Here is a 57,671-nt window from a genome sequence, read left to right as displayed (position 1 = left end):
TTAGGTTTTATTAACATATTGCTAACTTATTAATAGGATATGAATTATGCGTACATCTAAAGATTTCAGCCCACTATACCGTTCATTTATTGGATTCGATCACTTAGCCAATTTAATTGACAAAGCATCATTATCAGAAAAACAATCTTCGTACCCTCCGTACAATATTGAATTAATTTCTGAAGATCAATATCGCATCACCATGGCTGTTGCCGGTTTTGCTGAAGAAGAATTGGATATTGAGTCTAAACAAAACACCTTGGTTATTACCGGCACTAAAGCAGAACTGAATGAAGGTAGTAACGAACAAAGCCCACGTAAATTTTTACATCAAGGTATTGCAGAGCGCAACTTTGAGCGAAAATTTCAAATAGGCGATCATGTTAAAGTTATCGGAGCATTTATTAAAGATGGCTTGCTAAACATTGACTTAGAAAGAGAAGTTCCAGAAGCGTTAAAGCCAAGAAAAATAGCGATTAATGGTAAAAGTTTGTTATCAAAGAAAACTGACTCTGCCGCCATTGAAAATAACAGTAATTAACCTTTAACGACATGTTCTCCCTTTATTTTTTGCCCAGCGATTTCGCTGGGCTTTTTTATATTGGTAACAAAATCAACTCTTCCTCTTCCCTTAACAATTATGAAAATTCATCATTTAAGGTTCTAGAACAACAAAATATTACTGTTAGCCATTCTTTTCGTGCTTGTTAGATGCTATAAAATGATCTGCTTTTACAAATTAGTTAACGATAACTAGTTTATTGATCTAAGGTTACTAGTTTTGTTTAAATCTTTTTCATTTTTATTTATCTATCTTAGTTGTTTTATTACGTTAAGTTTGAGTCATTTTGCATACGCAGAAGCTACTCCCATTGCAGAACAGTTAACCTCCCTAAAGAAAGTGAAAAATAAAGCTTCAACAATAGAAGCACTCGAATCACTACTAAAATCGCCAGAAATAATTCCCGAGCAGTATGTTTCAACATTAAACATGCTTGGTCGTGCTTATTTAACGACTAATAATTTCAACCGTGCCATAGAAAGCCTTCAGCAAGCGCAAGTAATCGCCCAAAGCCAAAACTTTATCGCATTGGAATCTGAATCCTTTACCTTACTTGGTATTATTTATTATTATCAAGGAAAGTACACACAAGCAATATCTGCATACCAACAAGCAATTTCTTATTATCAAACTACTGATGCACCTATTAAACAAGCAAGCTTGTATAACAACTTAGCATTAGTTTATTCCTCCATGAGTAATTATTTGTTGGCATTAAAAAACTATCAACTTGCTGAGGCTTTATATCAAAACTTTGGTAGCGAAGAAGATAAAATTGATGTCCGTTATAACATTGCATTAATGCACGTAAACATTAAGCAATACGATGTTGCAATTAAAATGCTACTTGAAGTACTCAATAAAAGAGAATCATTAAGTGATCAAAATACTATTGCAATGATATGGGCACACTTAGGAGTCGCCTACAAACACTCAGGGCAGTATCAGGCGTCTAAAAAGTATTTACTCGATGCCTTAACTTACTTTCAAAAAGAGAATGATCGTTTTCAAATTGCAGCTCAACTGCACAATATTGCAGAATTATACCATCAATTAAATCAACCCGAAAAAGCAAAAGAATACGCTGAAAAAGGTATAGTCGTTAGTTTAGCTGTTGACCATAAAAAAGCCTACGCAGGCAGTCTAAACAGCTTAGCGAAAGCTTATTTTTATCAAGGTGATATAGAACAGGCCCTAAACAAAATCACATTAGCCAATCAAATAGCAAGGGAGATGGGATACCAGTCTTTACTTAACAGTAATCTAGCTTTGTTATCACTTATTTATGCCACTCAAAAGAATACATCAGAGGCTTTAACAACTCACCTCGAATATACCAATAAACAAATTAAAATGAATAATGCACGACTAAATGTGCAATTAGCACGTTTTGAATCTGAGCAACTTGCCCAGCAAGTAGAAAAATTAACGCAAAATGAAAAATTAACGCAATTAAAAAATAAAGAATCTAAGCAACTACAGTACTTTATTACCTTATCGATTCTCTTTATTTTATTATGCACCTTTTTTATCTTTAGAAAAAAAATAGAAAAGACATCTAAACAGAAAATTGAGATTAAAGTTAAACAAAAAACTCAAGAACTTGACCGCTTAGTACAAGAATTACAAGATGCTAACAAACTTAAGAGCCAATATCTAATCAACACCACAAGTGATATTAAAACACCTTTAAAGCAAATAATTGAACAATCAGAATTGATGTTAAAAGACAGAAGTGACACTCAAGAAATCCAGACTGAAATTGCGATTATTTTAGAAAGCAGCCGACAATCACTACAGTTAATTAACGATATGATTGACTTAGAAGAAATAGAAGCCAATACCCTCGAGTTAACATTAAAACACCAAGATATTAATTTAGTACTAAACGAAATCTTAGAAATGTTTATTGAACCAACCACAAGCAAAGGATTAGTGTTTGAAATAGACAATAATTTGCCGACACCGTTTATTGTTTATTTTGACGCTAAACGTTTAAAACAAATACTCACTAACTTTTGCTCCAACGCCATTAAGTTTACCCGAGAAGGTAAAATAACACTGAGAATAAGCCAAGAAAGCAACCAATTAATAATATCTGTTCACGATACCGGCATTGGTATGAACAAAGTCCAGTTAAAACAACTTTTTGATAGTTTTGAGCAACACACCCTCAATAGAAAAGGGACTTCTGGTTTAGGGTTATTTGTTGCGGAGCAGTTAGCTTCAATTATGGGAGGTAATATATCAGCACAGAGCGATTTAGGGCGCGGAAGTACCTTTACTTTCACCTTGCCATTAAAAGAAAAAGTTGAGTAATCTGTCGATAAAAACTTAGTTAACCTGAACTCGGTTTAAGAGAGGGTTAACAGCTTGAAAAATAGCTGCTAGAGAAATATTTGTTAAGCCGAGCTCAGATTAGTTAAGCTTACTAAAGTTATCTTTTTACCCAACTGCCTTGGCTAAATTCTACCTCAAACTTAACCCACTTCTTAAATCTTCTTTGGCTTGCTTCTTTAATCATGCCCTGACCATTACCCGCAATAATTTTAAATTGAACTTTCGCTTTATCGATATTAATAATTTGCTTTATATTCCAACTTTCACCTAAAGAGCCATTACTGTAGAAGCGCTCTGCCTCTAACAACTGTTTTTTATTAGGTTTATTAGTCGAGGCATGAATGAGTGCACGATCGAATATTATCGCTAACTCTTCGGTAGTAATATCAACAAACGAATCAAGTTGCATCAAAGCCGCACTAAAGTCTTCATGGCTCAAGTGATTAACCGACGGATGCCCCTTAATGTCTTTAAAGTTTAAATGTGCTGGGTAACGCCGCCAAGAAAATATGCTGTTAAAGATCACACCAACAAAAATAATGATTAACACATTAGCTAATAATGGCTGCCATAAAAAGCTAAAACCCAGTTCATATACTTGCTCTCCACCTTGGGTACAAAATAATGCCGTTGCACCTCCAGGTGGGTGTAAACAGCGTAAGTAATACATCGCAAGCACTGCAACTCCTACTGCGACAGCACCAGATAAAGCCGAGTCAGACATATGTTGATAACATAAAACGCCAATAGCAGCAGACACTAAATTTCCTCCCAAGACATTCCAAGGCTGTGAAAGTGCGCCGTGGGGCAACGCATAAATAAGGGTCGCTGTCGCCCCCATGGAAGCAATTAACAGCAAAGAGCTGGGTTGAGTGATAAAAGGCGCGGTCATAAGTTGACACAAGTAAATAGAAATCATCGCACCGAGGCCAGAAATTAACTTCTCCGTTTTAGACGTATTGTTCTCTTCAATACCTAAATACTTTTTAACTTCAGAAAAAACATGTTCAATTTGCACTTTTTTACTAGGCTTCATTATTAAATAATCTTAGTTAATATAAATTCAAAAAAATCGATAAGGCTAGACGCTTGACTTACTTTTAGACTCAGCAGCTAAAATCATGACATAAAATAATTTAAAAGACAGACCTGTTAACAGCAGCGTAAAGTGCCAAAACATTGTCCACGCGAATGAAATATCCAATGTACTAATAAAAACAACATAAATTGCTGTGAGTAACAACAGCAGTGAGAAACACATTCCAAATAACCCCAATCTATATAAATTCAAAAGATTAACTCATCACACATAAATTATGGCGCACAGCATACCTAGCCTTAAAATATATGTATAATGAATATTAATGATATTTAAATGCAATTTTTATGAAGTTAAATCTGTATTAGCTTATTTAAAGGACCTCTTAAATGGATATAGAATTGGCAAAAACATTTCTGGCAATTATGAGTGCAGGTACATTTGTAGAAGCAGCACAGCGCCTTAATGTTACACAAACAACAATTACAGCGAGAGTAAAAGCTTTAGAAAGCCATTTAAAATGTTCGCTCTTTACTCGTAATAGAGCTGGAGCAAAACTTACTCGAGAAGGTGAGGTTTTTGCTGGTTATGCTCTAACACTAGTCCAAACATTTGAACAGGCTAAAGTGCACTTAGTTTTACCTCAAGGACAAAGTGACACCATTAACATTGGCGTTGAAACGAGTCTATGGAACCCGTTAATGGTGGATTGGGTTACTGCGGTAACTGAAAATGCTCCCGAGTTACATATACATAGTGAAGTAGATAATACTGAAAAGTTAATCACCTTACTTGAAAAGAGTAACTTAGATGCTATTTTAGTCCACCAACCGAGTTATTTTTCTGGATTTTCCGTTGAGCAAGTCGTTGAAGAAAAGCTCATCCATGTACAAGTACCTGACAGGTTTTCTCCTGATTTATTTATTGATTGGGGAGATCAATTTAAACGTAATTTTGACGCTGTTCTTCCTCAAAAAAGACAAGCAGCATTAAGCTTTAATTTAGGCCCTTTAGCACTAAAATTCATGCTAAAAAATGGCGGAAATGGCTATTTTAGAACAAGAGTTGTCGCTAAGTATTTGGCAACAGGTGCACTGGAGATCGTTAAAGGCTCTCCCGAATTTTCATACCCTATTTACATAGCTTATCGTGCTAATACAAATTCAAGTACTTTAGATAAAGCATTAGCCTGCCTTAAAAAAAGTTTAGAGTTTGAGCAACAATGGCAAGTATGATGATTTAATATAATTTATCATTTTAAAATTTTATTTAACCCCTTTTCGGTTTTATCTACGTTTTATTTATTAACAGTCACTAATCACGACTGTTATTAACTTTTTACCTTTACCAACGTATATAATCGAAAAGGAAATATATATGAAAAATATCGTACCTATAGCTTTAACAGCAATTGCCATCACTTTTTCTTTATTCGCTTTTATGGCTTTTTTAATAAACAAAAATGAACAAGCCCCTCTCATTGTTGATAATAGTATTCCCTTTGACGTTGCTCAAACACCGCCAAAATCAAAGATAACAGAAATTCCGCGAGTAAAGCCGTCACCGCCACCTACACCGAAGGCACCTCCAAAAAGTATGGAGGAGCCTGAGATAAATAATGTTAACAATACAATTGATTACTCGCCTTCAGTAATTAAATTACCAGGCATTAACACAGCTTTAAATAATTCAGGGCAATTAAGAGATGGCGATGCAAGACCTATTGTACAGATAACACCTAAATACCCGATTAAAGCATTAAATAATGGTCTTGAAGGTTGGGTAAAACTTGCTTTTAGTATTAATCAATTAGGTGAAGTTTTTGACGTAAGAGTGTTAGAATCGCAACCTAAAAGAACATTCGATAAAGCAGCAAGACAAGCATTGAAAAAATGGAAGTATCGAGCAAAAACAGTAAATGGTAATGTAATTGAGCAACACAATTTAACAGTTCAATTGGATTTCAAACTGGATAGTAACCAAGGGTAAATAGGGCATTAATTTGAAATTACCGTCAGCAATAAAAGGATGGCTCACACCCGAGAGCCATCCTGACAAATTACTGCAACTATATGCAAAAACTAATAACAGCAAGTACCTTACAGCCTTGGTAGATAAGTATAATCAAACAATTTTTCATTATTTACTAAGTCAATCTGAACGTACATTAGCTGAAGATGTGTTGCAAACGACATGGTTGAAAGTAATTCATAAAAAGCATTTATACAAAGCCAACAACTCTGCAAAATATTGGTTATTTTCTATCGCTAGAAATACACTCATCGATGAGTTTCGAAAGCAGCAAAGGTGGATTTATCAAGAAATGGAAGATCACAATTTAACAACACAAACTTTAATTGAACAATTAAAGTTTGAGCAACAATTAGATCATTTTAATGCATTGATAGATAACTTACCTTTTCATCAAAAAGAGGCTTTTATATTTCAACAAGAAGGTTTTACTTTAAAAGAAATAGCCGATTTGACTGATGAAGAACAAGAAACAATCAAAAGCAGATTACGTTATGCAAAAAAATATATAAGAACGCACTTGGAGACAAATAGATGAGCTCGCCTTTAACTGATAAAGCGATCAGTGAACTTTATCAACAACGTAAAAAACACGTTAATGCACCTAACATTGATACAAAATCGCCAACACAACCTAAGCGCAATATTAAACTATTTAGTCATAAAATATTATATATTCTCAGTGCAAGCTGCTTTGCTTCTTTTTCAATTTTCGCATTAATTAACCACTTAAAAACACCTATTAAACCCGCTGAAAATAATATTAACTTTCAGCTTAATTCACAACTTAATTTACCTCCAACAAATAAAGCTACTCCACAAGTGCAACCTTCGTCGATGACAATAAAAGAAATCCCACCTTTGCCTCAGGTAATTATACCACCTAAGACACTGCAAATAGCTGCAACAAATAGCAAAATAGAAGTGGTAAATATTAGCAATATTAATACTCAGTTACTTAAACAAAACATCAAAATTAACGCTCAAGTTTTATCCGATAAATTAAACATTGTTTTGATAAAAAAAGTGCAACCTAAATATCCAATGAAGGCACTCCAACAAAATTTAGAAGGTACTGTAGATTTAAATTATCAAGTTAATGCTTTAGGAGAAGTGATTAATATAAAAGTTAATCACTCAACTGATAAAATTTTCAACAACACGTCTAAGAAAGCTTTAAAGCAATGGCAATTCGAAAGATTTAACGAGAAGGAACAAAACATCTACACACAATACTCTATTGTTTTCACCTTTACTATGCATGAAAATTAATACTGCTAACGCCCAAATAGACAATGTATTTAATCACGAGTTTTTACACTTATAAAATTAACTCGTATACTTTATTTTTTTATTGGCTACTTAGATGGCAGATACCAAAATGATAGCTTAGATAAGTTAACCAGAGGTCAACGAACCGTATTTACCAAGTTCAGTTACGCTTGGCAGTTATAGAAACAATCCTTTATTTATTTTGCTCTAAGCCTTGTACTCATATTGCATGGGTTTTATTGACAACCAAAGCTCTTCAAGCACAAAGCCCCATTGATAATTGAATAAATTGTATCGTAATAAGTAACATATACGATACAATTTGATACATCTGCATAATGAGTGATACGTCTTTTTTTTTACCCTTTAGTTAAAGTCATTATCAAGACATAAACAGGCTAGAGAAATAAAAAGTGAATAACAACTTTAGTGGCCTATTAAAACTAAGGACAAGTAACACCATGAAATATAAATTAAAACCTCTATTTAACCACACCGCTTTAGTTGGTTTACTTTTATCAGCGCCGCTGGTGATGGCGAAAAATGACAAACCATTACCTGCAACAGAAACGGCCTCCAAGCAGGTTGAATCTGTAATCATTGAAGAGGCAACGCCCTCAGAAATAGCAGCTGAAGTTGAAGTGAGTGAACACAGCCACAATAAAAATCAAAACGATAATTCTGACGATGATGACACTTGGCACTTCCATTGTGGTGACGATGACAGCACCGATGAGGATGATATTACTGAAGATTGCAACATTCGTATTAGTGAAATTAACATAAGTGATAACTCTCGTGATGGTTTTTATTTGAATATGAGTGGTATCTCTAGCACAGGTGATGATTATTCACTTTCTGGCAATGAAGACAGTTCATCAGAGTTTGATCTTGATTTTAGCTATCGAGTACAACTGCTGGGATTTTTTATGGAATCTCCTGGTTTAAGCTCTCGACGCACACATGGCATGTACTCATTATCCGCATGGGGATATAACTTTTATAACAGTGAAGACTGGGCTTTCGATTTATATTATCAAAATAGTACTCGTGGCATTGACGGCTTAAAAGAAATTCAAATTCGTAACCAAAGTAAACGTGGTGGTGTACGAGCAACAGGTTATTTTGATAATAGTTTACTTCAAATAATTTTCTCGCCAATAAGCGGTAACGATGAAGGTAGCGACGGCATTGAAGCCTCTATTTCTTACGGTGTTAACTGGCAAGTTAAGAATTGGAATATTTATACCAATGTCGGTGTGCAATATCGTTCTAAAGAAGTACTTCCTCATGGAGTCGTTGATGTCCCTGATGATGATTTATCTAAATCAGCAGGCATTTCTACTTCTGCAGAGGTCGGCGTTGAATATCCATTAAGTACAGATTGGGTTATCGGTGGATTTGCTGGCTACACCACGCTCTCAGATCGCGCTATTGCGAGTCGTACAGATAACGTAGAAAATGGTTATCGTGCAGGCTTACTATTAACCTATGCTTTTTAAGGGGGAGTGATGAATCAAGCTATTTACAATCGCTCTTTGCTAGGTAAAAAACAAAAAGGTGTTTTTTTAATCTTACTCACTTTCATGCTATTTTTAGGCTTTGATGTAAGTGCGTCACCATTGGCATTTGAAAATACTTTAGCCGCTCAACTTGCGCAAAAGTCACAGCAAAGCAATACAGTCAGCTTAAGCGTTTCACCTGAGCAATGTGTTGCAATGCAGCAAGGACAAAACTGTTATGTCGCCGTTGAATTAACTTGGCATGCAGATAAAACTGACAACTATTGCCTGTACTATGCTAGGCAACCTCAACCCTTACAATGTTGGTATAACAAACGAGAAGGCACCTTTAAAAAAGAGTTTACAACCAAAACCAACTTACGCTTTGCGATAAAAACTCAACATGGTACAAAAATCCTTGCACAAGCAAATGTAAAAATGGCTTGGGTACATAAGAAAAAAGGTAAGCCAAGAAAATCTTGGCGATTGTTTTAAAATATAAATAACAAATTGGCGAGCGATTATCTCGCCTCATCTTTTCAAATAGGACGGTAATATGACACAGGTTATTGAAGCAAAAATATTGTTAGTAGAAGATGATATTGAACTTGCTCAATGGATTGCAGAATACCTGACCGCCAGAGGATTTAAAGTGACTACCTGCCATCGAGGTGACGACGCGGTTGAGTTAATAAAAACGCTCAATCCCGATATTGTTTTGCTTGATGGCATGTTACCGGGGTTAGACGGTTTAGATGTCTGCAAAACGGTAAGACCTGAATTTATCAACCCTATTATTATGATCACCGCAAGAGATGAAGAAATTGATGAAGTGCTTGGTTTAGAAATGGGCGCTGATGATTATATTACCAAGCCTGTTAGAGCAAGAGTACTATTAGCTAGGATCAGAGGTTTATTAAGGCGTAACGACACACCCGTTCAACAAAACGGAACAAACTTCAATTCTGAAAAACAAAAGTATCAGCTCCAGTTTAACGGTTTAGTCATTAACGAGCACGCTAGAAGTGTTACTTTAGATAAGCAAGATATTCAGCTATCGTCCAACGAGTTCGATGTTTTATGGTTTCTTGCTCAAAAAGCAGGACAAGTTGTCACTCGCGAAGCACTAGTTAGCCATTTTAGAGGTTATGATTATGATGGATTTGACCGTTCAATAGATTTGCGTATTTCACGATTGAGGAAAAAGTTAAAAGACAACTCTTCAGAGCCCTTTCGTATAAAAACTATTTGGGGTAAAGGCTACTTATTAGCTAAGGATGTTTGGTAATTTATCTAATCAACAAAAACATTCACTAAAGAACAATATTAGCTTATTTAATTCTAAGTACTTAACATGAACTCGGTTTAAGAGATGGTTAACAGTTTGAAAAATAGGTAAATAATTATTTTACTCCACTTTAGCTTGATAGTTTTTCTTAATTCAAGGCAAATTTCGCGTCAATAGCTGGCCTATTGCAAGAAATTTAACGAAGAAGTAAGGAAAAATAGCTGCTAGAGAAATATTTGTTAAGCCGAGCTTAGGTTACTTATTATAAATACATTTAAAAAACATCACATTAAGTCATAATAATCATGCGTAATTTAACATTTTCATTAATTGCTGTAGTCCTAGTTGCAACCATTGGCTTAGGTTGGATGTTTGATAACATTTATAACCAGTACAGTGAAGGTGAATCGAATGAACAAAAAGATAGCGTCGCGATTTTAGAACAAATTGGTCAGCACATTGCAACTAGCCTAAATGAAATACAAAACCCTGAAGATTTTATCCAAAGTTGGCCTAAAAATAATGTTTATCAATTAAAGTTACGCTCGCTAACTAAACTCGCGTTGCCAGATTCACTGACACAAAGCCTTAAATCGGGTCAAACGTTATTACTAGAAACTCAAGACAGCATCGATATACATTTTTATTTAGCACGTACAAATAAGTTATTAGTGCTATCTGCCCCTCCCCTTCAAGTTAATCATTCAAATGAACTTACAAGTTTTATCCTTACCAGTTTATTTTACTTACTCATGCTGACATTAATGCTGTTGTGGTTAATGCCATTACTGAAACGCTTACTCGCTTTGCGCCAAGCAGCAAAAGCCTTTGGAGAAGGAAAGTTAGCACAACGAGTTACCATAGGATCAATTGCTTATATTAGTGATTTAGAAATTGAATTTAATCATATGGCGCAACGTATAGAAGATTTAGTTAATGATGTAAAACTCCTTAGCAGCGCCGTTTCACATGATTTACGAACACCACTCGCCCGCATTCGTTTTGGTATAGACACTTTACAAGAAGAAGAAGATCCTCTACTTCGTAAACGTTACGAGCAACGCATCAGTGATAATGTTGATGAAATGGTAGCGCTTGTCGAAACGTTATTACGCTACGCAAGGCTTGATCAAACGATGGTTAAAATAGATAAAGTGAACTTTGATTTTTCTGCTTTGGTTACCGACACTATTAAAAATAAAGACACGCAAGCGATACATATTGAATTAACAGCCAATACACAACCAATATTTGTTTATGGCGATCCTGCTTATTTAGCTATATTGGTAAATAATTTGGTTCAAAATGCATGTCAGTATGGCCGAAGTATGGTTAAAATAGAAATAAAGCAACAGCAAGAAAGTGTTCACCTGATCATCAGTGATGACGGCGAGGGAATTGAAAAAGAGCAATGGGCAGAAATAGTAAAACCTTTTACCAGAGGTAAAGCTATCAATAATAATGTTAAAGGCTATGGAATGGGTCTTGCTATCGTAAAACGTATTATTCAATGGCATCAAGGTGAAATTAACATAGCAAACTCTTCTGACTTAGCAGGAGCTGAATTTACCATTATTTTGCCTAGTAAAAATTAAACACGCCCTAGCAAAGAGCTATAATTCAACACTCTTTCACGTTTTATATACTTAAAGTGCAGCTCACTAAATACTTAGGCTGAATTTTAGTGATTGTTATTGTTATTGTTATTGTTATTTAGCGATATCTGTTTTATCAAACTGAAGCTCACACAATCGTTGATAAAGCTGTGAGCTTTTTAATAATGATTGATGATCACCAATATCAACGATGCGTCCCTTATCCATAACGACAATAATGTCAGCATGTATTACTGTGGCTAGTCGATGAGCAATAATTAAGGTTGTACGGTTAACCATTAATTCGTTCAATGCTGCTTGTACATGGTGTTCACTCTGCGCGTCTAGTGCACTTGTTGCTTCATCAAGCAATAATATTTCTGGATCTTTTAAAATAGCTCTAGCAAGTGCCAACCGTTGTTTTTGGCCACCCGATAATCTCACTCCTTGTTCACCTAAAAAGCTTTTATAGCCTTGCGGTAATTGCTCAATAAATTCATGAGCATGTGCCTTCTTAGCCGCTTCAATAACCGCTTCATCACTCGCTTCTGGCTTACCGTATCGAATGTTGTGCCAAACATCTGAGCTAAACAGTACCGGATGTTGGGGTACCATTCCCATTAATTGCCTTAAATCTGTTAAACCCAACTGAGTTATATTAATGCCATGACAGTTTATCTGCCCTTTTTGTGGATCATAAAATCGCTGCAACAATTCAAACAAAGTCGTTTTACCTGCTCCTGAGGGGCCAACTAATGCCACAACTTTTCCCGTGGGTATAGTTAAATTTATATATTTTAACGCGGCAGTATCAGGCCGTGAGGGATAATAAAAATCGACATTGTTAAAGGTCAGAGCAACATTATCTAAACAAGGAGTAGGAATTTTTTGCACAACGTTAGGGGGTGTAATATCACTTTCAACCTTCAACAGTTCAAGTAATCGAGTCGCAGAGCCAGCAGCGCGTTGCAACTCACCATATACTTCAGCAACAGTTGCCACACTCATCGCCACCATAATAGCATAAAAAACAAAAGCGCCGAGCTCACCTCCACTCATAGTGCCGTTAAGTACGTCCATACCACCGACCCACAGCATCATACTTATCGCACCAAAAGTTAAGAAAATCACCGTTGCAATTAAGAAAGAACGTTGTTTAATTCGTCGCTTAGCTACACTAAAAGCCTTTTCTACTTCACCACCAAACGCTTGCTGTTCATGTTGTTCATGCGTATAACTTTGTACCATTTTAATATTTTGGATGATTTCTCCAGCATAAGTACCAATATCAGCGATTGCTTCTTGAGAGCTTTCAGCTAAATTTCTGACTTTTTTCCCATAAATCATCATAGGTACTAGAATAAGTGGCACACAAACCATAACAAATAAAGTAAGCTTTAAATTAGTCACTAGCAGCATAATTAAGCCGCCAATTAACATTAAACTGCTACGTAAAGCCATAGAAAAAGAAGAGCCAATAATCGATTGTAACAACGCGGTATCGGTAGTTAAGCGAGACATTAACTCGCCACTTCTATTCTCTTCAAAATAACTAGGATGCAAAGTCACTATTCGATTAAATACTGCGCTTCTTATATCAGCGCTAACACGCTCACCAAGCCAAGACATTAAGTAAAAACGACTAAAAGTACCAACCGCTAATAAAACAATTAAGGCGATAAGCACCATAATAGCTGAGGTTAATTGCGCTTTAGAGCCTGCGATAAAGCCACTGTCAATAACAAACTTAACACCTTGGCCTAAAGATAAATTAACGCCTGCGGTTAACAAAAGTGCCAACAAAGCAAGAATAACCATAACTTTATAAGGTTTTATAAAAGCCAGAATAGGCAAAAGACTTTGAAATGCTCTCTTTTGTTTTATATTGTCAGTTTGATCATTTTTGCTAGGTTGATGCTCTATTGATGATTTGTTCATTAATTTCTCAGTGGTCTGTTCAGGTTGATGCACCGGTGATGTATTGATTAACCTAATTAACGTTAATATCGGATTGTTTACAGCCCTTAGAGCAATCTATAACATGGTTACTTAAATGGTAAAATTCAAGGTTGGCACTTTCTTTGGCTGTTGGTACGATAGCAGCCTATTTTATTTTAGTCCTGCTTGTGAGCCGAGTTTAATTAACTTTACTGGTGCTTGAACTCATAAGTAACATATTAGGAAACGTTCAATGAAAACAGTCCTCGCCATACTTGTTGCTGTCGGCATCATTTTTTATATTGTCTCAAACATGAATAATGCAAAAAATTCAGAAAAAAATACTGCGCTCGGTAAAGCATTTTTAGCTGAAAATAAAAACAAATCGGGTGTAAAAACAACATCATCAGGCTTGCAGTATCTTGTTTTAACCCCTTCACAAGAGACACAGCACCCAGCTGCAACAGATAAAGTAACAGTGCATTATCATGGCACTTTGATTGACGGAACCGTATTTGACAGTTCAGTTGATCGTGGTGAGTCAATTACCTTTGGCTTGAATCAAGTAATAAAAGGTTGGACTGAAGGGTTACAATTAATGACTGTTGGTGAAAAAACACGATTTTTTATTCCAAGTGAACTCGCGTATGGCGACAGAAATGCAGGAAAAATTGCCGGTGGGTCAGTATTAATATTTGATGTCGAACTTTTAGCTATCAACTAAATCAATCACTATCTGTTAAGTGAGTGTTCTCAGCTCTTATTGAGCTGACCTTATTGGTTAAAATCGGTTATCAACACAAAGAAAGAGAGTGCGAACTCTTTCTTTGTTTAACTGACGCCATTGCAGTTTAACCAACACCATCGCAACATTGATGTTAATTCAAAGCCAGTAATTTTGTAATTTCAGCTTTAAAATCATCGCTAATGACATGTTCGATAGATGATGGTTTAGCAAAAAAGTAGCCTTGGATAACTTCACAATTTAAACTGCGGATATAACTCAGTTGCTTTTCAGTCTCAACACCTTCAGCAATACAGGTAAGTTCAAGATTATTAGCCAATTCTACAATAGATTTAATAATAGGTTTATTCATCGGGTTTGATTGTAAATTACGAATAAAACTTTGATCAATTTTAATGACATCGATGGGAAATTTACTTAAATAAGTTAACGAAGAATACCCAGTACCAAAGTCATCTAACAATAACTTAAAGCCTAAAGACTTTAATTCTTCTAGTCTTAACAAAGCAGTCGATTTATCAGAGAGTAAAGTACCTTCGGTAATTTCAAGTCTTACTGCTTCAGCCGATAAATTATGTTTGAGTATTAGCTTTTGCAATGTTGACACTAAGCCTTTTTGAAGAATATGGATGGCTGATAAATTAATCGACACATACGTATGAGGGTATTGAATTTGCCAACGGCAAAAATCGGCTAACGCTTGATCTATTGCCTGCTCAGTTATTTGGCTAATGAGACCAATATCTTCTGCAATAGGAATGAAGGTTTCAGACGAAATAAAACCATTTTTTTGAGGCCAACGTAAGAGTAACTCAAAACCAATAACGCGTTGTTGAGCACAATCAACAATAGGTTGGTAATAGTTAATTAACTCATTATTGTTAAAAGCTTGATGTAGTTCAACCTCAAGGGCAATGCGCTGTTGAGCTTTTTCGTTCATTGCAACGGTAAAAAATTCAAATCGACTTCTGCCCGTTTCTTTTGCATGAATCATCGCCATATCTGCTTTTTGAATTAACTGCGCTGACTGCTCTGCATCATCAGGGTAGATAGCAATACCAATACTTGCAGAAACGTTTACATGAGTCCCCTTTAACTTCAATGGCTCAGCTAGCTTTTTAATGATGCGTCGAGCCAAATTGGTCAAGTGCTCAATACTTTCAAAGTCGTCAATTAAGATCATAAACTCATCACCGCTTTGACGTGCAACTAAATCCCGTGTTTTTACATTCTGGATAAGTGTTTTGGCGACATATCGAAGTAAATCATCGCCAACACTATGACCTAACGAGTCATTAACCTGTTTAAACTTATCCAAATCAATAAAAAACAAAGCCAACTTTTTCTTATTAACTCGATGTTCTTCAATGTTTTGCTCTATTTTTTCAAGAATAAGTTTTCGGTTGGGTAAGTTCGTTAAATAATCATAATGTGCAAGGTGTCTAAGCTTTTCTTCCGCATTTTTTTGAATAGTAATATCTGAGATAACAATAACATAATGACTAATCTCACTATTCGACTTTACAATCGCATTAATTTTAATCAACACAGGATGTTTTTCTTCAAGCTTAGTGGTAATAACCTCTTCACCTTGCCATGTTTGTCCCGGCTCAATTTCTTTAATTATTTCTTTAAATTCTTCAAATTTCTGATCTCCTAAGGTTTCAACTATTTGTTCAAAGCTAGGTAACACATGGCTATTTTTAGAAGAAAACGCACTAAAAAATGTATCGTTAGCCGACACTGGTACTAATCGAGAATTGACAATTAACACCCAATCATTAATCTGACTAAATGCTTCTCCAAACAATACTGCTTTTGCTTCATCAGCTTTAGATTGTGTAATATTGGTATAAGTACCAGAGACTTTAGTTGGTTTGCCTTCGGCATCGGTTGCCGTTATTCGCCCTACATCCCTAAACCATAACCACGAACCATTATTAGCAAGCATTTGATAGGAAACATCCCAACGTTTTAAATCACCCGCGACAAAGTCCTTCCAGTTTTGTTCTAACCGAGAAAAGTCGTCATACTTGATACGTTCAAGGTGAAACCTTAAAATATGAGGTTGCCTCAAATCTGTATAACCAAGCTCATCGGTTAACCGTTTATCGTAAAGTTGATCATCAGCAATATGATACTCCCACACTCCACTGTTACTGCTTTTCAACGCCAATAGCATTCGTTGCTCACTCTTTTTAGTTTCATCATGAGCAAGTAGTAATGCAGTTCGCCTAATATTCCTAAGATAAAGATAAAAACTTAAAGCAGCGATAATTAGCACTAAATACATTATTTTCGCGCTAAGCGTTAGCCAAGGAGCTGCCAATGAATGTATTTCTAAAGTCAGTGCTTTCGACTTTCTTCCCGTAACGGGATGAAAAGCTGAGATCTCAAGCTGATAATTTCCAGGAGATAATTTGGGAAGCAATAATGAATTTTTAGCATAGCTGGTAAAATGAAAAGATTCTGGCCCTTCTAAATTTATGTCATAGCGTGTTCTCAGTTGTCGTGAATAGTGTAAGGTAGAAAACTCTAGCCTCAACCCATACTCATCATAATCTAATGTTAATTCATCTAATGAGGGTTGAGGTTTAAATGTTCGCTTATCATTTGATAATAGTTCGATATTTGTCAGCGATACTTGGAAAGACTTATCAATGGCATTATTAACAACAAATTGATGAGGTGCAAAAAGAGTTATTCCTCGAGTCGAACCAAAAACAAGGCGTCCATCATTAAGTTTAGCAAAGGCTGAACCATTGTACTCATTCGATAACAGACCATCTTCGGCGGTAAAATTCTCAATATGAAAATCATCTAGGTTCATACGGAACAAACCTAATTGAGAGCTAAACCAAAGGTTATTAAATTCATCAAGTTGCAACGCATAAACACTTGCCGATGGCATTTTTGTTGATGCTTCAAAACGATATTTTTCTTCGAAGGTCGTACTATCTAAACCGATAATCCCTTCACCACTCACTGCTAACCATAAGGTATTATTTTTATCTATTACCCAGTTATCTACATAATCAAACGATTGAGGTTGATAATTTTTGGTGCGATATACAAGCTCAGATTCATTAGTAACCAGGTTATACAAATAAAGATGTCCTGATGCTGCCAGTAATACACTCTTTGGGTTGGTGCTAAAGCTAGGTAAAAAGCCCCAACTTAATTCAGGGCTACTCAACTCATTTAATTGAGGTAATGTACGAACCTCACCAGTTATTGAGTTATATAAATAATGACTTTCATTAGTGATAAATATAATGTTTTCATTATCAACAACATAATAACCAAAGGGCCAGTGATTGTTGACTATATCTAGCATTTCTTGACTGTATTTAGGTCGTGTGAGTGTAAAGTTAGTGGTATCAAAAATTTGCAAACCAAAATCATCAACCAGCCAAAGTTTACTGTCATCGCCTGTATAGGGGTAAATATCACCAATAAAATGATTACCAGCAACCGCTTTATAATCATTAGAGGTAAGTAATAACTGGCTCATACCTTCAGATAAATCAATACGATTCAATCCATTATCTGTCCCTACCCATAAGACATCATGCTTATCTTGATATACAGACAATACATTATCATGACTTAGTTTAGGGGAACTTGCCGAGTGAATACTTTGAAAGCGTAGGGTGTCAGGAGACCAAATCAAAACGCCTTGAGACTTTGACGATAACCAAATATTGCCACTTGTGTCCCTTAATAAGTCTAATATGGTATTGTCAGTTGTATGAAACCTTGAATGACTAAACTTAAGTACTGGGCTTAGTTTCATGTTAAGACGATTTAAACGAAACAAACCGCTGTTGGTAGCAATTAAATAATCATTCCCAACAAGCAGCATATCCCATATATTTAAATCTGGAACAATTAACTTACTGGTAAGTTCAGCAATACTGTCACTCATGGCATTTTGTATTTGAAACAAACCATCAACGGTTCCCATTAACAAACCAAGGGTGTCATCTTTTATTAGAAACTTCGTATTATCGCTATCAATACTATTAAAGTCAGGAGTTTGATGAGAAATAAACAGACTGTCGCCATTGGATATATTTAATCGATAAAGGCCATAACCTGTAGCACAAAATAGCCAATTCCCTTCTAAATGTAGTGCTCTAACAATGTTATCTTTTAAATTTAGGGTTAAATAATGGGTAAGTTTTCCTGATTTAGTATCTAACGAGTAAACATGCTCTGAAATACCTAACCATAAAGTATCACCTGCACCTTGCTCTATCGTCAATACTTCTGAAAATACTTTCGAGTCTGCTGTTAATTGCCCAGTGAATACTTGTTCAACACGTAAAGTGTTAGTGTCTATTCGAAATAAACCAGAATTTAATGTGCCAACCCATAAGGTTTTACTCTTATCAATAAAGAGTGTGGTAATAGACTCTGTTGTAAATATGCCATTTGGCCCATCGATTGATTTAACTTGGTAACCATCAAACCGATTTAACCCCATTTCAGTGGCTATCCAAATAAAGCCCCGATGATCTTGTACAGTTTTATTCACATGGCTTTGCGATAGGCCTTCGTTAGGAGAAAGCCTTTGAAGAAAAGTACTAGCATTATTAGTAAAATATTGAGCATTGCTCACACAGAGAAGTTGCGAGGCGAATAATAAAAAATAGATAAATAATTTTTTTTTGTTTAACACTATTGGTCCAAGTCAATTATCGTTAGTGGAATAATTAAACACATGTACTCAAAACATCCTTGTGTTTACTAATTATCTGATTTTCGCTATACGCATCTTACTGATACTGAATAAATAACATTCAAGCTTTGATATAATAACAACCAACTGATGATATTGACATTTTAAAAAGCCGCTTTCATCTATTTTATTAAATAAAAAGTAAAAAAATCGTTTTTTTACTTTATGCATGTTCTCTTAAGGTTTAACTAATACCTGCTCATTAGCAGACAAACCTGAGATCACTGACACTAATCCCTTATGATTTTTTTTACCTAAGCGCACAAAGCGGCGTTGCGCTAAGCCATTTTCACTCACCCAGACAACCGATAATTGTCCAACTTGAGCAACTCTATTTTGTGGCACGTAAATTATATTTTCACTACCAGCAGGAATAAGCATTTTGGCATACATACCAGGTAATAGTTGTTCTTGGTAATTAATGCTCGCTTTGACTAAAAAACTACGCGAGCCAGTGTTAGCTGCAGGAACAATTTCTTCAATTTGAGCAGGTACACTTTTGTTAAATGTGGGTAGTTGCACTGTGATTGTTTGCCCTTGTGCTAAGTTAAGCGCCAACCCTTCACGCACCTGCCCTTCTACTCTTAGCGACAATGGATTATAAATAGAAAGTAGTTTATTACCTGGTTGAGCAGTATTCCCAGGCTCAGCAAAACGATCAACAACTCGACCATTCATTGACGCTTTAATTTCAGTGTAACTTAACGTTGTTTGTGCTTGTTTTAACGCTTGTTTAGCAGTGCTTAACTCAGCACTTAATGCATCAAAGTCTGATTTCGATTTGTCTAACTCAACTTCAGAAATGAGCTTTTGTTGATAAACCTGTGTCGCTCGTTGATAATTTTTTTGTGCTTCAATATGTCGAGCCGTAATCGCCTTTACCTTTTCTTGTTCTTGCAACACTTGAGAGTGAAGGTCCGATTGCTCCAATTTGATGAGCAACTGGCCTTCTTTAACACTATCACCTGCCCTTACAGTTATTTCATCAATACGTGCTAAAAGCCGTGACGAGATAACACTAGCTTGTTTGGCTGTAATACTTGCAGCAACTGGTTCAAAAATCATCTGAGTTTGACTTTTTGTAGTATAAATATTCTGATGTTTTTCAACTGCTGGTACTAAGGTATTTGGTGCAATTTTTTCATCAAACAACCCTGCAATCCATGCAACACATATTAATAAGCCCACTAAAGTAAGTAAGGGAATAACCGCTTTTTGAATGAATGACTTTTTCATAATTTTTCCTGGGCCTTTATTTAAATTATCGTTTATGTTGCTTTGCTCGTTAGCGTTAATATTATTCTCTCTCATTTTATCTACTCTGTACTGTATTAGGCTTGTCGAATACGAGTAAATACACAATAGGAACAACAAATAAAGTAAAGACAGTTGAAGAAATAATACCGAATATTATCGCAATAGCTAAACCACTAAATACAGGGTCTAGGGTGATAATTAAATTCCCTAATAAAGTCGTACCTGCGGTTAATAAAACAGGCCGCATCCGCACAGCACCAGCTTGAAGTAATGCCTCTTTAATGGTTTCACCTTGCTGTCTAGCTTGAGTAATAAACTCGACAAGAATAAGAGAATTCCTGACAACAATTCCTGCTAAAGCTATCATGCCTATCATTGCGGTAGCCGTAAATAACACAGGCTCTGGGGCTCCGGCAATTTCTCGCTCTCCAAATTGATTCAACATTAAAAAACCAGGCATAATACCTATAACTGTTAACGGAATAGCCGACATAATAATGAGCGATAAAGCGGTAGATGCCGTTTGAATTCGCAAAACAAAATAAATACCAATTAGCGCAAAAATAAAAGCTAATCCCATATCTCTAAACACTCGAATAGTAATGCGCCATTCTCCTTCGCCGCTCCACACCAATTTAATATCTTCAGGCAATGACCATGGCTGAGCACCACCTGATGTTAAAAATGTACGGTTTTGCCAATCGTTTGCTTGAGCATCTTTCGTATGATTTTTATCTTGTGTGCTTAATTGGGTAGCCTCCGTACTACTAATCGACGATGTCGTTAAGTCTGAGGCGACATCAGCAATAACTTCACCGGGCGTTCGCCCCGATATTTCCGCCATAACATAAACCACTGGTTTTAAATCTTTATGGAAAATGGTTTTATCGTTTACTTGTTGTTCAAACCTTCCTAATTCCCCCAACGAAATTAACGACTGCGGTGCAATATCAATTCCTTGCGCTGTTGTTGTTTGTACAATGCCTGCTCGACCTTTAAGTGTTAACCGAGAAAAATCAGCAATACTTTCTCGTTGCTCAATTGGTAACCGAAGCTTAATTGGCAATGGTGCTGCTTCGTTTTCGTCATGCATATAGCTGGCAACACTACCTTGATTAGCCACAGCTAACACTTGATTGATATCTTGAGTAGCCACGCCCGACAATGCTGCTTTGGTTTTATCGGTAATAAAGCGTAGCCGTTGTTGGTTATCTTCAACGTTACTATCAATTTCAACCACCATAGGCTCTTTAGCTAAACGGTTTTCAACTAACGTAGCCGCCTGCTGTATATTTTCATAAGGGGTAAATTGGTTACCATAAAGCTCTGCAACTAAAGTATTCATTACCGGCGGTCCGGGTGGTACTTCAACCACTTTAATTTTTGCGCCATCCCTGTTAAGTGGTTCAAGCAGTTTCCTTAATCTTAAAACTACACCATGAGATTGATGATCTCGTTTAGCTTTATCAATTAAGGTAACGCGCAAATCTGCCATATTGGGCAATTGACGTTGATAATATTGACGAACTAAACCATTAAAGTCGATAGGTGAAGCAATACCTACATAAGCAGAAATCGCTTTTATTTCTGGCAGCAATTGTACTTTCTCTGACACTTGTTTAGCTAAAGCTGAGGTTTGTTCTAGTGTGGCACTTTCAGGCATATCAATAATAATTTGCAGTTCGTTTTTATTATCAAAAGGCAAAAGTTTTAACGGAACTAAACGAAGCACAGGTAACATTGCCGCAGCAATAAAAGCAATAAATACGCCTAAAAGTACAAGCTTAGATTTCGTTCTGTTTTCTAATAAAGGCGACAATACTTTACGGTAAAAACGCTCAAAACTAGAAGATGACTCAATCAGTGAATTGCTTTTATCATTGGCGCTATTTTCAATGCGCTGAACGCTGTTATTTATCTTTAAAGGTGTTGCAGGTTTTAAAAATTTTGTCGCCAGCCATGGCGTCACTAAAAAAGCAACTAGCGTACTTACGATAACACTTAGCGGAACATTAAATGCCATTGGCGCCATATAAGGCCCCATCATTCCTGTTATAAATGCTAAGGGAACAAAGGCGAGTACAATAGCCAAAGTTGAGAGTAATAAAGGCACACGTATTTCATTAATAGCACCAACAATATTATCCGTTAAGTTATTTTTACCGCGTTTTAAATAACGCTCAATGTTGTCAACCCCCGTAATGGGATCGTCTACGAGTAAACCTAAAGACAGAATAAGTGCGAACAAGGTCACACGATTTATGGTGTAACCAAAAGCTAAATCTATAGCTAAAGTAATGCCATAACAAATAGGCACCGCAAGACCAACAACTAAAGCGGCACGCCAACCTAAAAACACACCAATAAAAACGACAACGGTAAATACAGCAAAAGCTAAACTGGTTGTTAAATTATTCACTTTTTCGTTAGCTGTTTCACCATAATCTCTGAGTATTTCAATGTGAACATTAGAGGGAAATATTTTAGCCTGTAGTGCATAAATCGCTTCTTGAACATTTTTAGACACATTAACCGCATTACTCCCTCGCTGTTTTGCTACGCTAATGGTAACAATAGGGAAGTTATTTGAATTATGACTAGTTGGGTGTTTATTTTTAACTTTATGCTCTAGCTTGTTTGTGTTTTTACCCACTTGATATCCTTGGGCAAAATCAATCCAGGTGTAGTATTTGGCTTCATCGGGCCCATCGACTATCGTTGCAATATCTTTTAGCAACACCACACTGCCATCAATCACATTAATAGGTGTTTGCTCTAAGGCATTAATGCTGCGATAAACATCGCCACTTTCAAAGCTGATTGATTGACGTTCTAGCGTCAAATTGCCTTGATGCTTCAATAGATTAGACACTTCAATAGCACTAAAGACTTCAGCTATCGAAGTTTTTCTTGCGGCTAATTGCTCAGGGTTTAGATTAACTTGCACTACCCGTGGTCGACCACCTATTACATTAATTTCACTTGTATCTTCAACACCTTGTATTACAGTACTCACTTCTTCAGCTAGTCGGCGCAATTCATAATCATTCGTTTTAGCGGCGTCATCGCTCCACAAGCCCATCATCAAAATGGGCACATCATCAACTTCTTGTGGCTTAACCAACCAATGATTAACAATAGCTGGCATTTTATTCTCGTTAGCAAGCAGCTTATTGTGAGTATTAAGAATAGCTTGTTCTCGATTTTCTCCCACGTAAAAACGTAGCGTTACTCTCGATTGTCCGTTTGAAGTTGCCGAATATACATGCTCTACACCAGGAATTTGCGATAATAATTTCTCTAATGGTGTGGTAATTAACCGTTCAATTTGTCTTGCGTTAGTGCCATTTGCTGCAACCACTACATCAATCATAGGTACAACAATTTGTGGCTCTTCTTCACGTGCGGTAAATTTAAGAGCAACAGCACCGGCAAATACAGACAACAACAATATTGCGATAGGAAGCTTACTCGTTAGTACTGTACGTAACAGCCTAGCGGTAAAGTTAGTTGGGTTCATGTCTCAGTGCCTATTATTTATCAGTAGTTTGATTAATGATTATTTATTTTTATTGCTTGTGCGAGCAACGCCAATGTTGATAAAAGTTTTAGTTCAACAAAGGTGTTGCTCAATTAACGTTTGCTGGCTGATTATTACTACAATAAACCTCATGCAATGTTTTCAAAAGTATCGTTAATTTGGGGTTGTCTACCCGATAAAAAATAGTTTGAGATACACGACGAGTTGCTACGAGTTTATTGTCTCTTAACTTGGCTAAATGCTGAGATAATGCTGATTGCGACAAATCAATTTGAGCGTTTAATTCTCCCACAGATAATTCTTGATTGGTTAAACAACACAAGATCATTAGCCTATTTTTATTTGCCAGCTGCTTAAGTAGCAACGCTATTTCCTCGGCATTTTTACTCAATTCTTGTGGATCAACATTCATAAATATTCCTAAAGTACATCAATTATTTTTAGTTTATTATTGATTACTTAATTAGTAAACACTAATATAGAAAAATCTTATATAAAAAGTTGCTAGTATTATTGCCCTGTAATAACTATTTATTACTCATACTTAAGAAAATAGTAATGCCTTAGCAGTTAATGTAAGTACAGAAACAACTCCACTACAAAAGAGAAATATCAAATGCTAGTTAAAATTCCAACGTTAATCAGTGAAATCAAACAGGGAGTTAACCTACTGACAGCCGCTGAAGCAAAAATAAAGTGCCAAGCCATGTCGGGCGTCGTTATAGATGTTAGAGAGCCGAGCGAGGTAAGTGAAAAAGTGGCGCCAGCAACCGTTAATATTCCACGTGGCGTATTAGAAATGAAAGTATCAACGCTGTACCCAAATGATGAGCAAGCTATTTTTATTCATTGCGCGTCCGGTGTTAGAGCTATTTTTGCAGCTGAACAGCTCAAACGCATAGGTTATAAAAATATTTGGGCAATTACTTGTCCAATCGACGAAGTTTGCTCGGCGTTATAAGAGTAAGGCTTGCTTCAAGCCTTACTTACTTTTTTAATAACGATTTTAAATCAGCAAATGGATTATAGGTGGCTGTATCTTGCTCAACAGCCCCTGCTTTTGTTTGTGTTTGATAATTTGCATGATCAGTATATTTAGCGTGTTCATTGTCATGGCAATAAATACATAACAATTCCCAGTTACTGCCATCGTTTGGGTTATTGGTGTGATCGTGATCCATATGATGCACCGTCAGCTCTTTTAAATTTGAATATTCAAATTCTCGAGCACATCGCCCACATACCCAAGGGTAAAGTTTAAGTGCGCGATCGCGATAGCCTTTTTCTTGTTGTTTGTAATAAAGACTCGTACCTAAGGTATCTGAAGACATATTCAACATTCTCAAAGTTTTTTATAACGACAATTCTAATGCCATGAGAAAGTTAAAACAAGCCATGACCATTATACGGTTAGTACTAAAGCGTGTTGAATTTTCACATGTACCTGCGTGAATGCAATTTTCTCTAACACGCTCAAGTTATACAAATAATTAAATATTTAAGCTTTTAACTTCTTCTGCTAATTGCTTCTCTAACCCTTGCAGGTTTTTTCCATGAGGCATAGGTAAACGTGTGTCAGGATCAACTTGGACAAATACAATATCATCAGCTAAACAAATAGTTTTCTTTGTTGCCTTATTTCTCACTAAGCACGTTACTGTAATAGAACTTTTACCGACTCTTTTAGTCACTAAGCCAAACTCGACGACATCACCTTGCATTGCAGGAGACTCAAAACTAATTTCTCCTATATGCTTGGTCACTAAACAGTTAGTTTCTAGTTGGCAAATCGCATAAATAGCGGCTTCTTCATCAATCCATTCTAAGGCCCTACCGCCAAAAAGTGAGTTTGCATAATTTAAATCGTTGGGCATAACTAATCGTCGAGAAAGAAAGCGCATAAACATTCCTATTGTGGTGAATTACTGCGAGTTGCTAGGGTTATTGAAAACTGTTAATACGAGTGTAGTAAAATTAACAAAACAATTATAACCGATAGCCAGTAAATATAAACCAAGCCCTACAAATCTATTAATAAATCAGATATTATAAAGGTATAAAATATACAATTGTAACTATAACCGTATTTATGATGGAATTTAATTTAAACAGCACTGAACATTTTAACGATGATAAGAAATCAAACAGTTCAAACAAACTTGATGAACTAGACTTCTCTCACGATTATCACTCTTATGCAAATACCGCCCAAGTTAAGGTTGTTCATTTTGCGCTTAATTTACGGGTCGACTTTAATCATAAGCAATTATCTGGCAACGTAGAATTGTCACTTCAGTCTCAGACAGAACAAGGATTTAGCCAAGTTATCCTTGATACTCGTGATCTGACTATTGAGAAAATCACCGATAACAATGGCCAAATATTACACTTTGAACTTGCAAAAGCAGACAAAATTTTAGGCCAACAACTTATTATACAAACTCCCTTGCCTATTGAAAAAATTCGAATTGATTACCACACAACCCCCTGTGCAGAAGGTTTACAATGGTTAACGCCAAGACAAACACTAGGTAAAGTACACCCATACCTTTTTAGTCAATCGCAACCGATCAATGCCAGAAGTTGGATACCTATTCAAGACAGCCCTAAAGCAAGAGTCACCTTTAGCGCTAATATTGAAGCGCCTCAGGACTTACGAGTCGTTATGAGTGCAGATAATAAACCTGACGCACCTTTAAATGGACAATTCAGTTTCGAAATGCCACAAGCTATTCCTACACATTTACTGGCGATTGCTTGTGGAGACTTAGCGTTTGGTGAGATAGGTAAACACAGCGGCATTTATACTGAACCAGCAATGCTAGAGTCTGCAGTAAAAGAGTTTGAAGACACTGAACAGATGATCCAAGTGGCTGAGTCTATTTTAGGACCTTACCGCTGGGGTCGTTATGACATGATAGTACTCCCTCCTAGCTTCCCTTTTGGTGGTATGGAAAACCCTAGACTCGCTTTTATGACACCCACACTTATTACCGGAGATAAAAGCCTTGTATCTACTGTCGCCCATGAACTTGCACACTCTTGGACAGGTAATTTAGTAAGCAATGCCACTTGGCGAGATTTATGGCTTAACGAAGGTTTCACCACCTATTTCACTAATCGAATTGTTGAAGCTATTTACGGAAAAGAAATGGCGGAGTTGGAAGTGGTTTTAGAATACGGAAATTTAGCAGCACAAGCACTTACTACGCCTATAGAGATGCAAACCGTAACGGCAAATGTTCAACATGGCGATCCAAATGATGCATTTGATCGATTTACTTACGATAAAGCATCAATGTTTGTTCACGACTTAGAACATCGTTTAGGTCGAACTGATTTTGATAAATTTCTTTTTAACTATATTGAACATTTTGCTTTTAAAGCAATTACCACTGAAGACTTTGTCAACTATGCCAAGCAAACCTTACTTAACGATCATCCAAGTAAAATTACTGAAGCTGAGTTGCTAACCTGGATCTATCAAACGGGTATGCCAGACTGGTTTGTTGCACCACACTCTGACAGCTTAGATAAAGTAAAAGTAACGCAATCGTTATGGCTAACAGGCGTCGATATTGAAGAGCTTTCTACATCAGGCTGGACGGTGCATCATTGGCAATATTTTTTAACCACACTGCCTGAAAAATTAACACTCGAACAACTTTTCTCTCTGGATTCTCATTTTAATTTTACTTATTCAAACAATGCTGAAATTGCTTTTTCTTGGTTTATGATCACCACGAGAAATCATTATGACGCTGCGTTACCTGCCATTGAAAAATACCTAATAAAGATAGGTCGCGGAAAATTTGTTCGTCCACTGTATAGTGCACTTCATGAGTATGGTTTTAATAATCAAGCGATAACTATTTATAAAAAAGCCCGTGCAGGCTATCACCCTTCTATTATTAGCCAACTGGATACTCTGCTTTGTTTTACTGCTTAAAGTAATTTCTTAATCACTTTTAAAGGCTGTTTAATAATTAGCGTTAAATATTGATTTTATTTAACGCTAATGCTGCCCTATCAACCTAGCTTATTGCTCATAACCACTTTAAGAAAACATATTCTTAAGACTATTAGCAAAACTTACAAATTGTTCTTTTAATGTTTGTTTAACTTTTATACTCACACCACTAAAAATAGCCATTCCGTCAATAATGATCGTCGGTGCATCACTATTTGCAATACAAGGTGCTGAATTATCAACTCCACCGAAAATACAAAAAGCCTTAGACACTACATTAATGTTTTCAGGCACATAAATGGTATCACCACTAAATAAGCTAAACACTTTAATGCGTACCACAGGTTGGCTAAACTGCGCATGGGTAAAATCAATATCACTACCACTAAAGATACTAAAATATCGTATTTCTTTTGCAACTTTCCAAGGACCACCGCGGTTTGAACTACTAAACACATTAACAATAGTTTCTACTTCTTCCGTTGTGCCAGGCACAAAGTTTGCCGTAGTATTTTGTTTTTTAGAATCATTAAATGCTTTATCTACTTCTAAAGTAAGGTCCGCTACTAAAGTGAGCAACTCTTTGTTGCACTGACTTTCCATCGCTTGATCTAGGCGTCTTTCAAAAGCCGCATACGAAAGTTCTCCATGGCTATAGTTCATTATTAATTGATCTATTACTTCAGTTCGAACAGCTTCTATCGGTCTGTCTTCAATGATAATACTCATATATTTCCCTTAAATTATGATTTGTGAGAACGTTATACATAACAAATTATTTGATTTTTCTAGTCTTGTTAACGTTTCTTGCTTTTTCTTGTTTTAATAAAGCAATTAACGAACCAAATAAAAAAACATTACTTTTCAAAAATTTAAAATAACTAGCTAAAAAGTAGTGAATAAATTCTTCATTAAATAGTCATTCTGACAATGAATTGTGGTCAATCATACTAATTAGATAAAAAGTGAGGATACATAAATAAAGTTACCACTTAAAAGTTGGAACAGTTTCTGCATTAATCGACCTGAATAACGCATAACAATTTTTTGACGTTTTGTTTAATATGTAGACAACCGTTCAATTATTGCATGCATTTATTATTAATAATCACTATAGAACATTAAAGAAATTTAAGGAATTATCATGCTTATTATCAGCGGTACAGCAGAATGCGTAGTAGAAAACAATCATTATAAAAAAGATGAAAGACATATCTTAACGATGTTCTCTACCGATGAATCACTAGAAAACAACCTAGACGCAATTGAAAGTAATCTTAACGAACTTGGTTGGGACAAAATAGTGATTGAAGAAGTTGAAACAGTTTCAGACAACGAATTACTTGATCATCAAGTACTTAAAGACGGTTTTGATAAAGCAGCAAAATTAGGCTTATCTTTTGTCGTTAACAATGAACCGTTAAAAGCAGCAAACGCTGCTTAGCTTTAAGTCACTGGCTGATTACATCATCTGGTTATTTAATTATTTAGCTACTTAGCTTTTAGGGCAAGGGATAAAAACTTTATCCCGTCCCAACCACTATTGATGAAATTTCTAATATTAGCGTGATCGCTCCCTTGGGGGCTGCTTAACACATCTTCACGATAATATTTACCAAAACAGGCAAGTGTTTCATCTTTACTTAGCGAGTTAATTTTGGCAAAAGAAAATATTTTGCATGAACCTTCATTGGTACAGGCTTTGTTTTCTAGTGCGCCACTAATAAAGCTGGCAGGTGTATAATGGTAGTTGTTATTGATAACTTGCATAACTTCATCAAAACTAACCTGTTCAGGTTGTTGCTGAATTGTTTTTATTAAATCTTTTTCTAACATTGTATGCTCTTTGTTAATTGAGTTTATTGAAATTATGAGTAACTCGATAATATTTTATTAAGTCAGCTAGTACTCATGGGTTAATCAAGCGTTTTAACTTTTCGAGCAGGGTTACCAACGTACATGCTATTACTAGGCACACTTTTTACCACAACACTACCCGCACCAATAACACTATTATCGCCAATACTCACTCCAGCCAAAACAATAACCCCCGCGCCCAACCAAACATTATTGCCAATGGTAATATCGTCGGCATAGTTATGCTTTGCTAAACGTAGCCTTGGATCAGTGTCATGGCTTACAGACAAAAGCTGAACATTCGGGCCAATCAAGCAATCTTCTCCGATTGTTACTTTACCGCCATCTAAAATCGTGCAATTAATGTTAATAAATATTCTATCGGCTAGAGATATTTTATCACCGTAATCGCAATGAAAACCGCCCTCAATAATCACTTGTTCACCACATGCGTGGAAAATTTGTTTTAAGCGTTTTAAATTACCTTTACTGGGACTCCTTGAAAATTGCCGACACAGCTCATGCACAACTCGGCGTTGATTAATTAACTCAGATGTTAAACTATTAAAGCGTTCTTTCATAAGGAGCCAGTTATGTTGTAGCCAACAAAATTTTTAGTGCAATGCTGCTCTAAAGGGAAGTTTTGCGCATATTTCAGCTTCTTCAATTAAAATTTCTTCTAATCTTTGATCAACTTCTGATTTATCAAAGTATTCATAGGCAAGCTCTACAAATAAATTTTTATGTGTTTTTTCTGAGGCAGCAATTTGTTCGTAAAAATCTTTATACTTTCCTGGCTCTAAAGCTTGGCCGACTAATGAAAAACGCTCATAACCTCGAGCCTCAATCACAGCCCCAACAAGTAGGCGATCGAGAAAAAATTCGTTTTGCCCATGGCGAAATACTTTGCGAATATCTCGAATATATAAATCTTTTGAGTCGTTACATAAATCAACATTACGTGCTTGAAGCAATTTAAGCACTTCTTTAAAGTGAATAAGTTCTTCTAAAGCTAAGTCAGCCATTTCTGTGACTAACCTTTTACGGTCTTGATAATGAGATAACATCGACATCGCCATCCCTGATGCTTTTTTCTCCGCAGCAGCATGGTCTTGTAAAAAAGCATCGAAGTCGGCTAAAACGGCTTCAGTCCATTCAAAAGGCGTTTGGTATTTTAATTCAAACATAAGAGCTCTATTTAGGAATTAGTTTAAGTGGTTTACTTAAAGGGTAAATTTAAGGTGTTTTTTTAACGGCCTAACTTAAAAGACAGCTAGGCTGCAATTTTACTGAGATAATTTTAACTGTCAATTACCGCATATAACAAGAAAGCTTGTTGACCATCAACTTATTTTATCAACTCGCCCTCTAATGGTCGCTTCAATTTTCAAGGGATGTTTCACTTTTTTCCAAGCCGTCACTTTACCCCCTTTATTTATATGTTCAAAGTTTTGCTGACTAGCTATTGGCTTGTCACTTTCTTTAAGGGCTAAAAATTCGACTAAAGCACAATAGCTATTTGCTTCACTGACATCAATAATAAGTAAATCTTTTTCACGGCCTTTAAAAAAATCTTTAACTCCTTGAAAATGTCGTTGGTAACAAGCCAATAAAAATTGGTCTTGTTTAATATTTTCTTCAGTTAACTCAGAGAATATTTTGTTATAACAACGCTTTAACACAGGATTAAAACCGCCATCCGTGCGCTGTAAATTAGTATACATGCGTTGTAATAACTGTTTAATAGACGGGATCCAAAGCTCAGCTTTGCGCGTTAAATAAATAAATTTAGCATTCGGGTATGCTTTATCAAGTGCTTGGTAGTCGCAAAATACAGGAGTATCGGCAATGACTTGTGCTTGCTCCATTGTTTTATGCGTATAAGCAGTATGAGCTGTAGTAAAGCCCAAATTTAGCATAGCTAAGCAAACACTCGTTGTTGAGGTGCGAGGTAATCCGATAATAAATATTTTTTGTTGCGACACGATATTTCAAATATGCTGTAATAAACAGGTGTGAAAGAGATAAGTATAACCTAATTGCTTTTGATACTGATCAAAAAATAATACCTTAATTAGTGCATACTCAGTAATTAATAGTTAATAAATAAAGCGCTCAAAAATTTTTTAAACATACGGAAATTAAAGATGGTTTTATGAAAAATAAAAATGATGATCACACAACGATTAACTGGTCTAACTATTTAAAGTCTGGCAACAGAGTTTTTATTGGTTCTCATGCGGCCGTCCCTAATGCACTCATTGATGATTTAATTGCAAATAGTGCAACATTACACGATATTGAAGCAGTACACATTTTTACCTTATCTGATAATATTTGGGCAGAGCCAAAGCATAAAGATTTATTCAAAGTGAATGCTTTTTTTATTGGCGGAAAAAACATCAGAGAAGCAATTGCTGAAGGTAGAGCAGATTACACTCCGTGCTTTATATCTGATATACCTAAGTTATTTGATGATAATATTCTGCCGCTAGATGTGGCTTTAGTTATGGTTAGCCCGCCAGATGAGTATGGCTACTGCTCCCTTGGTGTTAGCGTTGATGTTGCTTCTGCAGCTATTAAATCGGCAAAGTATGTTATTGCTCAAATTAATCCTAAAATGCCAAGAACTAATGGCCATACTTTTGTGCATTTGAACCAGATTCATGCCTTCATCAATGCTGAACAAACCTTACCTGAATTACCTCACCATGAATTAGATCAAATTACAGAACAAATTGGTCAATATGTCGCCATGCTTGTTGATAACGCCGCCACGTTACAAATTGGCATAGGTAAAATTCCTGAAGCGGTTTTAAAGTACCTTGCCAACCATAAAGATTTAGGTATTCACAGTGAAATGCTTTCAGATGGTGTTATCGATTTAATGCTTAAAGGCGTGATCAATAACCGTAAAAAAACCTTCCATAAAGGTAAAGCTGTGGTCACTTTTTGCATGGGAAGCCAAAGGCTTTATGATTTTGTTGACGGCAACCCTCATGTTGAATTTTATCCCTCAGAGCATGTTAACTCTCCGGTTAAAATTGCGCGAAACGACAATATGATTTCAATCAACAGTGCTATAGAAGTTGATTTAACCGGCCAAGTAGTTTCAGACTCAATCGGTTATGAATTTTACAGCGGTATTGGTGGCCAAGTCGACTTTGTTCGTGGCGCTTCATTGAGTAAAGGAGGGAAGCCTATTATTGCTCTGCCCTCAACCACCAAAGATGGAAAAATTTCTCGTATAGTCTCTCATATCACTGAAGGCGGTGGAGTGGTAACTTCACGTGGGCATGTGGCGTATGTTGTTACCGAATATGGTATCGCTTATTTACAAGGTAAAAGCATTAGAGAGCGTGCCTTAGAGCTCATCAGAATTGCCCACCCCAAATTCAGAGACGAGTTATTAGCCAATGTACGCAAACATTACTGGGTGCCAGAGTATCAAGAAGCAAGCCCTAGTTCAGTACCAGAACTTGGCTTAGTTGAAATGAAGAAATTCACTTTTGGCCAAGTAAATTATATCTTACGAGCCTTAGCGCCTGCCGATGAACGCAAGTTACAAGAGTTTTTTTATTCTCACAATAAAGAAACGCTGATGATGCGTTATAACCATCATGCAACACAAATGACCCGTGAAAAATCCTGTAATTTAGTCAGTGTTAACCAGCATGTTGATCTAGCCTTATGCTTTACAGAAAACAAAGACAAAGGCGAAATTATCCAAGCTGTTGGCCGATATTATTTTATTGACAGTATTAACGCTGGAGAAGTTGCTTTTGTGATTAAAGAAAGTCTACGCGGCAAAGGCATGGCAACTACTTTGTTAGCTGAAATGACAAAAATTGCTAAAATGCGCGGTTTATCAAAGTTAATCGCCTGTGTTAGACGCGACAATGCCTCAATGCTAAAAGTGTTTGAAAATTTTGGTTTTACCAGACAGTATTCTGAGGATATGGACGAGGTTGATCTCGAGTTATCACTTGAGTCAGCGCTTGACGCATCAACTAAACCTAAGAAGTAAATTAAAAAGAGAGAATATTATGCCAGTAGGCGTTATTGGACATTATAAATGTAGTGATCATAATATGGGAGATCACCACCCTGAAGCACCGCAGCGTATGTCAGCAATTCAAGATCAGTTAATTCGAAGTGGACTTGAATATGTTATTCGTCAGTATGATGCAACTCCTATTGAACGTGAGCAACTTTTATTAGCACACGACAAAAATTATATTGATACTCTATTTGAAAATTCGCCTTCTGAGGGCACTTATTCAATTGATGGTGATACAGTATTGACGCCTAACACCTTATCATCTGCATTATATTCAGCAGGTGCTGCAATTAATGCGGTAGATTTAGTCATGGCTGAAACGGTTTCTTCTGCTTTTTGTGCAACACGCCCACCTGGGCATCACGCTACACGTAATGAAGCGATGGGCTTTTGTTTTTTCAATAACGTCGCTATTGCCGCCGCTTATGCAAAAGAAAAATACAAACTCAAACGCATTGCTATTGTCGATTTCGATGTTCACCATGGTAATGGCACCGAAGATATTGTCGCAGGTAAAAAAGGGTACTTATTTTGCTCTAGTTTTCAATATCCGCTTTATCCCTTTACTGAAACAGAAAAACAAGCTCAACCCAACCTTAAAAGCAGCGCGAGTAATGTTATTTACTCACCATTACCTTCAATAACTAAAGGAGGTGATTTTCGAGAAGCAATTAGCCAAGACTGGCTCCCTGCTCTTCGTAAGTTTAAGCCTGATATTATCTTTATCTCAGCGGGATTTGACGGACATGCAGAAGATGAAATATCTCATATGAGCTTAACTGAAGAAGATTATTACTGGGTAAGTAGCGCGCTTAAAGATATCGCAAAGGAATATGCTAAAGGGCGAGTTGTATCGGTATTAGAAGGCGGTTATGCTTTAAGTGCATTAGGCCGTAGCGTAGTTGCTCATATAAAAGGGCTAATTGGACAATAGCCCTTAAATATTCAATATGGTCATAATAAAGTTACGATTAAAAATTAATACCATGACTGTACATTAAGGTCGGCCAATTCACGTTTTAATCGGCGTGTTTCTTTTATGGTTTCAATTTCTCGCCACTTTCTTTTACGCGCTTTATTTTTTTGACGCTGTTCAAAAGCTGATATTTGTTCAGTTTCTAACTCTTCTTCATCAAACCAATCAAGTGTTGTCATGTTCTTTCCTCTTACCTTAAACAGTTATGTAATTCGCGATAAGAATAGAAGTTCATTATGACAATGCCGTGACAAATCAATGACAGGTTTGTTAACTGATACACCAGTTAACACCATGGGCAATACTCGTATAAATAAAATCAACTTATAAAAGTGGGAATTAGCAGTCCACTACAGCTACCTCTCTTAAAAGTCAGTGATTTTTAATTTTAGTTAATTGCTTTAACTATCTCTCCCCCTTTCATGACAAAAGCAACATTTTCCATTACTTTAATATCATCTAAAGGGTTACTGTTAACAGCAATAATATCTGCAAGCATGCCCTCTTTTAATTGACCCCGATCCGTTACACCTAATAAATTTGCCGAATTTATGGTGGCACTTTGTAATGCCTGCTCTTCCGACATTCCACGGCTTACCATGGCATTAAACTCTAACCTTGCATCCTGATGAGGCATAATACCAGCATCACTACCCAAAGCTATATTTATGCCTTTATCTACAGCCATCACAAAGCTTTTTTCAATATAAGGTTTTAAGTAGTTATTTTTCTTTACTGTCCAAGCTGGTGTTTCAGGAGGTAGAGGAAGATTGTTAATGTATATAGTTGGCACATAAAAAGTGCCTCTTTTTTTCATCTCTTTAATAATTTCAACTGTTAACATTGACCCATGCTCGATTGAGGCAACCCCAGCCTTAACTGCAGCCATAATACCTTCACTGCCGTGAGCATGTGCCATGACTTTTAATCCATGGCGAGCGCTTTCTTCAACTATTATTTTTAACTCTTCATCTGAGTATTGTTGAGCACCAGGGCTATCACCTTTGGAAAATACACCAGCTGTTGCACACACTTTTATTACTTTAACACCATGCTTAGCTTGATAACGAATAGCCTTTAATATTTCAGCTTTACCATCAGCAATCCCTTGTTTAGGGCCTAACTCCATAACACTTGGTGCAAAACCAGTAATATCGCAATGACCACCGGTAATAGAAATATAATGACCTGCTGGCACCATTCTAGGTCCAACAATATTACCGTTTTCTATTGCATTCATTAATGCAACATCAGGAAACCCAGGGAAAGCTCCGGCATCTCTAACGGTAGTAAATCCTGCTTCAAGCATTTTTCGACCAAACTTTACACCATGTAATGCCCAGTCAGCAGGAGTTTCCCTAACTGCTGCCGTTGTCCAATGATCCCCTGTAAAGTAATCTGTCGTTAGATGAGTATGCATATCCATAATGCCCGGTAGCAATATACGATGACCGACATCAATCATTTTGACATTCGACGGGAGCTTTTTGGGGTTAATCGCTTTAATTTTATCGTTTTCTATTAAAATTAAAGCTGGGGTTATTAATTTACCCGTGGCGACATCGACATAACCTTTCGCTTTTATCGCCTTTACTTGCGCCGAATAAGCTATATTTAAAACAAAACACTGAAAAACAATAAGACTTAACACTAACTTTTTCATAAGTGAATCCTTGGTGATGGTGAAATTGGATGGTGTTTATTATGAGATTAATATAAATTAAATAACTGTTATGGATAATATTGGTTAAGATATTAATAACAAGGTTCTCATTATTAAACTAACAATCAATACAAGGAAGTATAGCGTATGTGGCAAAATTTAAATGCTCTGCAAAAGTTTTTATTTATTACAGCAATGTGTCTTGCCGTGCCATTTGCGCCCGAGTTTATTTTTCTCGCAGATTTAGGTGGTTTAGAGTTAGTCTTTGGTTTTTTAATGCTTTATTACCAGCCAATTATTATCCGTATTCAATCTGCAGTTAAACACGTACAGCTTCAGTTTACTATTTGTATAAATGCGATAAAAAAAAGTGCGACTGTTCAGCCTAAAGTGTATTTCGTTCAAGCATTGTTTTACTCGTGCGCTATTGTTGTTTCAGGTTCAATTTTATATTCCTCAATATTTTTCTTACCTGCTCTATTTCTGAATGGTGTTTTAGTGTGATTTTAATATTCGCAAGTCAACAAAAGCGAACAACGATCAAGGAAAGTTAATGAAATATTGTTATCTAGTAATAATAGGGATGTTAAGTGGTTGCTCTACCGCAAAATTTTACTCCAATGCGGATACTTATGTTCAAAAAAAAGCTGAAAACATTATTCGAAATAGTGTAGTAAAGCGGTACACCTATAATGAAGTTTGGAAGTTAGGAGCTACGCAACTTGGTTATGTAGATACGAGTTTCTGTCAAATGGATTTCAGAGATCGCCAACCAAGCAAAGAAGCTTTAATATCTGATTTGGCAGTTCAAGCACAAAAGCTTGGTGGTAATGCACTTGTTTTTGACGCATGCGCAGTCAATAGAAGCACTGCAAGTTGCCATAGTTATATTCAATGTAATGGGGTGGCTTATCTTGTTAATTAATAAGCAACACATTAACTTCCCAACAAACATAAATAAAAAAGCAATATTATTTATGTTGATTAACCGTCAATATTTGATTCTATTGTTGCCATTAAATGATTAGGTTCATTGGTACCTAAATATATTTTAGTACCATCTTTTAATGATAACTCAATAGCTTGCGTACCCGATACCGTATACAGCCAACCGGTACCTAGATAACGAATACCTAGGCCATAATACCATTTTGTTGGTTTATTTCTTACTTCACTAATTAGCTGTATTGGTATTGATTTTTTCCAAAAACCGGGACCAAAATACCAACTAATATCGCTTTCTGTTACTTTTATTGTTAATGAATGAAAAAGGTAGGCGACCACACTTAAAATTACCACTGGTGGCCATAAGACATTACTAGGACTATCCCAAGAGAGTAGTATAATCCCACAAATTATAATTCCTATTACAAATAATAATACGGTAGCTGGCTGCTTGTTTTGATACTGCATGTTAACTCCTCATTGTTTGTTTATAATAAGTAATTAAAAAATCACCACTCAATATGTATTGAAGTCCCCGTTGAAACTAAATGCATAAACTCATCCATTTCGTCGTTAGAAATGGCAATACAGCCATCTGTCCAATCGAAGCGTTTGCTATAGCTTGATAACCGACCAGGCTCCTTTTTTTGACCATGAATCATAATAAAACCGCCAGGACTTACACCGAGCTTTTTAGCTTTCTCTCTATCGGTTTGATTAGGGTAACTAATGTGCATTGACCGATAATAAGCAGAATCCTCTTTTTTATAATCAAGGGTGTAAAGTCCCTCTGGTGTTCTTTCATCACCTTCTTGATTTTTATGCCCTTTAGGCGCGTCACCTAAAGCGATACGATATTCTTTTATCACTTTATTTTTAGATAATAAATACATTTTACGTTCAGATTTATCAACTTTTACCAAGTCAATCAAAGCCGTTTCATCAATAATATTTGCCAACAGCTGCTTACTCGTTAAAACTTGAAATAAAAAGAAAACAATTACAAAAATATGCGGAGCCATAACCAGAATAGTTAACCTAATAATAGTGGATAAATTAAAATTTACGACACATTAGCTAAGATTGTTTAACGGCTCAAGTAGAATATAACAAAAGCTTACTTATATTTGCTTTAAACAATAATGAGTCCTTAATATAAGTTTACAACGAACGAAAACAAAAATGTAATAATCCATCTCGCTTTCAAAGAACAACACATTGGGTTGACGACTTCCAAGTAATACCTATTTTATTTAAAGATAAAAAGGAGGCGCCACTCGTATATAAAAAAACAAAAAAGCCGAAATGCTATTAACATTTCGGCTTTCTATACTTCATCTTAAAACTACTCGTAAGAACGCTCTAACCAAGCAATCTGCATTTTTAAATCAGCAATTTCTTGATGCGCATCAGCTAATTTTTGCTGAGCTATTTGATGATCTTCGTTGGTATTTCCAGTGTTGGTCGAAATATTTTGATTATCGTTATGAGCCACAAGCCTATCCTAATTACGTAAGTCAGGCTGTATTATTTCATACAACAAACAAAAAGTAACACTTTAGTTGTTTTTTTAATCGTAACAAAGCACATATTAATTATTCATTAAAATAATGACAGATAATTTTTTAGCAAATAAAAACAGAAAAATAATAACAGTTACAGCAGGTTAACTATAAGACTAAGATTATTCTAAGCGAATAAAAGACAAGTAAAAAAAGATATATAAAAACACTTAACCAATAGAATTTGGCTAAGTGTTTAAAAAAGAGGGAAAACTTAAGAGCGACTTATTTAGCGTCTGCACGCCCCATAAATTTACGTTCTTCGGTATTAATTTTAATTTTATCTCCTGAAGAAATATGTTCAGGTACTTGCACAATTAACCCCGTAGAAAGTGTTGCAGGCTTAGTACGAGCACTAGCGGATGCTCCTTTAATAGACGGGTCAGTTTCTGAAATAACTAACTCAACACTTGATGGTAAATCTAGAGCTACTGGTACATCATCAATAATAATAACACTTAGCCCTTCAGTTTCTTCGTTAATAAACAAAGCTTCGTCAGCAATCGCTTCTTTATTCAAGTTATAAGGCGTGTAATCTTCATTATCCATGAATACGTACTCTTCACCATCAATGTAAGAAAACATTGCAGGACGACGTGTTAAATCAGCAAAATTTAACATTTCTTCTGCTTTAAATGTTTCGTCAACTTTACCGCCAGTGACTACATCGTACATGCGCATACGGTATAAACTTCCGCCTGCTCTGCCTTGTGGTACCGAACGAGTAATGTCTCTAACGATTAATACTCTTGAGTTATATTCAATCGCTGCGTTCTTTTTAATTTCACTAGCTTTTGGCATGAAATATTCCTTAATTTACTTTTTAAATTTTTAATTGGGTGAAAAATAGCACGAACTCAAGTTTAAGAACATAATAAATAGCATCTATAACCTTTAATCAGCATAGCAACAGCTTAACCTGACCATTATTTATTCATTAAAAAATTAAGCGCCCCTGTTACAGCTGCTACTTGGGCAACAATACAGTTTTCATCATCAACTAAAGGACTGTCTGGGTAAGCTTCTGTGGTTGTTCCATATTTCGAGTTGGTTAAACTACTACACAAACCAAGTGCTTTCGCTTCGTAGTTAATCACACCTCTTTGGGATAAGGGCACGCCAATTAGTTTGCCTTCATCATCCGCTGGCGCAATATGTGTCACTTGCTCTACGGAGTCGATAACTGCTTTTTGAAAGTCATCAACAGGGTTTAAAGCATCGCCAACTAAATAAAAGCCATCTGGTATGTTCCAGTTCTTTTGTACTATTGCATCTCTAGCTGCTAAGGCCGGTCTGAATACTAAGTTATCGGTATCTGTTGTTTCATGTAAATCGATGTGAGCAAAAACCTCAACCTTATTCTCAGCAAAATACGCCATAATCGCTGCCGACTCTTCAGCAGGGCTATTATCATAAAAAGAACGATTAGGATCTATGGCTTTTGGGTTCCAACGATTTATCGTTTCATAGCCCCAAGGGCTGATACAAGGAGCAACAATAATATTGAAATGATTCACATACTCTAATGCTTTAACTTGCAAAAAACGAATAGCGCCTTGTACTCCGCTTGTTTCGTAACCATGAACGCCACCAGTAACTAATATCGTTGGTTTATTGTTATCCCAGCTTTTGGTTTTCACAATATACAACGGATATTTTTCTGTATCGATAGACAATGCACCATATTTAGATACATCATACAGTTCATCTAATAAGTTAATTTTTGCTAACACTTCATCTTGATAACTGCGCTTAACAGATTGCATTGCCAACCATTGTGCTTTCTCTTTATCACCCCATTTTTCGCCCGCCACACCAATAGGGTATGCTTGTTCTAGTTTCATGTTAAAAACCTATTTTACGCCATTAATTTGGTGAAAAGCTTATAGTAATAAAGCGTTATTTAAAAGGTTATATTGCCTTATCGAGCTTTTTAGGTTTTGGTTAACACCCCAAACTACCGATAAAAATTCTAAATATTGTTATTTTTCAAAATTTAGACATAAAAAAACCTAACTAAGTTAGGTTTTATTCATTTTAGACAAGCTGTAACTTTATTGGTTTAACGAATTATAATGATAAACCTAATTTTTTAAATTCTTTGGCAACAACTTTTGAAGGTAGTGGGATATAGCCATCCTTCTCAACAATTTTCTGACCTGATTTCGATAGAATTGATTTTAAAAATTCAGCTTCCATTGGTAGTAATGGTTTATTAGGGTGCTTATTTACATAAACATATAAGTAGCGAGACAATGGGTACTTACCAGAAATAGCATTGTCCATATTGGCTTCAATAAAGTTGTCATCTCTTTTAGATAAAGGGAGTGCACGCACGCCAGAGGTTTTATAGCCAATACCTGAATAACCAATACCGTTTAAAGAGGCTGATACAGATTGAACAACAGAAGCTGAACCTGGTTGCTCGTTTACCGTATTTTTAAAGTCACCTTTACATAACGCTTTCTTCTTAAAGTAACCATAAGTACCAGACACAGAATTACGACCATAAAGTTGAATATCCTTACCAACCCATGCATCTGTTAGCCCTAAGTCGCCCCAACGATCAACATTTTTATTAGCACCACATTTTCGATTATTTGAAAAGACAGCATCAACTTGATCAATACGTAAACCTTTTAGCGGATTATCTTTATGAACAAAAACGGCTAGCGCATCAATAGCCACTCGAACCGCTGTTGGTTTATAACCATAACGTTTTTCAAAAGCTTCAATCTCACGAGATTTCATCTTACGGCTCATGGGACCAACATTAGAAGTCGCTTCAGTTAGTGCTGGCGGAGCAGTAGACGAACCGGCCGCTTGAATTTGTATATTTACATTAGGATAAGTGCGTTTAAACTCTTCAGCCCAAAAGGTCATCATATTTGCTAACGTATCTGAGCCAATTGAAGATAAGTTTCCAGAAACACCACTTACTTTCTTATATTCAGGTAAATCTTTATCTACAGCAGCTGCAGATAAACTGATTCCTGCAGTTAATCCAATAACTGAAATTAAACGTTTAATACTCATTTTTTTCTCCGATGAGAGTGGCGAAAATTACTCTTTTGATTTTCGCGTTACTTTATTCGCTACTATAATAAGAAGGAATTGTGACAGTTATATTGCCTGTTTATGACACTTATATGACAGAACTTTAACAAGTGCTAGAATTGATGCATGAATACTTAATTTGCTTAAGCATCGTCAGATAAGTCCACTAGGCTTGCTTCATCAAATAAAATAGAGAACTCACTTCCCTTTCCCCAATCGCTTTTAATCACTAATTCGGCGTTATGATGATGCAGAACATGTTTAACTATTGCTAAACCTAGACCCGAGCCACCAGTATCTCTAGAGCGCGACTTATCAATTCGGTAAAAACGCTCAGTGAGACGATTAATATCTTCAGGTTTAATACCAGGTCCATTATCTTTAACAATAAATTGTGCTTTATTGCCTTGCTTTTGCCAGCTCACTTTTATCATGCCTTTTGCTTGGGTGTAAGCAATTGCATTTGACAATAAATTAGCGCATGCACTTTTAAGCTCGGTATCAATGCCAACAATACCAATATCCGTATCAATATTTTTTTCAATAACATGTTGTTTTTTTTGGTTTAGCCAACTTACATCATCAACTAAGGTGTTAATCAATAAGGGCATATCAACCACATGGGCGCTATCAATTTCACCTTGAATCTCTACTTTAGACAAATTAAGCAGTTGCTCCACCAATCGATCCATTCTGCTAACTTGCCCTTCAATTGTGTTGAAAGCTTTCTGCCAATGAGGATCAAGAGCATGTTCTGTTGATTGGATCATCTCTACATAGCCACGTACGACCGTTAACGGAGTTTTTAGCTCGTGAGACACATTAGCCACAAAGTCTCTACGCATTTCTTCTAAGCGATGAATATGACTAATATCGCGAGCTAACAATAAAATATGATCCCTGCCATAAGCCATTAAACGTATTTCTAGTTGAACATCACTGTTTACAGGAGAAAGTAAAGAACAAGGCGCTTCATATATACCGTCGTCTAAATATTGGACAAACTCAGGAGCTCGTAATAGATTATCAATTCGTTGTCCTAAGTCACCCGGCCAACGCACGCCTAATAACAGCTGCGCTTTTTTGTTACCCCATTGAATCGATAAATCGTCAGATAAAACCAAAGCGGCATCAGGCAATGCTTCTGCGCCATCTCGAAAACGACGAATTTTATCTGTTAGATTTTTAGTTTTAATGCGGTGTTGTTTAACTTGTCGATAAAGCCCATCGTAAACTCTCCCCCAAACGCCTGTCGATTGTGGTGGCGAAATCGCTTTACTCTGCCATAACCAATCAATGAGCATAAAAAGGTGTCGTAAGTGGCTTACGAGTATAACGGTGCAAGCTAATAACAGTGCATGAACAGTAAAGCCGAATAACCACCCCGTTAAAGCACTAATCAATAAGATAAGCACGAGGCGAAAAATAACAGTTTGTACAGATAACTGAAAAGGCATAGATAATTGAGTTCTATTGATATAATTGTTGATTGGTTAGTGTTGGGCTATGCACTTTTCTTTAATTTACCCGAGAAGCGATAACCTGAACCACGTACTGTCTGAATAAACTCTTCATGACCGCAACCAGTAATAGCTTTACGTAAACGTCGTATGTGAACATCTACGGTACGATCTTCTACATAAACATTAGTGCCCCAAACATTATCGAGTAACTGCTCACGAGAGTATACTCGCTCGGTATGTGTCATAAAAAAGTGCAATAATCTAAACTCAGTAGGCCCTAAGTCTAAACTATCATCATTAATTGAAACTCGATGAGATACAGGATCAAGTTTCAAACCATGAAATTCAATCTCTTCTTCTAAAGAGGTCGGTGCAACTCGTCGAATGACCGCTTTAATGCGAGCTATTAACTCTTTTGGCGAAAAGGGTTTAGTTACGTAGTCATCAACGCCAGCATCAAAACCTTTTACCTTATCTTCTTCATCAGCACGAGCGGTTAACATTATAATAGGAATGTTTCGAGTATATTCATTTTGCTTTAAAGACTTTGCTAACTTAACACCTGTACCGCCTGGCAGCATCCAGTCGAGTAAAATTAAGTCTGGGTAAGGTTCTTTTATTTTAGCAACGGCTTGATCGTAATCCTCGGCCTCTACCGCATCAAAACCGTTTTGATCTAATACAAAAGTGATCATTTCCCTGATCGGCGCTTCGTCTTCAATAACTAATATTTGTCTACTCATGTCAACTTCCTAAACTAACAATCGATGGTAATCATTACCTTTGATTACATTTTGTAAGATCATTGTGCAAAACTTTAATGACAGTTTTATGACAAATCGATAATAACATTAAATATTTATTAAGGTTTAACTTTTACCCTCTAAAATAAAAAATCCAATACAGTTGCCCTGTATTGGATTGAGTTCTTTATAATGCCTCTACATTTATCGTTAAGTAAAAGTATTGACTATTTCATTAGAACTTTTGTTCCATACCTACCGCAAAGTAACTACCTTGCGATGCTGCTTTGATTGTTTCATTATTCTTTCCTACTAACTCATCACGGTCAGTGTACCAAGTAAATACTTTCGTGTTTTTACCCAACTTATAGTCGGCACCAATGCTTATTGAGTCAGCATCAGCAAATTCTTGATATTGCACTTTGGTGAGTAACTTGCCTATTTTATAAGAGGCGTTAACCGCGTAACCATTTTCGCTTTTACCTGATTCAGTTAATTCTGATTGAGTTAGGATGCCACCTACACGTAAATCACCAAACTTATACATACCCGTTAACCGAGTGTTCGCTAAATAGTACGTTTCACTCACCCCATTGGTTTCTAATTTTGTCGGCATATTTTCATCACGAGCAATCGATATAAAAAAGTCAGTCTCTTTTAAGTCTAGGTCACCAAATGCAATACCAACTGAATAGGGATCCGCTTGGTCTTTATCTTCTGATAAAATATAACTCGCTAAAAACTGAAAGTTATTATAAACGGGGGATTTATAGGTTAATGAATCTGTAACACGGTTTTCACCGATAAAAAGATGCTTTAAATCACCTTCATAATCATTGAACAAATCAAACTTACCTTGAGAAACTTTTAGCGTAGTGTCAGCTCGACCGATCATAACCTCACCAAATCCACCTCTTAATCCTACCCACTGGTTTCTTGCTGTTAATGTATCTTTATCATCGTCATCAACATTCACCTGCCACTCAAGTTTATAAATAGCTTCTAAAGCATAACTGGTATCAAGGGTATATTTCCCTTTAACACCAACCCGAGAAGCATTACTTTTTAACTCAGTGAAAGAGTCACCACTTTCATCAGCAGCTTGTAAAGAGATGTTTAACTTGCCATAAAATTCAACAGCTTCATTAGCGCTAACAGGTTGAATAAAAGCTGAACAAAAAGCCAGTGCTATTGTGTTTTTAATAAATTTCATTTTCTTACCTTAACAATATTTTAATGTAGGGCTAGTGGTTAATTTTTGCAAAAGTGTGCCAGTTAACTATGACACTTTTGTGACAAAAGACATTTTTTTTACAGATTTATGAATATATTTTGACATTTTCACCTTCCATGTTGATTATTTATTTACCGTTTCAACTTGTTATGCTTAACTGGTAGTTATAATTTTGATAAAACTAAAGTCATATAAACGTTAAGTTTAATAGGTAATTGTTTTTAAGATGAATAATATAATTCACAACTCCATTAGAAGACTTGCACTATGAAAGTGACTAGTATTTCACGTAAGCTACTTACGCGTGTCCTTTCTTTTTATTTCATCTTAACCTTTAGTGTAACTTGTATTCAGATTGCTGCTGAATATTATAATACAAAATCGCATATTAATAATGAGCTTCTGATTCTTGAAAAAACCTTCAGCGGTAGTTTAACCCGTGCTGTTTGGGAGCTTAATACTCAACAAGCCATTGATATTGCAGAAGGGTTAGTTGCAATCCCTATGATCAAAGGTATTAGCATTACCGATGAAAGTAAACAAGTTGTGGCGCAACTAGGTACAGTGGTAGATGCAGACGATCTACATGTAGAATATGAAAACCACCAAACTGAGCATTTAACGATTAGCTCATCAGTTGAAGGGGTTTTTGGTCATACTTTCCCTCTGATTTTTGAATTTTCAGGACGCACTACCCGTGTCGGCACAGTTACTTTATTATCGAGTAACCAAGAAATTTTTAACCGCATAGAAGTCGGCATTTATTTCTTGGTAGGTAATGCTATGTTAAAAACGGCATTTCTTATATTTTTGTTCACTTTAGCTTTTGAAAAGTTACTGACTCAACCACTTAATGAACTGACAGAACAAATAAAGCAAATTGATCCAGAAGATCCTGAAGCCTCCAAAATACATTCCGCAGAATTGAGATCGACGTTCGAAAATAAGAATGAACTTAACGTACTCGAAGACGCATATAATAATTTAATTGATGAATTAGTCACCCACAAAGAACAACTTGCGCTTGCACAAAACGAAATTAAAAAAAGTAATGAGAAGTTAGATGAACATAACCTTATTTTAGAGCAAGAAGTTGCAAAGAAAACGTCAAGCTTAAGTAAAACCATGCTTAATATGGAAGTTCAACAAAGAGAATTGCTACAACAACAAACTCAACTTCAAGCAGAAAATGCTCGTCGTAAAAAAACTGAAGAAACCTTAACCGAAACAAATAAAGAACTAAAAAGCTCAATACTAGAGTTAAATAAAGCCAAAAAACGCTTACTTGAATCTGAAAAAATGGCATCTTTAGGAAACTTATCTGCTGAAGTTTCACACGAAGTTAATACACCAATAGGGGTAAGTATTACCTCAACTAGCTACTTATCAGATTTACTTACTAACTTAACGAGTGATATTGAAGAACAGAAAGTAACCAAACGATCTATTGATGACTTTGTAAATAATGCCCAGCAAAGTATTGAATTACTAACCAATAATTTAACCCGTGCTTCTGATCTAATGACCAGTTATAAACAAATTGCCGTTGATCAAATCAGTGACAAAATACGGCTGATAAACATGGCGAAATACCTTGACGAAATAATTCAATCATTAAGGCCACGACTTAAAAAAGCTAATCACATCATTAATATAGATTGTGCTAAAGACGTAGAAATTTATGGGCACGCAGGAGCAATCGCCCAAATTTTTACAAACTTAATTATAAACTCGATAATTCATGGCTTTGAAAACATTGAGCAAGGGGTTATCGACATTTCCATTAAGCTACACGATCAAACACTTATTATTGCATATCAAGATAATGGCGTTGGATTAACTGAAGAACAACTAAGTAAACTATACGAACCTTTCTTTACTACTAAAGCGACTCAAGGCGGATCTGGTCTTGGAACGCACATCGTGCATGACTTAGTGACCGATACGCTTAATGGTAAAATTAACGCTCAAAGTAAAGTGGGTGAAGGCTTAAGTTACACTATAGAATTTGATTCAATGCGGTAAACTTAAATAATTTATGAGAAATCATTTTGTTGTATTATTTTTTCATGCAATTGATGTATGATAGCCAATTCTTAACTCCCGTCAGCTAAATGCCAACTGTTATATAGTTAACAATTCAAGATACAGGAATACAATATATGTGGTTCAAAAACCTTTACTTTTTCGCCTTCACCAAACCTTTCAAATGGACAGAACAAGAACTTGAAGCGCATTTATCTGAGCACCTATTTACTCCGTGTGGCTCAACTGAATTATCACACTTTGGCTGGGTGAACGCACTTGGTAAACATGGTGAGACTACGGTTCATGGTGGAAGTGGCAACTTTTTATTGTGTGCTCGTAAAGAAGAAAAGATTCTCCCAGCACCAGTAATTAAAGATATGTTGGAAGCAAAAATTACTCAACTTGAAAACGAACAAAGCCGCTCAGCAACTAAAAAAGAGAAAGAGCAATTTAAAGAAGACATTATTTTTGAACTACTGCCAAGAGCTTTTTCACGCTTTAGTGATACACAAGCTTTTATTAGCCCTGAAAACAACACGATCGTTATTAACACTAGTAGCCGCGGTAAAGCAGAAGACTTTTTAGCTTTACTGAGAAAAGCCCTAGGTACATTGCCTGTCACCAGTTTTACACCAGATACTGCACCAGATGAAACCATGACAGACTGGTTAACTGAGCACAATTTAGGTGGTCAATTTCAACTAGGTATGGAGGCTGAGTTTAACGCACTAGGCGATGACGGTGCTGTTGTTCGAGTTAAAAACCAAGATTTAGGCAGTGATGAAATAAAATCGCACCTTGACGCAGACAAGTATGTTGTAAAATTAGCGCTTGAATGGGATGAATCACTTTCATTTATTTTATGTGACGACTTAGCAGTTAAGCGTTTGAAGTTTTTTGATGTAATACAAGATCAAAATGAAGATATCGACAGTGATGATGTAGTGGCGCGTTTAGATGCCGACTTTATCTTAATGGCAGGAGAACTTAATCGCTTTATTACAGCCTTGTTAGCTGAATTTAGCTTAACCACGGAAAGCTATTTAGATAAAGATTAATTTATCAATATACCATTAAAATAAAACGCGAGTGCTAAACATGCATTCGCGTTTTATTTATCTACAAAGTTTCAAGATATTTAAGTAAACATTGCTTTAACATTAGCAACCATCTCAACAAAATCCTCACTTTGCATGAAATTTTCATCCGGCATAATACCTTTATTAACATAGTTATTTAAAAGTACTCCTCGGGTATTTTCATTTTTAAATACACCATGATAAATAGCCCCTGCACGGATAAAATCTAAATAATGCACATCTTGAGGTAAAACGGTTAAATCACTCCAACTTTCGACAATTTCAATAAACTCATCTGAAAACCCCCAAGCATAAGTTACTGCTGCACTTATCTTAGACGAGAGTTTACCAATTGCTTGTTGCAAAAATGTTGGATTAGCAAAAATATCAGGGTGATTTTCAGCTTCAGTTAATATGGGTAACACCCCGACATTATGTACTAAAGCCGCAAGAGTTAAGGTGTCTAACGTTAAATGACTATGTTTGTTATCTCGTAAATAAAACGTAATTAAACTAATGGCAACCGAGGCGACATTAATCGTTTTTTCCCATGTTTTTTTCAAATACATCGAAACGATTTCGTTTTCAGAAACAAAAACTTGTTCAATAGCCATCGCTGTGGCAATACTTTTAATTTGTCTTAAGCCAATGCGTGTCACGGCTTGATGCACTGATTCAACCTTTATAGAACGACCTAATAAGGCGCTATTTGATACTTTAAGCATACCTAACGAAAGTGCAGCATCGTGGCTAATTATCTCTGCCATCTGGCTTAAATTTACATCAGGATCATCAGCAGCGGTTCTTACTTGTAAAGCAATTTTGGGTAATGTTGGAAGTACTAAAGCGTCTTGTTTTATTTTTTCGAGTAAAATAGTGTATAACGCATTTTCTGTGGCCATGTAATTTACCTTGTTATCCTTAAATACTCTTTAAAAAGTAGCACATAACTAGTGAACTAAGCCAATAAAATTAGTGCTTTATTTCTTTATACATTCACGAATTTTTCTTCTGTGCGTTGAAAAACTCTCTTCAATTGATATAAATCAACAAAGCTCGATGTTTTGACTAGATAGCGCGCAAAAAATTTCCCCAACACTCTCCATATTTTTATACTAACCAACATTGTTAATTCTGTTACAGCAACCATTATGTATAAACCTGAGCTACTATCACCCGCAGGAAGTTTGAAAAACATGCGTTACGCCTTTGCCTATGGCGCAGATGCGGTATATGCAGGGCAACCTCGTTACTCTTTAAGAGTTCGTAATAATGAATTTACATTAGAGAATCTAGCAAAAGGTATTGAAGAGGCCCACCTTCGTGGTAAGAAATTCTATGTGGTAAACAATATTGCACCACATAATGGAAAAATTAATACCTTTATTAAAGATATAACACCTGTTATTGCGATGAAACCCGATGCATTAATCATGTCAGATCCTGGGTTGATCATGATGGTAAGGGAAAACTTTCCTGACATGCCAATTCACTTATCAGTCCAAGCTAATGCCGTAAACTGGGCAACGGTACAGTTTTGGCAAAAACAAGGTATAGAGCGAGTAATTCTTTCAAGAGAATTATCATTAGATGAAATTGAAGACATACGCTTTCACTGCCCTGATATTGAATTAGAAGTATTTGTTCATGGCGCATTATGCATGGCATATTCTGGGCGTTGCTTGCTGTCTGGCTATATCAATAAGCGTGATCCTAACCAAGGAACTTGCACCAATTCATGTCGTTGGAAATATGATATTCATGCGGCAAAAGAAACAGAAAGTGGTGACATCATCGCCGCTGAGCCTCCAGTAGTAATGACTCCTGAGACCGACCTTGTTTTACCAACAGAAGATCTCATTGATGAGGTAGTACTACTACAAGAAGAAGGTAGACCAGGTGAGTACATGCCTGCTTATGAAGATGAACATGGTACTTATATTATGAATTCAAAAGATCTTCGAGCTGTAGAGCATGTTGAGCGATTGATAAAAATGGGTATCCATTCGCTAAAAATTGAAGGCCGGACAAAATCCTTTTACTATTGCGCACGAACCGCACAAATTTATCACCAAGCTATTGTTGATGCTATCAATGAAAAACCATTTAACCCAAAACATAGTGCTGACTTAACACATTTAGCGCATAGAGGTTACACTTCTGGTTTTTTACAGCGTCATCGACATAGTGACACTCAAAATTATGAATACGGTTATTCTAAAAGTAACTCTCAACAATTTGTTGGTGAAGTGATTGGTCGAAATAATAACAATGGTTTAGTCGATATTGACGTTAAAAATAAATTTTTAGTTGGTGATGAATTAGAGCTGATGACTCCCAAGGGCAATATAACCTTTACGTTAACACACATGGAGTCCACAAAAGGCGATGTTATTCTTGATGCTAAGGGCTCTGGTCACCAAGTGAGTATTTCATTAGCCACACAATTAGATTTAACTTATGGCATTCTTATGCGTTTTCTTGATGATGACACAAATACTCGTCAACCCTTTAAATCGAGTTAATCTGAGCAGATTTAAAACAAATTGAACAATCTAAAGTAAATATAAGCCTGATAGGCAACGGTATATAATGGCATTAACAATCTTAAACTCTTGTATAAATTGCGATATGTGCGATCCAGAGTGTCCTAATCAAGCGATTACTTTAGGTGCTGAAATATATGAAATTAATGCTGATAAATGCACAGAGTGTATCGGTCATTATGATAAACCTACCTGTGTGAGTGTTTGTCCCATAGATTGTATTAAACCCGATAAAAACTATGGAGAAAGTGAAGAGCAGTTATTCGCTAAATTTATCAAAATGCATGGTTAATCCCTCAATAATTAGCCATTAGAGTATACTTAAGGTGACTTAAAAAAGTAGCGTTCCAAAAATCTTAATGCAAACACAATATAAACAATAGCGCCCGATATGAGTAAAATACGCTGAATAAAAATAGCATTAAAGTTAGCATCAACCGACATGCTACTGTTAATAATAATCAACAAAGCAATAAAGCCTGAGCTGTAATACTTTGACAGGTTATTTCCGACAAAAACTTTCTGACCGAAATATAAACTCGTGACAAAAAGCAATAACAAGTAAAAATGAAATAAAGGTACAGCGACAATTAGCCAATAAAAACACCAGGCAAACAACCCTCCAAGTAAAGTCGAAAACAATGAGTTTTTCCCCGCAGCCTTTCCCTCGCTTAAGTCAGGTTTTAGCGTAAATATTGCTGAAAAAGTCATAATTAACAAATAATCACTGAGCCCGTAAGTAATGAACAATGCAGCAATAGGAAAAACAACTAGGGTACTTTTTAAAGCACGTTTCGCGGCAACATTTGAATAGTTATTATTGTATTTAGGTTTAACAGGGAAGTGAGTAAAACTTGGATCAGGGAATACATAGTGAGCAATCCAAAGCATAGCGATCGTTAGCCAACTTGAATAAACAAAACCCATTGAAAAACTAATGGCTAGTCCCTCATGGCTGTTGGCAATCATAGGTAATACCAAAATAGCGATTATTGACATTAAGGTAAACCAAAATGAACCACCACGATTTAAATAATAATAAAGGTGGAATAAAACAACGGCAAGTAACAACAGATAAGCAATAGGAAACTGTAAAAAAAATAATGAAAAACCAAGCCCTACAGCAAAAGCCTTAAGCGTGCTTAACATATTGTTGAGGCTAGCCCTAACTGATGGCTTGGGTAAAGGCATTGCTAAAATTAATGCAGTAAAAATAGGCATTAAAAACGCTAACGGCCAATCTATTCCATAAGCTAGCGCACAAGATAACGTTACACCCAAAGCAAAGCGCAGCGTGCGCATATGCGTAGCACTTGCAAATATTTTGCTCAGCCAGTCAGGGCATAAATGAGAGCTAGTAAACATAAGACAGTACGCTAAGTACTCTTATCCAAATCCAACCCATTGAATTAACAAACCAGTTATCACCAGTATATACCTGCACATCAGCCTGTCCCCCCAAACGCAACATTCCTTTTGCAGAGTCATCATCAAAAGTGATCATTACAGGAAAACGCTGCGCATCACGAAGCCAGCCTGTTGATTTTTCTACATTAGCTAAGCCACCAATTGCGCCAGTTTTCGAGGTTTCTACCGCAAAACCTATTGTACTAATTTTACCTTTATAAATAGTCCCTGGATTCACGTCTAATGAAATATCAACAGCATTACCAACGGCTAGGTTTGCCAAATTATTTTCACGTAAATTCACTTGTATCCACACATTACCATATTCAACAAATGTCATGGCCGGTGCACCAGCATTCGAAAAATACCCAGTATCAATTTGAAGGTTGGTAATTCCTCCTTTTCCTGGAGCTACGATTTGAGTTCGGCTTAAATCAAGCTGTGCTTTTTTTAATTTTGCCATTGCCGCGCGAATGCGTGGATTTTTATTTCCTTCTGGACCTAAGGCTTGTTTTGCTTTATCTAAATTAGCATTCGCACTTACTACTTGTGCTTCACTTTCTTTAATGGCGGCACGTGCTTTATCGCCGTCTGAATGCGAGAGTACGTTTTTCTCCTCCAACTCAAAAACACGTGCACTTTGTGCTTTAACATGTTCTACATTGGTTTCTGCTACTACTAACTGTGCTTGAGCAGTTACTACAGCGGCCATTCCGGCGCCAATCTCTTGCCCAGTTAACTCTAGCGTTGCTTCAGCATTTTCCACAGCTAATTGATAATCGCTGGTGTCTATCTCAAATAAAACATCACCTGCTTCAACGATTTGATCTTGTGTAACATGGACCTGTGTTATTCGGCCTGAGACTTGAGGAACAATAGGAATGATATAGGTTTGTACTCGTGCTTGATCAGACCATGGTGCATGGCGATCAGCAATAATATACCAAATTAAAACAAACACAGTGACAAGTAAAAAATATCGAGTGATTTTTTTTACTGGATCTTGTGCAGCGACAGCCTGTAAAGCATTAGGTTGTTCTGCTTTATCTTTTACTGGTTGTGCATTATCTGACATATTTCTTCCATTTATTTTTATTAGTCTGTAAAAAAACATTTAACAAGGTTTACCCCCTTGTCTCACTTTTATTTTTTATAACTCTATTTTTAGTTACCTATTTTCTAAACGGTTATAGTCAAAAAGCCCATAAACGATTTTATTATCTTTTTTGTGAACTTGATGAACTTTATCGCTATAGAGCCAAAAATCAGGATGAGTTCGGCGGATGCCAAAATTATCGAGTAAATTGTTATAGCTTTTCTCATCTGTAACAGCTTTAAATTGGCGAACAAACTCGGGTAGTTGTTTTTGTTTAACATTAAATATTATTTGAGGGTAACTGCCAACATAACCATGAAATAGCTCGGCTTTGTCTAACTCTGGCCGATGATTACTTTCTGAAAACAATAAACTCGCAATATTTTTATAAGCATTATGGCGCAATAAACTATAACTGGATTGATTACCTTGCTCATCCTCAACATAAATAAAGCTAATTTGCCCTAACTGTTGGATTGCTAAATTAGACAGCTGCTGAAGTTGAGCTAACGCTCCTTCTGTAACTGTCACTAAGGAGTGCCCGCTTTTATGCGCTTGTTTGGTTCCCAAACTATCGTAATAACGTGTTCGTAAACGCGTTAAAATTTCATTTTTATGATCTGCTGTTTGATATTCAATTGAATTATCTTGGTCAAAAAAGAAATTTGAATCGTGCAAATAGCTATCAAGTTCTTCAGTCGAGTCGAGATACCAACTTTTTATTTCTGATTTTCGCTCATCTTTAGGCAACAGGGTTATAAAAGACATTTCACTTTCTATGCGTAAAAAATCCATATATAAACGAGAAAGTAATTGATGACGAACAGGGCCATAAATATCAAAACCAGCCACTAATAAATAATGAATACGTTCAAAAATAGGATAATTTATTAACCAAGCAGTTTTAGGTGTCTCTCCATGTAAACCACTAAGTACAATCCCACTATCAAGGTTTCTAAAGACTGTTAGGCTAGCGTTCTCATTACCTTTGTAAATAGTATCTACACCTAAAAACTTATGAGCGATTTCTTTTTTACTTAATGCCTCTTTTTGCGCATCTATGTAAGCTTTTTCTTTCTTAGAAAATGTTGACCAACTTGTCATGGTAAAATGATGAACACTAAAATCAGAAGGTACCTCTAAATTATTAGATTGTTGATAGATAAAGTTCGAATAACCGGCAGAATGCAAGTTTTTGGGATCTTCAAAAAACACCCAAAACTTATCTTGAATAACACTTAATGCAACTTGTCCTCGACACGATGGACTCTTGATAAAGCCATCAATGAAAAACTGAGCATTATCTAGCATAAATTGATAACGAGCTTCTGCAGGTATCGAAGCAAACACTTTAAAAGGGTTACTTTGTTCGTAGTCAGGTAAAAACGCTACTGTAAAATTGTTTTGATAAAACAGTTCATCCCATCGACTAGCTCGGGCTTTATCTAATGCATAAGGCATATGAGTTTTATCTAAAATAGTGCCAGTTTCTTGTCGAAGGCGATAATAGAACTTATCTACCTTTGGGTTTTGATAAGGGCGTCGTGTCGCTATTTCATCAATATCTTCACCAGGAGGCGTTTTTGAGCGAACTAAATTAAAATAAATAGGCAAATCATCTGGTTTAACGTTTTCTTCTGAAAAATATAAGTGCCCTAAAAATAAGTGTTCATATAAATATCGACCTATCAATACTGACTTATTATCTGAGCCATTTAGTCGTTTTTCCCAATCAGCAACACGACGCTTAATACTTGACGTTAAAGCTTTAGGTTGCGCCATTGGCGAACCTTGTCTTAACCAATTTTTCAGTACTGAAAACTCATCTGTGTTAATTGCGGGTAAACCATAAGGCATACCTGCTAAAGGATAATCCTCTTGATACTCGTCAAGTGCTTCAATGCTTGAACAAGTTTGTGATCGTGTTAACGAAAAATCAAAACTATCAGGTAATGTTTCTGTTGTAGGTAATGGGTGATGATTTTTTTGCTCAAGCATGCGGTACAATACACTGCCATGCAAGTTAGCCTCTGGAGTTTGGCTTCGTTCATTTAATACCGGCTTAAAAGGATATTTTTTATCTCGCCAAGCTTGAGTTGTTTTAGCATCAATAAACAGTCTTGTTGGCTCAACCTCATCAAATCTTGTGCCAAAAACATCTTCAGGAGAAATACCTCTATCAATGCCTTCGGGCGAAGATAGTTTTAATTGGCAAGGCGCATCGTAACAGCCATGGCAAACTACACACCGATTTTCTAATATTGGTTTTACGTCATTTAAAAATATTGACGCTAGTGGCGTGTTTTCTTCAACTATACGATCTCGTACCTTTGCTTGGCCGAAGTTTTCATCTAACTCGGCACCTGAGTCAGAACATGCTGTAATCAACAGACTTAATAAAATGATTAAAAAATAACGAATTGCCATCATAGACCCTTTAAAAATTGTAACTTATCGACACCAGTAAAACTAAAAACATACCTAAACATAATATTATCCACAACAGGTGTTTGTTAAACTAAAAGAATAGGATACTCAATCAAATAGCAACAGGTGCTTTAATTGTTGCTTGAGGCTCGTATCCAATTAACTCAAAATCTTCGAGTTTGTAGTCGTAAATTGATGCAGGTTTACGCGTTAACTTTAACTGTGGAAGTGCTGTAGGTGTACGAGCTAATTGCAATTTCACCTGTTCAATATGATTAGAATATATGTGCGCGTCACCGATACTCATCACTAACTCGCCGACTTCTAAATCACATTGTTGAGCTAACATATACACCCATAATGCCGCCTGTGCTGTATTAAATGGGTGACCTAAAAAGAGATCATTCGAGCGAATAGTACACATCAAGTTTAATTTATTATCAATAACTTGAAATTGATAAAGTAAATGACAAGGCGGTAAAGCCATTTTACCTTGGCGAGCATTTTCATGAGGGGTTAGTTTTTCATCAGGTAAGTATTCAACATTCCAACCATGAAATAAAATACGCCTTGAACTGGGATTATTTTTCAGTAGATCAATCACATAGTCTACTTGGTTAATAGTACTTCCGTCTTTTGTTTCCCATGCAGTCCATTGTTTACCATAAACGGGACCAAGTGAGCCATCTTCCAGTGCCCATTCATTCCATATTTTTGCATCTAAGTCATTAATATTGGTACTACCTGAAAGAAACCACAGGAGTTCATTAACTACGGCTTTAAAGAAAACTTTTTTAGTGGTTAATAAAGGGAAACCTTTTGACAAATCAACACGGTATTGACGACCAAAAACAGAGCGAGTACCTGTACCTGTTCTATCTTCTTTTAAGGAACCGTTGGTCAATACATCTTCGAGTAAGTCTAAATATTGTTTCATGTTATCTCTTTTAACGTTTGTTAATTTTTATCAAGTTGATTATATATTTTATCTGTTAAGAAAAAATCATTTTAAGTGCAACTAAAATAAGAAAGCCAGCAAATAATTTCTTTAACAACTTTACGGGGAGTTTTGTCGCTAAGCGTACACCATAACGAGCAAAAAATGATGAACTGATCACAATGCCTAGCAATGCGGGAATGTATACATAACCAAAACTCCACTCTGGCAAGTCTGCTTTCCCCCACCCACTAACAATGTAGCCCGCCGAGCCAAATACCGCTACCATAACCCCACAGACTGTAGCAACGCCTATTGTTTGACGAAGCGGTAAACCAAAATAACTTAATGTTGGTACTAAAACAACGCCGCCAGCAATCCCCATTAAACTGGCTAATATACCCGTAAAAAGTCCTAAACAACGTAAGAGTAGTTTTCCTGGCATAACATGATTAGTATCAATTCGGGTTGACGCCAACATGTAAAGCGCCAGTACAAGTACTGCACTAGCAAAAAATGTCGTTAATACTTTTGCAGATAAAATAGATGCGATGTAAGCACCAATTAATGCACCAAGAGCAACAAAGGCCATTAAAACTTTAGCAAGCTTCCAAGGAATATTGTTTTGTTTGTTATGAATAATTGCCGCAGATGAAGAAGTAACAACAATTGACGCTAGTGAAGTAGCTAACGCGATAGGCATTACCACATGTGGCTCTATTTGGATTAATGGAAGTAAATATATTAAGCTCGGTATAATAATTAAG

General features: G+C 36.1%; 52 protein-coding genes (1 of these 52 cut by a window edge). 22 read left to right on the top strand and 30 right to left on the bottom strand.

The annotated features are described in order from the left end of the window. Nucleotides 1–46: 46 nt before the first annotated feature. Nucleotides 47–541 carry an Hsp20 family protein gene (locus tag AC27G3_RS10210; RefSeq protein ID WP_487121239.1) on the top strand — a complete coding sequence of 165 codons (495 nt, stop codon included), beginning with the start codon at nucleotides 47–49 and terminating at the stop codon, nucleotides 539–541. Nucleotides 542–838: 297 nt separating this feature from the next. Then, nucleotides 839–2,881, top strand: coding sequence for a tetratricopeptide repeat-containing sensor histidine kinase (locus tag AC27G3_RS10205; RefSeq protein WP_487121237.1), 2,043 nt, complete (start codon nucleotides 839–841; stop codon nucleotides 2,879–2,881). A gap of 118 nt (nucleotides 2,882–2,999) precedes the next feature. On the opposite strand, the gene AC27G3_RS10200 is transcribed toward AC27G3_RS10205, so the two are convergent. Further along, nucleotides 3,000–3,938, bottom strand: a complete 939-nt coding sequence (locus AC27G3_RS10200) for an HPP family protein (RefSeq protein WP_487121235.1) — start codon at nucleotides 3,936–3,938, stop codon at nucleotides 3,000–3,002. Between the two features lie 392 nt (nucleotides 3,939–4,330). On the opposite strand from AC27G3_RS10200, the gene AC27G3_RS10195 reads away from it, so the two are divergent. From AC27G3_RS10195 to AC27G3_RS10160, 8 genes are all read left to right on the top strand, one after another. Further along, nucleotides 4,331–5,176: a LysR family transcriptional regulator gene (locus AC27G3_RS10195; RefSeq protein ID WP_487121233.1), complete on the top strand. Its 846-nt coding sequence runs from the start codon at nucleotides 4,331–4,333 to the stop codon at nucleotides 5,174–5,176. A gap of 142 nt (nucleotides 5,177–5,318) precedes the next feature. Then, complete coding sequence (locus AC27G3_RS10190) at nucleotides 5,319–5,930, top strand: energy transducer TonB (RefSeq protein ID WP_487121232.1); 612 nt, start codon at nucleotides 5,319–5,321, stop codon at nucleotides 5,928–5,930. Between the two features lie 13 nt (nucleotides 5,931–5,943). Further along, nucleotides 5,944–6,510, top strand: coding sequence for an RNA polymerase sigma factor (locus AC27G3_RS10185; RefSeq protein WP_487121230.1), 567 nt, complete (start codon nucleotides 5,944–5,946; stop codon nucleotides 6,508–6,510). Beyond that, nucleotides 6,507–7,244 (top strand): TonB family protein, encoded by a 738-nt coding sequence (locus tag AC27G3_RS10180; RefSeq protein ID WP_487121228.1) that lies wholly within the window; start codon nucleotides 6,507–6,509, stop codon nucleotides 7,242–7,244. The genes AC27G3_RS10185 and AC27G3_RS10180 overlap by 4 nt, the downstream gene beginning before the upstream one ends. A gap of 461 nt (nucleotides 7,245–7,705) precedes the next feature. Beyond that, the gene (locus tag AC27G3_RS10175; protein WP_487121226.1) at nucleotides 7,706–8,746 is read left to right on the top strand and encodes a MipA/OmpV family protein; all 1,041 of its coding nucleotides are present in this window, start codon (nucleotides 7,706–7,708) and stop codon (nucleotides 8,744–8,746) included. Between the two features lie 9 nt (nucleotides 8,747–8,755). Further along, nucleotides 8,756–9,241, top strand: a complete 486-nt coding sequence (locus AC27G3_RS10170; protein WP_487121224.1) for a DUF3019 domain-containing protein — start codon at nucleotides 8,756–8,758, stop codon at nucleotides 9,239–9,241. Nucleotides 9,242–9,302: 61 nt separating this feature from the next. Then, complete coding sequence (locus tag AC27G3_RS10165; protein WP_487121222.1) at nucleotides 9,303–10,034, top strand: response regulator; 732 nt, start codon at nucleotides 9,303–9,305, stop codon at nucleotides 10,032–10,034. Nucleotides 10,035–10,339: 305 nt separating this feature from the next. Beyond that, nucleotides 10,340–11,629: an ATP-binding protein gene (locus tag AC27G3_RS10160; RefSeq protein ID WP_487121220.1), complete on the top strand. Its 1,290-nt coding sequence runs from the start codon at nucleotides 10,340–10,342 to the stop codon at nucleotides 11,627–11,629. Nucleotides 11,630–11,743: 114 nt separating this feature from the next. Here AC27G3_RS10160 and AC27G3_RS10155 read toward each other — a convergent pair whose 3' ends face one another. Further along, the gene (locus AC27G3_RS10155; protein ID WP_487121218.1) at nucleotides 11,744–13,567 is read right to left on the bottom strand and encodes an ABC transporter transmembrane domain-containing protein; all 1,824 of its coding nucleotides are present in this window, start codon (nucleotides 13,565–13,567) and stop codon (nucleotides 11,744–11,746) included. A gap of 253 nt (nucleotides 13,568–13,820) precedes the next feature. On the opposite strand from AC27G3_RS10155, the gene bamJ reads away from it, so the two are divergent. After that, nucleotides 13,821–14,291, top strand: a complete 471-nt coding sequence (gene bamJ / locus AC27G3_RS10150; RefSeq protein WP_487121216.1) for a BamJ family beta-barrel-assembly machinery protein — start codon at nucleotides 13,821–13,823, stop codon at nucleotides 14,289–14,291. A gap of 154 nt (nucleotides 14,292–14,445) precedes the next feature. Here bamJ and AC27G3_RS10145 read toward each other — a convergent pair whose 3' ends face one another. From AC27G3_RS10145 to AC27G3_RS10130, 4 genes are all read right to left on the bottom strand, one after another. Beyond that, nucleotides 14,446–18,996 carry an EAL domain-containing protein gene (locus tag AC27G3_RS10145; protein ID WP_487121214.1) on the bottom strand — a complete coding sequence of 1,517 codons (4,551 nt, stop codon included), beginning with the start codon at nucleotides 18,994–18,996 and terminating at the stop codon, nucleotides 14,446–14,448. A gap of 237 nt (nucleotides 18,997–19,233) precedes the next feature. Continuing rightward, nucleotides 19,234–20,367 (bottom strand): efflux RND transporter periplasmic adaptor subunit, encoded by a 1,134-nt coding sequence (locus tag AC27G3_RS10140; RefSeq protein WP_487121212.1) that lies wholly within the window; start codon nucleotides 20,365–20,367, stop codon nucleotides 19,234–19,236. Between the two features lies 1 nt (nucleotide 20,368). Beyond that, nucleotides 20,369–23,833, bottom strand: a complete 3,465-nt coding sequence (locus tag AC27G3_RS10135; RefSeq protein WP_487121210.1) for an efflux RND transporter permease subunit — start codon at nucleotides 23,831–23,833, stop codon at nucleotides 20,369–20,371. Nucleotides 23,834–23,942: 109 nt separating this feature from the next. After that, nucleotides 23,943–24,266, bottom strand: a complete 324-nt coding sequence (locus tag AC27G3_RS10130) for an ArsR/SmtB family transcription factor (protein ID WP_487121208.1) — start codon at nucleotides 24,264–24,266, stop codon at nucleotides 23,943–23,945. Between the two features lie 204 nt (nucleotides 24,267–24,470). Between AC27G3_RS10130 and AC27G3_RS10125 the strand changes: the two genes are divergently transcribed. Further along, a complete protein-coding gene (locus AC27G3_RS10125; RefSeq protein WP_487121206.1) occupies nucleotides 24,471–24,815 on the top strand; it encodes a rhodanese-like domain-containing protein in 345 nt (114 codons plus the stop codon). Nucleotides 24,816–24,840: 25 nt separating this feature from the next. Here AC27G3_RS10125 and AC27G3_RS10120 read toward each other — a convergent pair whose 3' ends face one another. Beyond that, nucleotides 24,841–25,185, bottom strand: coding sequence for a YajD family HNH nuclease (locus AC27G3_RS10120; RefSeq protein ID WP_487121204.1), 345 nt, complete (start codon nucleotides 25,183–25,185; stop codon nucleotides 24,841–24,843). A gap of 159 nt (nucleotides 25,186–25,344) precedes the next feature. Beyond that, on the bottom strand, nucleotides 25,345–25,755 hold the full coding sequence (locus tag AC27G3_RS10115; protein ID WP_487121202.1) for an acyl-CoA thioesterase: 411 nt from the start codon (nucleotides 25,753–25,755) through the stop codon (nucleotides 25,345–25,347). A gap of 188 nt (nucleotides 25,756–25,943) precedes the next feature. On the opposite strand from AC27G3_RS10115, the gene AC27G3_RS10110 reads away from it, so the two are divergent. After that, entirely contained in the window at nucleotides 25,944–27,803 is a 1,860-nt protein-coding gene (locus AC27G3_RS10110; RefSeq protein WP_487121200.1) for a M1 family metallopeptidase, read from the top strand. Between the two features lie 108 nt (nucleotides 27,804–27,911). On the opposite strand, the gene AC27G3_RS10105 is transcribed toward AC27G3_RS10110, so the two are convergent. Beyond that, nucleotides 27,912–28,553 (bottom strand): DUF1707 domain-containing protein, encoded by a 642-nt coding sequence (locus AC27G3_RS10105; protein ID WP_487121198.1) that lies wholly within the window; start codon nucleotides 28,551–28,553, stop codon nucleotides 27,912–27,914. A gap of 415 nt (nucleotides 28,554–28,968) precedes the next feature. Here AC27G3_RS10105 and AC27G3_RS10100 point away from each other — a divergent pair, with 415 nt between their 5' ends. Then, a complete protein-coding gene (locus AC27G3_RS10100) occupies nucleotides 28,969–29,268 on the top strand; it encodes a hypothetical protein (protein ID WP_487121196.1) in 300 nt (99 codons plus the stop codon). Between the two features lie 47 nt (nucleotides 29,269–29,315). Here AC27G3_RS10100 and AC27G3_RS10095 read toward each other — a convergent pair whose 3' ends face one another. The 4 genes from AC27G3_RS10095 to AC27G3_RS10080 all read right to left on the bottom strand — a co-directional run bounded on the left by AC27G3_RS10095 (nucleotide 29,316) and on the right by AC27G3_RS10080 (nucleotide 31,600). Then, entirely contained in the window at nucleotides 29,316–29,660 is a 345-nt protein-coding gene (locus AC27G3_RS10095; RefSeq protein ID WP_487121194.1) for a HopJ type III effector protein, read from the bottom strand. A gap of 80 nt (nucleotides 29,661–29,740) precedes the next feature. Beyond that, nucleotides 29,741–30,262 (bottom strand): sugar O-acetyltransferase, encoded by a 522-nt coding sequence (locus AC27G3_RS10090; RefSeq protein ID WP_487121192.1) that lies wholly within the window; start codon nucleotides 30,260–30,262, stop codon nucleotides 29,741–29,743. A 33-nt stretch (nucleotides 30,263–30,295) separates the two neighbouring features. Next, a complete protein-coding gene (locus tag AC27G3_RS10085; RefSeq protein ID WP_487121190.1) occupies nucleotides 30,296–30,868 on the bottom strand; it encodes a MiaE family protein in 573 nt (190 codons plus the stop codon). A 156-nt stretch (nucleotides 30,869–31,024) separates the two neighbouring features. Then, nucleotides 31,025–31,600, bottom strand: coding sequence for a sulfotransferase (locus AC27G3_RS10080; RefSeq protein WP_487121281.1), 576 nt, complete (start codon nucleotides 31,598–31,600; stop codon nucleotides 31,025–31,027). 236 nt (nucleotides 31,601–31,836) lie between these two features. Here AC27G3_RS10080 and AC27G3_RS10075 point away from each other — a divergent pair, with 236 nt between their 5' ends. Then, nucleotides 31,837–33,708, top strand: coding sequence for a GNAT family N-acetyltransferase (locus AC27G3_RS10075; protein ID WP_487121188.1), 1,872 nt, complete (start codon nucleotides 31,837–31,839; stop codon nucleotides 33,706–33,708). Nucleotides 33,709–33,727: 19 nt separating this feature from the next. Then, complete coding sequence (locus AC27G3_RS10070) at nucleotides 33,728–34,675, top strand: histone deacetylase family protein (RefSeq protein ID WP_487121186.1); 948 nt, start codon at nucleotides 33,728–33,730, stop codon at nucleotides 34,673–34,675. A gap of 44 nt (nucleotides 34,676–34,719) precedes the next feature. Here the strand turns inward: AC27G3_RS10070 and AC27G3_RS10065 are convergent, their stop codons facing one another. Beyond that, nucleotides 34,720–34,896 carry a DUF3545 family protein gene (locus tag AC27G3_RS10065; protein ID WP_487121184.1) on the bottom strand — a complete coding sequence of 59 codons (177 nt, stop codon included), beginning with the start codon at nucleotides 34,894–34,896 and terminating at the stop codon, nucleotides 34,720–34,722. A 209-nt stretch (nucleotides 34,897–35,105) separates the two neighbouring features. Further along, complete coding sequence (locus AC27G3_RS10060) at nucleotides 35,106–36,380, bottom strand: metal-dependent hydrolase family protein (protein WP_487121182.1); 1,275 nt, start codon at nucleotides 36,378–36,380, stop codon at nucleotides 35,106–35,108. 147 nt (nucleotides 36,381–36,527) lie between these two features. Here AC27G3_RS10060 and AC27G3_RS10055 point away from each other — a divergent pair, with 147 nt between their 5' ends. Both AC27G3_RS10055 and rcsF read left to right on the top strand, forming a co-directional pair. Beyond that, nucleotides 36,528–36,884, top strand: coding sequence for a hypothetical protein (locus AC27G3_RS10055; protein ID WP_487121180.1), 357 nt, complete (start codon nucleotides 36,528–36,530; stop codon nucleotides 36,882–36,884). Between the two features lie 49 nt (nucleotides 36,885–36,933). Beyond that, nucleotides 36,934–37,305, top strand: coding sequence for an Rcs stress response system protein RcsF (gene rcsF, locus AC27G3_RS10050; RefSeq protein ID WP_487121178.1), 372 nt, complete (start codon nucleotides 36,934–36,936; stop codon nucleotides 37,303–37,305). A gap of 59 nt (nucleotides 37,306–37,364) precedes the next feature. Here rcsF and AC27G3_RS10045 read toward each other — a convergent pair whose 3' ends face one another. The 9 genes from AC27G3_RS10045 to AC27G3_RS10005 form a co-directional block, all read right to left on the bottom strand. Further along, nucleotides 37,365–37,793 carry a hypothetical protein gene (locus AC27G3_RS10045; RefSeq protein WP_487121176.1) on the bottom strand — a complete coding sequence of 143 codons (429 nt, stop codon included), beginning with the start codon at nucleotides 37,791–37,793 and terminating at the stop codon, nucleotides 37,365–37,367. Nucleotides 37,794–37,834: 41 nt separating this feature from the next. Then, entirely contained in the window at nucleotides 37,835–38,347 is a 513-nt protein-coding gene (locus AC27G3_RS10040) for a L,D-transpeptidase family protein (RefSeq protein WP_487121174.1), read from the bottom strand. A gap of 323 nt (nucleotides 38,348–38,670) precedes the next feature. Beyond that, nucleotides 38,671–38,820, bottom strand: coding sequence for a hypothetical protein (locus AC27G3_RS10035; RefSeq protein ID WP_487121173.1), 150 nt, complete (start codon nucleotides 38,818–38,820; stop codon nucleotides 38,671–38,673). A 292-nt stretch (nucleotides 38,821–39,112) separates the two neighbouring features. Continuing rightward, nucleotides 39,113–39,688, bottom strand: coding sequence for an elongation factor P-like protein EfpL (gene efpL / locus AC27G3_RS10030; RefSeq protein WP_487121171.1), 576 nt, complete (start codon nucleotides 39,686–39,688; stop codon nucleotides 39,113–39,115). 125 nt (nucleotides 39,689–39,813) lie between these two features. Next, the gene (locus tag AC27G3_RS10025) at nucleotides 39,814–40,731 is read right to left on the bottom strand and encodes a M14 family metallopeptidase (protein WP_487121169.1); all 918 of its coding nucleotides are present in this window, start codon (nucleotides 40,729–40,731) and stop codon (nucleotides 39,814–39,816) included. Nucleotides 40,732–40,957: 226 nt separating this feature from the next. Next, complete coding sequence (locus tag AC27G3_RS10020; protein ID WP_487121167.1) at nucleotides 40,958–41,923, bottom strand: PstS family phosphate ABC transporter substrate-binding protein; 966 nt, start codon at nucleotides 41,921–41,923, stop codon at nucleotides 40,958–40,960. A 164-nt stretch (nucleotides 41,924–42,087) separates the two neighbouring features. After that, nucleotides 42,088–43,401, bottom strand: coding sequence for a phosphate regulon sensor histidine kinase PhoR (phoR, locus tag AC27G3_RS10015; RefSeq protein WP_487121165.1), 1,314 nt, complete (start codon nucleotides 43,399–43,401; stop codon nucleotides 42,088–42,090). Between the two features lie 47 nt (nucleotides 43,402–43,448). Next, a complete protein-coding gene (gene phoB / locus AC27G3_RS10010) occupies nucleotides 43,449–44,150 on the bottom strand; it encodes a phosphate regulon transcriptional regulator PhoB (protein WP_487121163.1) in 702 nt (233 codons plus the stop codon). A 235-nt stretch (nucleotides 44,151–44,385) separates the two neighbouring features. After that, nucleotides 44,386–45,363, bottom strand: a complete 978-nt coding sequence (locus tag AC27G3_RS10005; protein WP_487121161.1) for a porin — start codon at nucleotides 45,361–45,363, stop codon at nucleotides 44,386–44,388. 288 nt (nucleotides 45,364–45,651) lie between these two features. On the opposite strand from AC27G3_RS10005, the gene AC27G3_RS10000 reads away from it, so the two are divergent. Continuing rightward, complete coding sequence (locus AC27G3_RS10000) at nucleotides 45,652–47,409, top strand: ATP-binding protein (RefSeq protein ID WP_487121159.1); 1,758 nt, start codon at nucleotides 45,652–45,654, stop codon at nucleotides 47,407–47,409. Nucleotides 47,410–47,546: 137 nt separating this feature from the next. Continuing rightward, a complete protein-coding gene (gene rdgC / locus AC27G3_RS09995) occupies nucleotides 47,547–48,470 on the top strand; it encodes a recombination-associated protein RdgC (protein ID WP_487121157.1) in 924 nt (307 codons plus the stop codon). Nucleotides 48,471–48,550: 80 nt separating this feature from the next. Here the strand turns inward: rdgC and AC27G3_RS09990 are convergent, their stop codons facing one another. Beyond that, nucleotides 48,551–49,393 carry an HDOD domain-containing protein gene (locus tag AC27G3_RS09990; RefSeq protein ID WP_487121155.1) on the bottom strand — a complete coding sequence of 281 codons (843 nt, stop codon included), beginning with the start codon at nucleotides 49,391–49,393 and terminating at the stop codon, nucleotides 48,551–48,553. A 249-nt stretch (nucleotides 49,394–49,642) separates the two neighbouring features. Between AC27G3_RS09990 and trhP the strand changes: the two genes are divergently transcribed. After that, a complete protein-coding gene (gene trhP / locus AC27G3_RS09985; RefSeq protein ID WP_487121153.1) occupies nucleotides 49,643–51,016 on the top strand; it encodes a prephenate-dependent tRNA uridine(34) hydroxylase TrhP in 1,374 nt (457 codons plus the stop codon). Between the two features lie 67 nt (nucleotides 51,017–51,083). Beyond that, nucleotides 51,084–51,329 (top strand): YfhL family 4Fe-4S dicluster ferredoxin, encoded by a 246-nt coding sequence (locus AC27G3_RS09980; RefSeq protein ID WP_487121151.1) that lies wholly within the window; start codon nucleotides 51,084–51,086, stop codon nucleotides 51,327–51,329. Between the two features lie 29 nt (nucleotides 51,330–51,358). Here the strand turns inward: AC27G3_RS09980 and AC27G3_RS09975 are convergent, their stop codons facing one another. From AC27G3_RS09975 to AC27G3_RS09955, 5 genes are all read right to left on the bottom strand, one after another. Further along, nucleotides 51,359–52,402 carry a DUF2955 domain-containing protein gene (locus AC27G3_RS09975; RefSeq protein WP_487121149.1) on the bottom strand — a complete coding sequence of 348 codons (1,044 nt, stop codon included), beginning with the start codon at nucleotides 52,400–52,402 and terminating at the stop codon, nucleotides 51,359–51,361. Further along, entirely contained in the window at nucleotides 52,392–53,519 is a 1,128-nt protein-coding gene (locus AC27G3_RS09970) for an HlyD family secretion protein (RefSeq protein ID WP_487121147.1), read from the bottom strand. Before AC27G3_RS09970 ends, AC27G3_RS09975 begins: the two co-directional genes overlap by 11 nt. Nucleotides 53,520–53,612: 93 nt before the next feature. Next, a complete protein-coding gene (locus AC27G3_RS09965) occupies nucleotides 53,613–55,967 on the bottom strand; it encodes a fatty acid cis/trans isomerase (protein ID WP_487121145.1) in 2,355 nt (784 codons plus the stop codon). A gap of 112 nt (nucleotides 55,968–56,079) precedes the next feature. Beyond that, the gene (locus AC27G3_RS09960; RefSeq protein WP_487121143.1) at nucleotides 56,080–56,904 is read right to left on the bottom strand and encodes a thymidylate synthase; all 825 of its coding nucleotides are present in this window, start codon (nucleotides 56,902–56,904) and stop codon (nucleotides 56,080–56,082) included. Between the two features lie 55 nt (nucleotides 56,905–56,959). Further along, nucleotides 56,960–57,671, bottom strand: partial view of a sulfite exporter TauE/SafE family protein gene (locus tag AC27G3_RS09955; RefSeq protein WP_487121141.1) — the 3' portion only. It continues 83 nt past the right edge of the window; the window shows 712 of its 795 coding nt (coding positions 84–795); its start codon lies beyond the right edge, outside the window — the gene reads right to left on this strand; its stop codon occupies nucleotides 56,960–56,962.

It is taken from the genome of Colwellia sp. SU-HH01217, assembly GCF_057543495.1.
The sequence above is the reverse complement of the archived record's forward strand: the minus strand, read 5'-3'. Positions and strand labels throughout refer to the sequence as shown.

What these genes read in the sequence shown, in the direction of transcription:
- AC27G3_RS10210 (WP_487121239.1), top strand. Translation starts at nt 47, where the DNA reads ATGCGTACATCTAAAGATTTCAGCCCACTATACCGTTCATTTATTGGA.
- AC27G3_RS10200 (WP_487121235.1), bottom strand. Translation starts at nt 3,938, where the DNA reads ATGAAGCCTAGTAAAAAAGTGCAAATTGAACATGTTTTTTCTGAAGTT.
- AC27G3_RS10195 (WP_487121233.1), top strand. Translation starts at nt 4,331, where the DNA reads ATGGATATAGAATTGGCAAAAACATTTCTGGCAATTATGAGTGCAGGT.
- AC27G3_RS10190 (WP_487121232.1), top strand. Translation starts at nt 5,319, where the DNA reads ATGAAAAATATCGTACCTATAGCTTTAACAGCAATTGCCATCACTTTT.
- AC27G3_RS10180 (WP_487121228.1), top strand. Translation starts at nt 6,507, where the DNA reads ATGAGCTCGCCTTTAACTGATAAAGCGATCAGTGAACTTTATCAACAA.
- AC27G3_RS10175 (WP_487121226.1), top strand. Translation starts at nt 7,706, where the DNA reads ATGAAATATAAATTAAAACCTCTATTTAACCACACCGCTTTAGTTGGT.
- AC27G3_RS10170 (WP_487121224.1), top strand. Translation starts at nt 8,756, where the DNA reads ATGAATCAAGCTATTTACAATCGCTCTTTGCTAGGTAAAAAACAAAAA.
- AC27G3_RS10165 (WP_487121222.1), top strand. Translation starts at nt 9,303, where the DNA reads ATGACACAGGTTATTGAAGCAAAAATATTGTTAGTAGAAGATGATATT.
- AC27G3_RS10160 (WP_487121220.1), top strand. Translation starts at nt 10,340, where the DNA reads ATGCGTAATTTAACATTTTCATTAATTGCTGTAGTCCTAGTTGCAACC.
- AC27G3_RS10155 (WP_487121218.1), bottom strand. Translation starts at nt 13,567, where the DNA reads ATGAACAAATCATCAATAGAGCATCAACCTAGCAAAAATGATCAAACT.
- bamJ (WP_487121216.1), top strand. Translation starts at nt 13,821, where the DNA reads ATGAAAACAGTCCTCGCCATACTTGTTGCTGTCGGCATCATTTTTTAT.
- AC27G3_RS10140 (WP_487121212.1), bottom strand. Translation starts at nt 20,367, where the DNA reads ATGAGAGAGAATAATATTAACGCTAACGAGCAAAGCAACATAAACGAT.
- AC27G3_RS10135 (WP_487121210.1), bottom strand. Translation starts at nt 23,833, where the DNA reads ATGAACCCAACTAACTTTACCGCTAGGCTGTTACGTACAGTACTAACG.
- AC27G3_RS10130 (WP_487121208.1), bottom strand. Translation starts at nt 24,266, where the DNA reads ATGAATGTTGATCCACAAGAATTGAGTAAAAATGCCGAGGAAATAGCG.
- AC27G3_RS10125 (WP_487121206.1), top strand. Translation starts at nt 24,471, where the DNA reads ATGCTAGTTAAAATTCCAACGTTAATCAGTGAAATCAAACAGGGAGTT.
- AC27G3_RS10120 (WP_487121204.1), bottom strand. Translation starts at nt 25,185, where the DNA reads ATGTCTTCAGATACCTTAGGTACGAGTCTTTATTACAAACAACAAGAA.
- AC27G3_RS10115 (WP_487121202.1), bottom strand. Translation starts at nt 25,755, where the DNA reads ATGCGCTTTCTTTCTCGACGATTAGTTATGCCCAACGATTTAAATTAT.
- AC27G3_RS10110 (WP_487121200.1), top strand. Translation starts at nt 25,944, where the DNA reads ATGATGGAATTTAATTTAAACAGCACTGAACATTTTAACGATGATAAG.
- AC27G3_RS10105 (WP_487121198.1), bottom strand. Translation starts at nt 28,553, where the DNA reads ATGAGTATTATCATTGAAGACAGACCGATAGAAGCTGTTCGAACTGAA.
- AC27G3_RS10100 (WP_487121196.1), top strand. Translation starts at nt 28,969, where the DNA reads ATGCTTATTATCAGCGGTACAGCAGAATGCGTAGTAGAAAACAATCAT.
- AC27G3_RS10095 (WP_487121194.1), bottom strand. Translation starts at nt 29,660, where the DNA reads ATGTTAGAAAAAGATTTAATAAAAACAATTCAGCAACAACCTGAACAG.
- AC27G3_RS10090 (WP_487121192.1), bottom strand. Translation starts at nt 30,262, where the DNA reads ATGAAAGAACGCTTTAATAGTTTAACATCTGAGTTAATTAATCAACGC.
- AC27G3_RS10085 (WP_487121190.1), bottom strand. Translation starts at nt 30,868, where the DNA reads ATGTTTGAATTAAAATACCAAACGCCTTTTGAATGGACTGAAGCCGTT.
- AC27G3_RS10080 (WP_487121281.1), bottom strand. Translation starts at nt 31,600, where the DNA reads ATGCTAAATTTGGGCTTTACTACAGCTCATACTGCTTATACGCATAAA.
- AC27G3_RS10075 (WP_487121188.1), top strand. Translation starts at nt 31,837, where the DNA reads ATGAAAAATAAAAATGATGATCACACAACGATTAACTGGTCTAACTAT.
- AC27G3_RS10070 (WP_487121186.1), top strand. Translation starts at nt 33,728, where the DNA reads ATGCCAGTAGGCGTTATTGGACATTATAAATGTAGTGATCATAATATG.
- AC27G3_RS10065 (WP_487121184.1), bottom strand. Translation starts at nt 34,896, where the DNA reads ATGACAACACTTGATTGGTTTGATGAAGAAGAGTTAGAAACTGAACAA.
- AC27G3_RS10060 (WP_487121182.1), bottom strand. Translation starts at nt 36,380, where the DNA reads ATGAAAAAGTTAGTGTTAAGTCTTATTGTTTTTCAGTGTTTTGTTTTA.
- AC27G3_RS10055 (WP_487121180.1), top strand. Translation starts at nt 36,528, where the DNA reads ATGTGGCAAAATTTAAATGCTCTGCAAAAGTTTTTATTTATTACAGCA.
- rcsF (WP_487121178.1), top strand. Translation starts at nt 36,934, where the DNA reads ATGAAATATTGTTATCTAGTAATAATAGGGATGTTAAGTGGTTGCTCT.
- AC27G3_RS10045 (WP_487121176.1), bottom strand. Translation starts at nt 37,793, where the DNA reads ATGCAGTATCAAAACAAGCAGCCAGCTACCGTATTATTATTTGTAATA.
- AC27G3_RS10040 (WP_487121174.1), bottom strand. Translation starts at nt 38,347, where the DNA reads ATGGCTCCGCATATTTTTGTAATTGTTTTCTTTTTATTTCAAGTTTTA.
- efpL (WP_487121171.1), bottom strand. Translation starts at nt 39,688, where the DNA reads ATGCCAAAAGCTAGTGAAATTAAAAAGAACGCAGCGATTGAATATAAC.
- AC27G3_RS10025 (WP_487121169.1), bottom strand. Translation starts at nt 40,731, where the DNA reads ATGAAACTAGAACAAGCATACCCTATTGGTGTGGCGGGCGAAAAATGG.
- AC27G3_RS10020 (WP_487121167.1), bottom strand. Translation starts at nt 41,923, where the DNA reads ATGAGTATTAAACGTTTAATTTCAGTTATTGGATTAACTGCAGGAATC.
- phoR (WP_487121165.1), bottom strand. Translation starts at nt 43,401, where the DNA reads ATGCCTTTTCAGTTATCTGTACAAACTGTTATTTTTCGCCTCGTGCTT.
- phoB (WP_487121163.1), bottom strand. Translation starts at nt 44,150, where the DNA reads ATGAGTAGACAAATATTAGTTATTGAAGACGAAGCGCCGATCAGGGAA.
- AC27G3_RS10005 (WP_487121161.1), bottom strand. Translation starts at nt 45,363, where the DNA reads ATGAAATTTATTAAAAACACAATAGCACTGGCTTTTTGTTCAGCTTTT.
- AC27G3_RS10000 (WP_487121159.1), top strand. Translation starts at nt 45,652, where the DNA reads ATGAAAGTGACTAGTATTTCACGTAAGCTACTTACGCGTGTCCTTTCT.
- rdgC (WP_487121157.1), top strand. Translation starts at nt 47,547, where the DNA reads ATGTGGTTCAAAAACCTTTACTTTTTCGCCTTCACCAAACCTTTCAAA.
- AC27G3_RS09990 (WP_487121155.1), bottom strand. Translation starts at nt 49,393, where the DNA reads ATGGCCACAGAAAATGCGTTATACACTATTTTACTCGAAAAAATAAAA.
- trhP (WP_487121153.1), top strand. Translation starts at nt 49,643, where the DNA reads ATGTATAAACCTGAGCTACTATCACCCGCAGGAAGTTTGAAAAACATG.
- AC27G3_RS09980 (WP_487121151.1), top strand. Translation starts at nt 51,084, where the DNA reads ATGGCATTAACAATCTTAAACTCTTGTATAAATTGCGATATGTGCGAT.
- AC27G3_RS09975 (WP_487121149.1), bottom strand. Translation starts at nt 52,402, where the DNA reads ATGTTTACTAGCTCTCATTTATGCCCTGACTGGCTGAGCAAAATATTT.
- AC27G3_RS09970 (WP_487121147.1), bottom strand. Translation starts at nt 53,519, where the DNA reads ATGTCAGATAATGCACAACCAGTAAAAGATAAAGCAGAACAACCTAAT.
- AC27G3_RS09965 (WP_487121145.1), bottom strand. Translation starts at nt 55,967, where the DNA reads ATGGCAATTCGTTATTTTTTAATCATTTTATTAAGTCTGTTGATTACA.
- AC27G3_RS09960 (WP_487121143.1), bottom strand. Translation starts at nt 56,904, where the DNA reads ATGAAACAATATTTAGACTTACTCGAAGATGTATTGACCAACGGTTCC.